We start from the raw sequence: 44,829 nt of genomic DNA, 5'->3' as shown, positions 1-44,829 counted from the left end.
ATATTTACACCAGAGCAGTTAAACGCAATTAATGCCGGTAAACCTAAAATACCTGGTTATACTTGGCATCATCATCAACATCGCGCTAGAATGCAACTGGTTCCAGAGAGCAAGCATTTACAAACAGGCCATATAGGTGGCGAAGCATTATCTAAGGGGAAATAAATATGTTAAAATTAGTAAAGGGCAATGAGCAGACTATTGGTTTTGTATATTATTGTTTACTATGTGGCGTTATCAATATGGATGAGGTCAATCGTTGGGCAGAAAAGGTCATTGGCGAAAATGAAGTAAGTGATTTACCCGATTATATTTTTGATGTAATTGATTTTAAAGGAATAATTACTGAGTTAGAACGCTTAATCGGATTTATTCCTTACTGGAAGTGCACAAAAGCGCAAATAAAGGCTGTTTATGGCATAGCGGTAAAAAGAGGGGAAAAATTGTCTCAAGACGATGTACCTTTTAATGAAGAACAAGCATTAGAAGCCTTAAAAAAACACCCAGAAATCGAAAAATTGTTCAGGGAAACATTCCCATTTATCGATCTTTAATCATTTTATCCATCAGCTTATATCGCTACTATAAGAAGAATGGTTAGGATGTTCGCTCAAATGATAAGCAGAAAAGAGTTATCTACTTTTCTGCTTTTTTTATGCAAACTTAAAAATACGGTATTATGGCATTATAGGCAACCGCCTGACCTTTTTGATTGACAAACACTTTGACTATAACCGCTTTGGTAATCTGATTGTCGAAAAACGCGGAAAATAGAATGCAATTGGTTCTAGAGGTAACACATTTACAAACAGGCCATATAGGTGGCGAAGCATTATCTAAGGGGAAATAAATATGTTAGGATTAGTAAAAGGCAATGATCAGACTATTGGTTTTGTAGTTTGTTGTTTATTATGTGGCGTTATCAATATGGATGAGGTCAATCGTTGGGCTGAAAAAGTCATTGGCGAAAATGAAGTAAGCGATTTACCGGATTATATTTTTGATTTGATTGATTTTAATGGAACAATTACTGAGTTAGATCGTTTGCTTGGATTTTTTCCTTATTGGAGGCGTACGAAAGCGCAAGGTAGGGCTGTTTATGGCATAGCGGTAAAAAGAGGGGAAAAATTGTCTCAAGACGATGTATCTTTTAATGAAGAACAAGCATTAGAAGCCTTAAAAAAACACCCAGAAATCGAAAAATTATTTAGGGAAACATTCCCTTTTATCGATCTTTAATCGTTTTATTCATCAGCTTACATCGCTACTATAAGAAGAATGGTTAGGATGTTCGCTAGGATGATAAGCAGAAAAGAGTTATCTACTTTTCTGCTTTTTTTATGCAAACTTAAAAATACAGTATTGTGGCATTACAGGCAACCGCCTGACCTTTTTTAGTGACAAACACTTTGAGTATGACCGCTTTGGTAATGATTGCCGAAAAGCGTGGAAAAGACCACAGTCTAGTCACTCACTATGAGTACGACTGCCGGCATCGGTTAATCAAAGTGATTAAGCCAACGGGGCTCATTATCACCTACACCTATGATGCCTTTAATCGGCGTACTAGCAAAACCGTGGATGGTAAAACCACCGAATTTATCTGGCAAGGTAGCCGGCTTATTGCCGAAACCGATAATGATAAACACTGGCAAACCTACCTTTACGAGCCAGATTCCTACCGCCCATTAGCCCTTGTGCACGGCAATGCCCGGCAAGATAATATCAAACTCTACTGGTACCAAAACGACCACCTCGGCACCCCTATTGCCCTTACCAGCAACATGGGTGACACCCTCTATGAATGCCAGTATAATGCCTATGGGCAGATAATAAACGAAACCTACCATCAAGACGCTTTGCAAGCCCTGCCGGAGAATCCGTTAAGGTTCCAAGGGCAATATTATGATGAAGAGACAGGACTTCACTACAACCTAAATCGCTATTATGATCCATTTACAGGCAGGTATATTACCCAAGATCCGATTAAATTAATGGGTGGTATTAACTTATACCAATATTGCCCTAATCCTGTTAACTGGGTTGATCCGCTAGGATTAATAGCTATGTCTGAAACAATTAACGTTAATGAGTTAATTGTTAAACAGGCCAGAGAACGACAGGCAAAAATGTTGGATGATAATATAGGATATAATATTAGTCCATTTAGTTGGGATAAATATCCTACTATTGGTAGGGATGGTACATTTATTACTGACTCAGAAGGAATAATGAAGTATTTTAAAATAAAGAATACGGAAAAAAATATTACTATTACTTCAGAACAAGCCTCAATTATTGAAGCAGATATGGGGCTTGTACCAGGATCTCTAACTGAAGGATTTAATATTAGACGCATTGAAAATATAAAAAACATGTCACCACGAAGCCCATTATTTGGTAATGAATTTTTTAAAGGTCCAGGGCAACATTTACCTGGAGGAGCACCAGAAATGGTCATCAATTCTGTTCCAACAAGTCATGAAATTTTAATTAAGGTTTATGTAAAATGAATAAAGTACCTCAAAACGAAATTATTATTGTAGATATGTCTGAAAATATAAAAGTTTTAGTTACGAGTAATGACAAAAAAGAAAAAGTAAAAAAAATAGGTTTTACTGATGTAGATGATTCTTATATGATTTATTTTGTAGATGATCTTCAAGATAAAATAAATAAAATAAAAGAGTTAATTAATGAGGAAGCTTTATTTTCATACGGTATAGGCTGGAGTCCTTCTGAACTAATGTCATATTATATAGAGCTAGGATTTAATTTTAATAAATATAAGATTATTTCATGGTCAAATAAATCCACTTATCATATTATCGAATGCGATTCTAAAATATGACCCCATCCTAAATTTTGTGTATTTACCATGAAATACTTTTAATCCTAAAGAAAATATAAAATGAAAATTTTAAAGAAAGTGGGCTTTTTCCGAGAATTATACTATGGTAATGCAGATGGAGAATCTATATTTAAATTTGTTCATAAAGGAGCTAACTATAATATTGATAAAGTAAGTAACTATTTAAAAAAAGGTGTAGTTTTAATGATATCTCCACAAATAACGGAAGATATTTTGTCTGATGAAAGAAAGAAAATTGGCACACTCTGTATTCAAACAGATGGGATTTGGGCATGGCCAAGTGATTTAACATACTATACCTTAAATTATAATATTTTACTTCCCTCAGAATTTATAGAGTATATGGCTAATAATAATTGGATCATTAAAAATGATATAGATATTTTCTCATTAGCATTTTAATTTATATTATAAAAGATAAATAGATGGTGTTACCCCGCTGGCTTCAAGAATAGTAAAAGAAATAGAAAGTAAAGAATTAAAACTCAATATTTTAGGTGATGAACTTTTTAATCGATATTTTGATAAGGATGCTATTGCCATTGTTGTTACCTTCTCTTATTTTTAATTTATCATAACAATGACCTTATAAAACTGGTACTAATTAGTGTAGCCGATCCAATAAACGATTACATTCTTCGATAGGCTACTTGCCTCTTGTTGAATTTAAAAAAAATTTGCCCCTTAATTTTTTTGTTTGAAAATATGTTGCCATTCCAAAAAATACCTTTTAAATAAACAAGGTGGAACCCTTACACCAAATGTAAGTAACATAAAAATAGTCGACAAAAAATAGAAGGTATAAAATATGGATATAAATTATTTTAAAAAAGAATTAGCGCCTCGATTGAAAAATTATAAATTAACTTATAGTTCATATCCCAATGGAGATTTTGGTTCTATGGAACGAGTGGTCATAGAAGGAAATAATAAAATTGCTGGCATTGATTTTTGGTCGAAAGGTTGGTTAGATATCGATATTTATGATTTAATTTTAGATGATCAAATAATGAATATCTTGTTGGATCCATCTGAAATAAGGCAACAAAATAATGCTATCTTAAAATTTATAGAAATACTTTTAAATGGAAAATAAAATTGAAATCATATACGGCGATATTACTAAAATCACAGTTAATGCTATTGTAAATGCAGCGAATAGCTCTTTATTAGGTGGAAGTGGTGTTGATGGGGCTATTCATTGTATAGGTGATAAACAAATTTTAGAAGAATGTCAAAAGATACGATCTAAACAAGGAGGTTGTAAAGTTGGCAATGCTGTTATTACAACAGCAGGAAATTTACCTGCTCAATATGTAATTCATACAGTAGGGCCTCGTTGAAGTGGAGGAAATAATAATGAAATTGAATTATTGAGAAATTGTTATTTAAATTGCTTTAAACTTGCTGATGAGAATAATGTAACAACTATTTCTTTTCCTAATATAAGTACAGGTATTTATAAATTTCCCAAAGATAAAGCTGCTGAAATAGCATTGCAAATAATAAAAGCTAGTTTATTTAAATATCATAATTTAGAAAAAATAAATATAGTTTGCTATGAAGTTGATAACTATGAAATTTACTGCTCATTACTGCAATAAATTTTTAAATGATAATGAGCATAAAATTACACTTCTGTTACAGATTTATTAGACGGGCAATGTACTGCTGTCCTTTATCCAGATGATACCCGACTAACCCAACAGTTTAATCGCCTACCCTGATGGTCGCTGTGAACAGTACGCTCATGACGTACAAAATCGCATTGAGACAATGATTGATGGTGAAAATATGGAATGGCAACACATCCATTCATTACAATGCCTAAGAGGAATGTTAAATGATTAAAGAACTTCATTGGTTGGAAAAAACGAAAAAGCTTTTAGTTGATAATGGAGGTGCTGAGCTATATTGCTTATTAGAAGTTATGTACAAAGAGCAAAAAATGAATTTTTTACAATTTATTTATGATGCATCACGAGGAATTGGAGCTGTTATTTCGGAAGGAGTAGAGTATATTTTAGATCAAGATTTATATAACCCTGAAGAATTCGATGGCGTAACTTTTGTTTTTGGTGATTTTGAGGGCTTCCCAATGTCTGTTCAGCAGTTTATATCTCTGATGCAAATAGTATCAGATGCATATACTGAAGCGCACCCTAAAAACGAAGATTCAATTGAATTTTATATGAATAAATTAAGAGAACGTTATTCAAAGTAAATATTGAAATCCCCATATAACCTGTGGGGATCCTATTTTATTTATTAAATTAACAATTAACTTGTCTTGCTCGACTTTAATCCCCCCCAATCTATTACTCTCCCCCCTGACGTATAGCATTCAAAAATCAAGCTGCCGATAATATATTAGTAGTGTGATAAACAACAAAATAATAGCATTAAACAAACAACAAAAATGACAGTATGAAAAAGTTAATCTATATTATGTAATTTTATGTTTAAAGTGTAAAATAATTGTCATATAATAAACAGATAGTAAACAATTAGTTAATATTTGGTTATATTTTTTAATCCATTGAAGGAAGGTATCTATGAGTAAGAGTGCAAGCGTTGCCCCAAAAGAAAGAATTAATATTAAATATGTACCAGCCACAGGTGATCAAATTGAAGAAAAGGAACTGCCGTTAAATCTCGTTATAGTTGGCGATCATAAAGGTAGAACTGAAGATACTTCAATTGAAGAACGTCAATTAGTCTCTATTGATAAAAATAACTTTAACGATGTAATGGAAAAATCGAGTATAAGCCTAAACTTTAACGTGCAAAATAGACTGCAAGAAGATAGTGATGAAGAGCTATCAATTAATCTTGATATTAAAAATCTTTCTTCATTTAATCCTGATCAAATAGCAAAGCAAGTACCAGAAATTAATAATTTAATTCAATTACGTGAGGCACTCACCGCTTTAAAAAACCCGATGGGTAATATCAAAGCTTTTAGAGAAGCGATTGCTCATGTACTGTCTGATGATACGGCAAGAAAAAATTTATTAAATGAATTACAGATCACTGATAAGGATTAATACCTTTATTGGTATATCTAGTTATTAAATTATTAATAGTCAATTAAATAAGGAATTTGGATATATGTCTAAAGCAGAATCTAATACTCTTCAAGAATCTACTAACATTCAAGAAAGCAGTTTACTTGATCAAATTATGTCAAAGTCAAGATTAACACCTGCAGAAGAAGGGTATGAAACCGCCAAAAAAGGGGTAGCAGCTTTTATAGCTAAAATGTTAGAAAATGATAGTAAAGAAGAACCTATCAATAAAATACTTGTTGATCAAATGATTGCAGAACTAGACAAAAAGATCTCAGCTCAAATGGATGAGATTTTACATCATGAAAAGTTACAACAAGTTGAAAGTGCATGGCGTGGAATAAAGCTACTCGTTGATAGAACTGATTTTCGCGAAAATATTAAAATTCAATTAATGCATGCCACAAAAGAAGAATTGTTAGAAGATTTTGAATATGCGCCAGAAATTGTTCAGAGTGGATTTTATAAACATATCTATACAGCAGAGTACGGTCAGTTCGGTGGTGAACCCGTTGCGGCTGTGATTGGAAACTATGCGTTTACTCCATCTAGTCAAGATATTAAGTTAATGCAATATGTTACTGCTGTTGGTGCTATGGCTCATGCTCCATTTATTTCCTCTGTTTCACCTAAGTTTTTTGGAATTGATAGCTATACTGAAATGTCATCAATTAAAGAGCTCAGTTCAATTTTTGAAAGCCCTGCATATACAAAATGGCGTTCATTTAGGGAATCTGAGGATGCTAGATATTGTGGTTTATTAGCTGGTAATTATCTTGCTCGTCTACCTTACTCTACTTCGGATAACCCTATAAAAACATTTAATTATAATGAGCAAGTCAATGATAATCATAACCATTTTTTGTGGGCAAATTCAGCATTTACATTTGCAACTCGTATTACTAATAGTTTTGCAAAATATCGTTTTTGTGCCAACATCATTGGTCCGCAAAGTGGTGGTGCTGTTGAAGATTTACCAGTACATCTTTATGAGTCAATGGGTGAACTCCAAGCAAAAATTCCAACAGAAACACTGATTTCAGATCGTCGAGAACTTGAATTAGCTGAACAAGGTTTTATTACATTGACAATGAGAAAAGGATCGGATAATGCTGCATTTTTCTCGGCTAACTCAGTGCAAATTCCTAAACGTTTTCCGAATACCAAAGAAGGTAAAGAAGCTGAAACTAACTACAAATTAGGCACACAATTACCTTATATGTTTATTATTAATCGATTAGCACACTACATTAAAGTATTACAACGCGAGCAAATTGGTTCTTGGAAAGAAAGAACCGATTTAGAACGTGAACTAAATGTTTGGCTTAAACAGTATGTGGCAGATCAAGAAAATCCACCGGCTGATGTTCGTAGTCGCAAGCCATTACGAGCTGCAAGTGTAACTGTTTCAGATGTTGAAGGGGATCCAGGTTGGTATCAAGTTGGATTATTAGTTCGACCTCATTTTAAATATATGGGTGCTAATTTTGAGCTATCACTTGTTGGTCGTTTAGATAAAGAATAATACTTAATATTATGGCGGCATTGCTAAAGTGGCAAAAACATCAGCAACAGAGCTTATTTGATCGAATTCATACTGAGTCAGAACCTGATGATTATCAATTAGGTAAGACTCGCTTGGATTCGATTAAATTTAATTTATCTAGGATACTTAATAGTCGTCCTGGTGGCTGCCAGAGCGCTTATCCTATGGGCGTTGTTGATTTAAATGATGCAACGATGAATTCATCGGAAATTAAAGCTGAAATTTGCCGAGAAATAAAAAATTGTATAGAAAAATATGAACCACGTATTATGCAAGTTACCGTAATTGCTCGGGCAAATGATAGCAATCTACTTACAATGCAATTTGAAATTCAAGCGATTGTAAAAGATGAGTTTGGTACAGATAATATAGAGTTTAGAGTTTATTTTGATGATAGACAACGTTACTTTTTTGAATGATTGGGAACTGAGCTTATGTCATTAATTGCAGAACAGTTCCATGATGAAATTGTATTTGTTCGAGATATTGCACATGATTTTGCAAAAGTGTACCCTCAATTATTACAGTTTATCATTGAAGATGAAAAAGATCCTGATGTTGAAAGACTGATTGAAGGTCTTGCTTATATTACCAGCCAACTTAAATTAAAATTAAAGTATGATTTACCAGAATTAATTCAATCATTTTTGGTCTTATTATGGCCAAGTTATCTAAAGCCTATTCCAAGTTTAACTATTTTGGAAGCGTCTATTCATGATAAAACGAAAAATGCTATGTTACGGCGAGGAAATGAAATTCAGTATCAAGCTACTGGTGCAGTTCCATATACCTTTCAAACTTGTCGTGATTTATTGGTTACGCCGTTAGTTATTCAAGATTTACAACTATCACATCAATTGCAACAAGACTCCCTTATCATTGACTTTGTATTGGATTCCGGTTTAAAACTGAATAACCTAAATGATATCAACTTTTATCTTGGTGAGGATAATTACGTTGGTAGTATCTTATATATGATGCTATCAAACTATGTAGTATCGGGTTGTATCATTATCAATGGTGTAGAATTACCTTTAACAAATTTACAGTTTAACCCAATCGGTTTTGATCATGATCAAACGCTATTGCCATATGCAGATAATACCAATAAGGGGTTTAGAACACTACATGAATATTTTGCCTTTCCTGAGGGGTTTCTTTTTTTACAACTTTCACATGACGATAAAAATTTATTTCCCACCAACATTGATTATACTCATTTCCAATTAAAAATTAATTTTAGTTGTGTTATTGATTCTAAAATTAAATTACGTAAGCATATGATAAAACTTAATTGTGTACCTGCGATAAATTTATTTTATCATGATGCTGAGCCAATTCTTTTAGATGGGAAACAAGAGAAATATCCTTTAGTGACTAGTTATCAGTATAGTGATAATTTTGAAATTTACTCAGTAATAAAGGTTGAAAGTGGGTCACAAAAAAATAAGATAGCAGAGTACTACGATTTTAATAGTTTCGAACATAAATATGAATCACATAAAGGTCAAGAGAGACGTTTTTACAATGTTACACAAACGCAAGACAAGCGAACATTAACAATTCATCACTGGATTTCTTTTGTCCGTAGTGATGAAAAGGATTGGATTAATAATATCGAAACTATATCTGTTAGATTACTTTGCTCAAATAAAGATAAACCATCCCAATTGAAAATTGGAGAATTAAAACAAGTTATTTCTATAGATCATAATACTCACATTACCTTGAAAAATATTATTCGTCCAACCTTGCAATTGGTTCCAATGATTGATGAAACACAATATTGGACCACCATTTCCAATTTGGCAAAAAATTACAAATCATTGCTAAAACAAGACATTTTACAACAAATTTTTCAAAGTTATCACTTTCCAGCAATGCATAATCCACAGCAAGAAAGAACTTTATTAAAAATTCTTAGTGGTATTGTCAAAATTGATTCCAGCCAAGTTGAACGTAAATTAGCAAATAAAATGGTTGTTCGAGGTATAAAGACCTATTTACATTTAAGCCAATCAGTTTTTAAATCAGAAGGAGAACTCTATCTTTGGGGAACTGTGCTAGCTCATTTTTTAGCTCAACAAGCTGCATTAAACTCATTTCATTTATTAGTTATAGTTAATATTGATAATCAGGAGCGTTATACATGGCCAGTAAAAGTCGGTCAGCACTTGCTGATATAAACGCAAAAACATATAACTTTAATCAACTGCTTGAGTTAATTTATAAAACGCATAATAAGCAGAATGATTTAAATAAGGATAGTTTTCCTGAGGATGAGTTAGTTTGTTTTAAAGCAAATGGAACTTTAGCTTTTCCTACAAGTGATATATCAAGTTTAAAAGAAACTGATGATGGAAAGTATTTGTTAGAAACAACATTTTTAGGATTGCAAGGTAGTCAATCACCTTTACCAACTTTCTACTTAGAGCAATTCGCTTGGAGTTATGATCAAGATGAATCTGGTTTAAACCACTTTCTTGATCTATTTAATCATCGATTTATTACCCTTTTCCATCGTATTTGGCGCAAATATCGTTATTATATCTCTTACAATGATGGATTAGACGAATTTTCACAGCGTATGTTTGCTTTTGTTGGTTTAGAAAATCCAACATTAAGGAAAACACTGCAAATTAACCATAACAAAATGCTTTCATATGTTGGTTTACTCTCAGGTACAACTCGCTCACCAGAAGTAATTAGCGGATTAATTGCACACTGTTTTGATTTAGATGATGTTTCTATTATGCCATGGCAAGAGCGAAATGTACCTATACAATCTGATCAACAAACTTGTTTAGGTGAAATAAATTCTGAATTAGGTGAAAATTTTGTGATTGGCGATAATATTGAGGACTGCAATGGAAAATTTCTTTTATGTTTAAATAAATTGACTGTTAATCGCTACCTTTCTTTTTTACCTTCTGGAGAGTTGTTTGAACCACTAAAAACATTGGTAGCATTTATTTTACGTGATCAGCTTGCGTTTGATGTAAGACTCTCACTAGCAAAAGATCAATTAAATGAAATGAATTTAGGTAATGAAATAAGTTGTTTATTGGGATGGACTACATTTATTGGTGAAATGCCAGATTATCCAAGTGTCACTATATGTATGCGAGAATAAAATCATGGATCAAATCAATCATCAAATTTTACAGTTAAAAATAAGAAACACTGAAGCACTCCATAGTGGTAATACAAGGGAGCATGTATTTCATCTTAACGGAGGCACAATTGGCAGTCATCAAAATGTTGAATGGCAAATACAGGATTTCTATAACGGTGTTTCAGGAATTCATGCTCGAATAGATAATAAAGATAACTGTTACTTTATTCAGCCAATGGAAGATAAATTATTTATTAATCAGTCTGAAATATCATCACAAGCTAGTTCTGTTAAATTACAACATGGAGACGAAATAAGGATTGGAAGCTTAATTATTCAAGCCAGAATTGGAACTGATCTTAATCAATTATTAGATGATCCTTTAGACAAATCTCCCGCGCAGATTATATCATTCAATGAAATATCATTGAATGATATGTTTAATACAGATGATAAAGATACCGCTTCAAATCCATATAATCATAATTTCGAAACAGAGCAAGAACCTGAAATTGTTGATCCATTTAAGGCAATAGAAAGAGATACTAACAATGCATTATCCGATTTTTATAAAAATATATCGGGACATGAAAGCAATGCATCAGGACAACCAAAATCATTAGTAGACTATAATGTAAAACAAGGAAACCTAATGGACAATAATTTTATTGAAGTTCCTAATTTTGATTCACCATTACATGACGATAATACATTTGCCATGGAAAATATAAATTTAAGTTTAGTTCCTTTTCTTCGTGGACTAGGAGTCAGTTTAAATATTCATAATACCGATGAAGCAAGCGCTCTTTTAGAAGAATTAGGAGAAACCCTTAAAGCGACCATTGAAGGTTTATTAAAATTAAACCTATCAAAAGATGTGTTAAAGAATAAAAATTTAAGACCTATAGAAGATAATCCGCTACGATTGAATCAAAACTATTCAGATACAATGGCGTTACTATTTTCTGAACAGCTTTGTACTGTTTATTTATCAGCACCAGCAGCAGTAAAAGAATCATTGGAAAATGTCGCAATTCATAATAAAGCCAGTGAAATTGCAACTAAATACGCTCTGTCAGCCATGCTAGATGCCTTCTCTCCCGAGCAATTATCGAACCGCTTTGAAATCTATCGTAATAGCCGAAAAGTCAAAGATCATGATGGAACATGGTCTTGGAATATGTATTGTAGCTATTACAAAGAACTATCATCGAATCGACAACAAGGCTTCGAAAAATTGTTCTGGGAACATTATGAACAAGAATATGACAAGCAATTGCGACGACTTAATCAGGAGCGGATTTGAAATGCATAACCGTTTGTTGAGAATATCTTTTTGTTTTCTTATATCGTTGAACCTTTTCGGCTGTGAAACAACCAAAAAGATTTTTGAGGTAATCAACGATCCCAATGTTCCGGTTGGCTATCCATCGGAGAACCCAACTGAAGTAACGCTGACTTTCTTATCTGATGAAGATATCAATCAAAATCAGGATGGGGAAGCCACACCAATAGAACTACAAGTTGTTTATCTCAACGAAGACTCACACTTTTTGAGCGCTAACTATGATCAGTTATTAATTGAGGGACCAGAAAAGGCATTTGGCAAAAATTATGTTGATCATCAAGATTACACCCTATTACCGGACCAATATAAAGTTTTACCACCATTGAAACTTAACGAAAAAACACGATTTATTGGCGTAATAGCACATTATGCTGATATTAATAATTCTTATTGGGCTGACATTGCCGAAGTTGAATCAATAGGCAAAAAAGAAACCTTTATAATACACATAAAAACAGACGAAGTTTTAATTAAGAAGGAAGAAAAATAATGGGTACTCATAGTAATGTTATTTGGGTAAATGGGGCTGTTCGTCCACAGAATTTTCAGCAACAACAGCGTTATTATGACTATTTATTAAGTCACCATTTAAATCTTATCAATAACTATTTTTATGGGTTTAGTACCTTAGAACTCAATCGTGAATTTTTACGATTAGGACGAGTGGGATTATCTTCTGCACTTGGATTAATGCCAGATGGCACATTATTCGATATTCCCTTTCAAGATCAATTACCTGATCCCATTGAAATAAAAAAATTAGATACAGCTGAAAGTCATTATATTTATCTTGTGTTACCAAATCGAAATGAGTCAGTTACTGCGATAGATATTGCAAAAAATATTAAAATGAGAGAAACAAGATATGTGTATGATGAGATTAATGTCCGCGATATTTTTGGTAAAAATGGCGAGATACGTGAAGTTCCTATTGCTAAGTTATCGCCACGCCTAATGCAGGGTTCTGATGATCTCAGTGCCTATACTGTATTACCAGTTTGTCGAATTAAAGAGAAAAAAGCTGATGGCGCACTTGTTTTAGATGAGTATTTTATTCCAACGTGTAATTCGATTAATGTTTCGTATTTGCTATATGATTTTTTAAGCGAAGTTGCTGGATTAATTACCGAACGAGCTAAGCAGTTATCCCAAAGGATTAGTGCGCCAGAGCAGCAAGGTGTTGCTGATGTGTCTGAGTTTCTAATGTTGCAACTATTTAATCGGGCCAAACCTATTTTTATCCATTTGGCAAAACGTACCAGTGTTCATCCTGAAGATCTTTATCGCCAATTAGTTTTAATTTGTGGTGAACTAATGACGTTTACAGATGAGTCACGTGTTAGCCCATTGTTTGAACATTATAATCATGATGATCTTACAACTACTTTTTATGACTTAATGTTAATAACTCGACGTGCATTAAGCACCGTATTAATGCCTAGAGCGGTTTCTATTCAATTATCAAAACGATCTCATGGTATATACGATGGCGTTATTCATGATAAGACATTATTACGTACTGCAGATTTTATTCTGGCGGTAAAGGCTCGTGTGCCACAAGAATCTTTATTACGATCATTTGTGCAACAAACAAAAGTGTCAACACCAAATAAAATTCGAGAGCTTGTAAGTATACAAGTTTTAGGCATTCCTCTTAAAGCACTCAGTGCGGCTCCTTCACAATTACCACACCATTCTGGTTACACCTACTTCCAGTTAGATACTAATGCACCGGCATGGGAAGATATCATTACTGATGGTGCTATTGCTTTTCACGTAGCAGGAGAGTTTCCTGAACTTGATATGCAATTTTGGGCTATTCGAGGAAAATAATAATGCAAAATACCATTTTCCATCATCAAGATACAATACAGCAAACGTTTATTCTAAGAGGTAACAGTATCAATCCAATGATCGATGCTGCAACTCCTTTACTTGGTATGACTCAACGTTTAAGAGACATGACAAATTTGGATAATGCTGAAGAGGTTTATAAACAGGTTGTAAACGATATTTTGGCTGTTGAGCATATTTTGCAAACTAAGGGGTACGAATCAAGTTCCGTAGTTTCGTTTCGCTATGTACTTTGCACTTTTATTGATGAACTTGCGATGCAACATCCATGGAATAGCCAAAATAATTGGGGAGCTCATTCATTACTGGTTCGCTTTCATAACGAATCATGGGGAGGAGAACGGGTCTATTTATTGCTTGAACGTTTAATGAGTGAACCCCAAAAATATAAAGATTTACTTGAATTTATATACATCTGCTTTTGTCTTGGTTTTCGCGGACGTTACAAAGTTGGTATTGGGCATACCGAAGAGTTTAATAAAATTTTTCGACGATTACATGATTTACTCTACTCAATGCAAGATAAGTCTACCAATATAGTATTATCCCAAGGAGAGAGTATAAAAAGTCCTTACAAGTTGAAGAAAAAATTTTCAATCACAACGCTTTCAATATATTTAGTTGCGGGCTTATTGATAGTTTATTTAATTTATACATTGAAATTAAATAGCCAAACGCAAGAAATTATTAATCAATTAAATCTATTGTTACATTAATATTAGGCAAGTATATGATTAGAATCGATTTACCAAAATTAGTTGCTCAATTTCATCCTATAAGTAAACAAATTTTAGAAACAACAGCAACATTATGTGTTAGTAAAAAACAACCTGAAATTACAGCATCACATTATTTATTTCAATGCTTAGACACGCCATTAAATGATATAAGAATAATTTTAGACAAAGCCAAAATTGATTATCAGCTATTAAAACAACTATTAGATGAAAGTGCTTTTATGCATACTCAATGGGATGAGACACCACCATTTTCTCCATTATTGATTCAATGGTTCCAAGAAGCCTTATTAATTTCTCAGATTGAATTAAAACAACCTCAAATTAGAACAGGTGCTTTATTACTTGCTTTACTGCAAAATCCTACTAGATATGTCTCAATACCGCTTTCTCAGCATCTTAAATTAATTAATCAAGAATTATTAAAAGATCAATTTGAGCAGTGGACGCAAGGTTCAGCTGAAAACATTTCAGATGATGAAAAAGCCAAGTCATCATCTACCTCCTTTAGTGAATTCACCTTACTTGATCGCTATGCAACTAATGTTACTAAACTAGCAAGGCAACACAAATTAGATCCTGTGCTATGTCGTGATGAAGAAATAGATTTAATGATCGACATATTGTGCCGTAGGCGCAAAAATAATCCTATTATTGTAGGTGAAGCAGGTGTTGGGAAAAGTGCATTAATTGAAGGGTTAGCACTACGTATTATTAATGATCAAGTTCCAGATAAACTAAAAGGTACTGAACTAATGAATCTTGATCTAGGTGCATTGCAAGCTGGGGCATCAGTTAAAGGAGAATTTGAAAAAAGATTCAAAGGGATCATGTCAGAGGTGATCGAATCTGCGATACCAATTATTTTATTTATTGATGAAGCGCATACACTAATAGGTGCAGGAAATAGCGCTGGAGGTTTAGATGTATCTAATTTATTAAAACCCGCTTTAGCTCGAGGTGAATTAAAAACCATTGCAGCAACAACCTGGAGTGAATATAAAAAATACTTTGAAAAAGATGCTGCTTTATCTAGACGATTTCAACTTGTACAGGTTAATGAACCTAGTGCAGACGAGGCAATTGTTATTCTTAGAGGTTTAAGAGCTATTTATGAAAATGCACATGGTGTTTTAATTGATGATGATGCTTTACAAGCAGCCGCTATACTTAGTGATCGTTACCTATCTGGTCGCCAATTACCAGATAAAGCTATTGATGTATTAGACACAGCTTGTGCACGTATTTCAATTAATTTAACAACCCCACCAAAACGGGTTTCGGCATTACAAAATAAATTACATCAAAATAATACCGAAATTCAATTATTAACGCGTCAACAGTATTTAGGATTAGGTGAATACAATGAACGTTTGGCGGAATTAAATACACAAAATACCTCATTAGCCGACGAGTTACAACAACTTAACGATCAATGGCAACAGCAACGACAATTAGTTGATCAAGTAATTAGTTTACGTGCACAGCTATTACAGCTTGAGGAAGACAGTCTGGAATCAAGAGATGATACAACAGAGGTGGAAAGAATCAAACTCACATCTCAACTAAAACAACTATCCAAACAACTAGATGAAGCTCAAACTAAAACACATCTAATATCTCCTCATGTTGATAAATCGCAAATAGCAAATGTTATTGCTGAATGGACAGGCGTACCACTTAGACAGATTTCTCAAGATGAATTAAAAATTATTACTGAGCTTCCAGCTTATTTAAATCAAATTATTAAAGGACAAGATCTTGCTATTAGTCATTTACATAAGCATTTGCTAACCTCACGAGCTGATCTAAGAAGACCGGGTCGACCACTAGGTGCTTTTTTACTTGTAGGTCCAAGTGGTGTTGGTAAAACCGAAACTGTATTACAGATTGCAAATATATTATTTGGCGGTACGCAATATCTAACGACAATAAATATGTCTGAGTTTCAGGAAAAACATACTGTTTCTCGTTTAATTGGTTCACCACCTGGTTATATTGGCTATGGAGAAGGTGGCGTATTAACTGAAGCAATCAGAAAAAAACCCTATTCTGTTGTATTATTAGATGAAGTTGAAAAAGCCCACCCCGATGTATTAAATTTATTTTATCAAGCTTTTGACAAGGGTGAAATAGCAGATGGTGAAGGACGAATTATTGATTGTAAAAATGTGGTCTTCTTTTTAACCTCAAATCTAGGATATCAAACTATTGTCCAGTATGCGAATAAACCCGAAGATATTATAGATAAATTATATCCAGAGTTAGCTAATTTCTTTAAACCTGCATTACTTGCAAGAATGGAAATTGTTCCTTACTTACCATTATCAGAAGATATACTCAAATCAATCATTGTCGATAAGTTAACTCGATTACACAACGTTCTCCATACTCGCTTTAAAGCTGATGTTATATTTGATAATGAGGTGGCAGAAGAAATAATTAACCGAGCAAACCGAAGCGAAAATGGCGCTCGAATGCTTGAATCAATCATCGATGGTTATTTATTACCGCCTGTTTCGTTACTATTACTCAAGAAAGTATCCGCAAACGAAAAAATAACACTTATTCACTTTAGTGTTAATAATCATCAATTCACAGCAGAGATTAATTAACTAATGCGTAAAAATTATCATTTTGATCTTAGTTATATTCGGTATTTCTTTTTTATAGTATTAGGCATTCATTTGATGAATGTAGCTAATGCGACATTAAATGATAAAGAAACACTTAATTTATTAGCTCAATGCGCCAAAGAAACATCGGCACTTACACGATTAGAATGTTACGATAAAATCTTATCTCCAAACAGTAAAACTCCTTTACAAAACGAAGGCGTGCCGCAACATAGTGCTCTTTGGTTTTCGATTGTTGAACAAGAAAAAACACGTAAGGAAGATAGTCCTTATTTTATTCTCAATACTTCAAATAATGACTCTCAAATTTTATTAACGACCTATGCGATTGGTCTTCAACCGCCAAGACCTATTTTAGCATTTAGTTGCATTGATAATATTACACGTATGCAGATCGTTTTATTCAATCCAATAAACTATAAAAATACTGAACTGCAATTAATTACTGAGAATGATGTGGTAAAAGCTAATTGGTTTGTCAGAGACAATGGTTTTATTTTTGAGTCAAGTAGAGGATTACTTGGTATAGAACAAATTAAACGTATCGTTAACGCAAGATCATTAACACTAAAATCAGATGACCCTATGTTAAACGGCTTAGTGTTTAATGTATCAACATTAAATTCCTCAATAAAAGTATTAAGAAATGCATGTCATTGGTAAGGAGTAATGGCCGTGATAGAATTAGAAAATCATCCTTGGGTTGAGCCTATATTGAGTGAAATAGAAGATCCTACATTACCCATTGATGAGAATAACCCTGTTTGGGAATATATTGATAGTGCAATTGCAAGCATGGGAACCATTAGCCATGGGCAAATTGATATCGAAAAAGTGCAACAAAATGCATTAATATTATTAAAAGATAGCAAAGATGTACGCATAATAGCGCATTTATTAAGAACTTTACAACATGCCAAAAAACCGCAAAACATTCTGTTGGCTATTTATTTATTATCCGCCTATATTACAAAATACTGGCTAATTTCTGCGCCACAGCCCAAATTAAAGGCAAGGTTATTTAAGCAAATTATTCAACGATTTTCACAAGCGAATAAAATCTTCGATGAAGAAGCAACCGTAATAGAAAAGCAGTTAGCATATAATTACTTACTATCAATTAAACAATTTTTTGATGAAAATGAACTGCCTTATGATGAAGAATTTAAGCAGTTATTAATAACATATCAACGCTTTTCTTTGCAGTCACCTAATCTTACAGATAAAAGTGAAATATCTTCATCAGATAATAAAACCGCCAATAAGGAAGTCGTCCTTAATAACATTGAAAGTAAATCAAATTCAGTGGTTCAAGTACCGCCTCAGTCAGTGAATATCAATCATGAGACACAAGTTGAATGGAAGCGAACATTAATAAAAGTTGCAGAGATATTATTTGAGAAACATCCAGAGAACCCAATCAGTATTCGATTAAGGCGACATGCTATATTTTATTCACTAACTGAACCTCTCAATAATAATGATATAACAGATTTAATGTCGGTTCCCATAGATCGTATTAATGAATACAAAGCGAATATAGCTAAGACAACAATACAACAGTGGGCAAAAATAGAAAATGAGTTGACTCTTATGCCATTTTGGTTAGAGGGACATTTTATTTCAGCCAATATGGCATACCATTTAGGTTTTAATAACGTAGCTGAGGCGATTCGAGATGAATTACAGACTTTATTAAATAGGTTACCTAAATTATATGATTTAAAATACAGTGATCACACATCATTTATCAGTGACAGTATGAAAAAATGGTTGTTATCAAAAAATTCATTTTCTCAAAATTCACAAACTGATTTAGAACAAGTTATTTTTGAGTGTTATAAGGAAAAGGGGTTAGAAGCTGCAATCCAATTGCTTGACGAAAATAGCTATTCTAAAGATTTAAGAAATAATTATTACTATCAAAAAATTAATGCACAACTTTTAAAACATGCTGGATTTGAAACTATTGCAAAACAGCAGGCATTAAGTATTTTAACCGCATGCAAAAATATGACGTTAACGGAATGGGAACCTTCTTTCATTGAAACGTTAATTCAATTAACAAAAATTAATAACTAAAAAATAGGACGATGCAATGAAATTACCACTAATATTTCAATTAATCGGCTCAAAGTTACCTCGACTTAAACCGTCAGTAACATTACTCATTATCCTTATAGCTGTTGTATCATTGATTTGGCTTTGGATATCAGGAGCAGAATGGACTATTGCCGAATATCAACCTTTTTCATCACTAGAACTTCGGTTATTAATTACAGCATTGTACATTATTGCTTTTTTCTGTTGGGGATTTTATATCGTTATCAAAAAATTACAACAATATGAAAACAAACAGAAAGATCGTAAAGAAAAGACAAAAGATCCTCTTAAAGAGGATATTAGTATACAAATTCGTTATTTAAAACATTGGATAATTAAATTAAAAGAACATTTTAATAATAACCGAGATACTGTTTATCAATTACCATGGTATCTAATGATTGGTGAATCACAGAGTGGGAAAAGCGCATTTTTAGAGGAAGGTTATCCTACAACTTCACTTTACCAACCAGATTTAAGTGAAAAAGAAAAACCATTAATCAATCCACTATTAGGTGAACAAGCTGTTATTTTTGATGTGAATGGATTACTAATTAATCAACCTAATACTGATGATTTAGGGAAACCCAAATTATATAGCCGCTTATGGTTTGCAACTTTAAATTGGTTATTACAAGAACGTAGTAGTCAACCGTTGAACGGTATTATTTTAGCTATTGATTTATACGATTTCGTCTCTTCGAATAAAACGAGACAAGATGAAATCTTATCTAATTTACACCAACGAGTATTTGAGATTTATAAAACTTTACAATGCAAATTACCCGTATATGTTGTTTTCACAAAACTAGATCTATTTTATGGCTTTGAAGCCATGTACCAAAAATTAGATAAACACCAGCGAGATAGTATTTTAGGTGTCACCTTTGATGATGAAAAAAAATGGGACGAAGAACTTAGCTCATTTTGGCTAAATTGGGGAAAACAAATGAATCAGGCAATACCTGATATGATGTTAAATAGTGTTGATATTCAACAACGTAGTGCATTATTTTCCTTTAGTCGCCAAATGCATGGCATACATGATTACTTACGCTATGCCATCAATTATTTATTGCTAAATCAAGATAAAGAAAGGTTTATTCTTCGAGGTTTATATTTAGTGTCTTCGACGCAAAAAGGGCAAATGGGTGATATCTTTGTCAAGACGACAGCATCACAATATCATTTAAATATGCAACCTTATCCAACATGGCCAATTTTACAAACTCAGCCTTATTTTGCAACACGATTATTTAAAGATATTTTATTGGCTGAACCCAATATTGCTGGTTATAACTTAAAGTCTGAGCAGCATTATCGACGTAAAATTAAATTATTTTCAGCTATAGCAGCATTGTGCTCAATAAGTCTAATTGCAACATGCCACTACTATTATAAGCAAAACTATGATGCTGGCAATCTCGTTTTAGCACAAATGAAACAGTATATAAAAATACCTACTATGGTCCAAAAAGATATTTACGGTGATTCGGAATTACCAAAGCTTAATCCTCTGCGAGAGGCGATGTTCGCTTATGGTAATTATCATGAATACAATCGTTATTTGTCTAATTTTGGTTTTTATCAAGGCTATAAAATAGCACCCTCTATAGAATCGATGTATTTAAAACTGCTTCAACAGCGATATTTACCGGACATTATGTATGGATTAACCGATGAGCTCCAACAAGCACCTAAAGAAAGTGAACAAAAATTAGGGGTGCTACGTATTATGCGAATGATTGAAGATGAAACCGGACGTGATAAAGAACTAGTACTGAATTATATGCGTAATCGTTGGAGTGATCTATTTATTGGACAACAAGATAAACAAGATCAACTAACACAACATTTGGATTATGCATTAATCCATAACCAATGGAAGAAAGAAAGGAATAGTGGCGATAAAATGGCAATAGATGCTTTTATGCCATTTAAACCATCTATGGAACAGGCGCAGATTGAATTAAGAAAACTCTCTATTTATCAACGTATATATCAAAATTTACGACTAAAATCGGCTAATATATTACCAACCGACTTAAATGTTAAAACTGAAATTGGCGCATCGTTTAATTCAGTATATAAAGTAAATGATGAAAAACAATTAACTATTCCTCAATTTTTGACTTATGAAAGTTTAATTAGCTATTTTCTTAAACAAGATGAAAGTTTTATAGACCTAACAGCACTAGACAGCTGGGTTTTAGGTATGGCTAAAAGCACTAAATATACCCATGCAGATAGAGGAAATATTAAGCATTATATTATTGATCTATATATGAACGATTATATAAATACTTGGCATAAAGCCTATGATAATTTAGTAATAAAGGATTTTGACAGTATTGCTGATGCCATAGAAACGCTGGAAAGCATTAATAGTAGTGAGCAGCCGTTGAAAAAAGCAATTATGATTATAAAAAATAATTCTGAAGCACTACCTGCGCCTGATTTAAATAACAAAAAAACCAATAAAACGGAATTTACTAATGAGGAACGAACACTCATCAATACTATCCATCGTGAATTTGCAAAAGCTGTCTCGGTATTACAAGATAACAATCAACAATTAAGTATTATTCAAAATGCTTCCCAAAAATTAGGTGATCTACACCGTTATTTACTGATGATACAAAACTCACCTTCTCCAGGCAAGGCAGCGCTAAACGCAGTACAACTGCATATGAATCAGAATAGTAGTGATCCTATCATCGAGATTCAACAATTAGCAAAAACAGCGCCTAATCCGCTAGGACGATGGCTGAATGAATTATCTAACCAAATTTGGGATGTGATTATTACTGAAGCTATCCGTTCACTAGAGATTGAATGGAACGAAAAAGTGGTCAAAGATTTTAATTTAAACCTAGCTAACCGTTATCCATTTAATCCATCATCTAACCATGATGTTTCACTTAGTGAATTCCAACGTTTCTTCAAAAATGGAGGAGTAATTGATAGTTTCTATCAGGAAAATTTAAAGCTCTTTGTTGATAATCATTTATTGAAAAATGCTAATGATAAACGCCTCATTAGAGCAGATGTCTTAGCACAACTGAAAGCAGCAGATCAGATTAGACGGACCTTTTTCGATGCACAAAATGCTTTAAACGTCCAATACACTATTAAACCTATTTCTATGTCAGCGAATAAACGTCGTAGTATTTTAAATCTTGATGGACAGATGGTTGATTATAGTCATGGAAAAAGTATTGAGACCCAAATAATTTGGCCAAACACGATGCGAGAAGAAATTGAGAGCAAATTAACACTCATTTCAAACAGTAATCAAAGTTCAAAAACTTTAGTTCGTTCTGGTACTTGGGGGCAATTTAGATTATTTGATAGCGGTAAATTGACTAATATAACCGAATCATCTTTTGATGTACGGTATGATATTGATGGTGGTTCTATTATCTATCGTATTCAAGTCGATAGTGCAGAAAACCCATTTGCTGGAGGATTATTTAGTCAGTTTAAACTTTCTGATACACTTTATTAAAATAATGACACAGATCCTAATTTTATTAAGGATCCGTATATTGGGATTATGCGATGGAACAAAATAATATTCGCATTATTAAAATGGGAGGAGACCCCTCCCATTTTGATGAGTTCGAAATCATAAAATCTGAAATTAATAAATTAAGTCATCCTAAACGACCAATTATTGATTGGTCGTTGATAGAGAGCAATGCCTTGATATTATTTGAAAAAAATGGAATTGATTTATTGTCAATTAGTTATTACACCCTTGCAAGATATCACCGTTATGGTTTGATTGGTTTTGTTGAAGGATGCGAACTGCTTGCATCACTCATCTACCATCAATGGGATAAATTATGGCCAACTAACCCAATGTTTCGAGTAGATGCATTAAATTGGTTTAATTCCCGACTTGGCTCTTTGATTCGCCAGCAACAGTTTACTATCAAAGATATGGCACTATTACATCGTGCTTGCGAGGCCCTAGAACAAGTAACAGATAAACTAGAGCAAGTATCATTAGAAAAATCTCCTCTAATTGATAACCTATTCTTTTATATAGAAAATAAACTAAAAATATTAGAAAAAAGCCTTACCACTGTTCCGAAAAAAGATCCAAAAAATTCAGACAAAACAGTACTACTCTATCTTCCAGAAACATCTAATGAGTTAGATTTACCCAATAAAAATGAAAAACAAGATTACATCCAAACAGATAAAATAACAAAAACAAGTCCTAATGTATCAACTAAAGTATTAACGTATCATAGTAAAAAACGATTTTCATGGTGGAGTTTTGGATTAGGTGCTATTCTTACTTCAGTTTGTAGTTTTGGCGTAATGAAATTTTTTGATCATCAACATACACAAATGTTAGATTTAATGGGGCCAAATCTGACCTGGTTTGATAAAGATTCATATAAACAACCAGATATATCTTTAATTGATAATGAAAAAACACGATCATTTATACTGACGCACTATGAAAAACAACTTCATGACATTTCATTATTATCACCTCTTGGTTCTTATTATTATGTCAATCATTTATTGGAAAATGCCCAACGATTATGGCCAGAAGAAAAAAAATCTAAACAGTTAACCAACTATTGGCAGAATCAATTACGAACTAATATTGCTTATAAGCTTAATACCTCGAGCCATTATAATGCAAAAATGCAATTACAAATCTTAAAAAACAAGGTAGATAATGCAATATCTGAAGATCGTTATATTACAATTAGCCTCTTACGCACAATGCTCGATGATATTCAAAAAGAGTTAGATAGCGAGGATCCTGTTGAAGAAACATTACGTAAAATTGAAGAACACCATCGAAATGGAAAAGAAATCACAACTGAACTTAAACAAAAACTCAATCGACAATTGAAAGCTATCATGACCAGATATTATCAAATCGATAGAGTTAATTAAACAATAACTATGAGATCAAACAAAACCATTGATAAAGGTTAAAAGCCAAATTTGCTTTTAACCTTTAACTAAACTAATTAAGATTCAATTGGTGCTCTCCAATCATCAGAACCAGATGTGCCGGCAACAGTATGTTCCCAAATGATCTTACGGTAGGCCAAAGACACTTTTAATAATTGAGTATACTCTTTATCACTTGGTGATTGACAATGAGGCATATGTAAATCCATATCGATAATAGTTGCATCTTCAAGTGTTGTAGTAAAAAAGTGTTCTTGTTTACCTTCAATAGAAGTTCTATACCATTTTAGTTGTACTTTTGGTAGCATCTCACCTGATGCTAGCGCATTATAAAGCAAAGGTACTGCTTTGTTTAAAGCAACAACAAATTGAAATGGCTTATGTGCACGTTGACCTGATGGTTGCCCTGATTGAGGATCAGTAGGTACAGTAACATTATGTAAAAACTCTTGTACTAACATTTCATCTTCGTGACCATTAACATAGATATTACCTACTGATTCAGCAGTAAATGCACCAGCAGTGATGTTCCCTTGTGTTTTCCCTTCAATAGAAATATAACATGGAGTTGGCATAGTAATCCCCTTTTTTAATAATGAATGTAGTTGTAAAATTTAATTTAATCAATGTTATTTGTATTATCTATTTTACATCATTTGTAATAAAATGGATCAATAAATTTACAAAAACTAAACAAATTATTCATTTTAATTTTTTCATATGATTATCATGTGTCATTATTTTTTACTTTAGGAGAAAACGATGAGAGGTGTAATTCGGCTTGGTGATCCAACAAGCCATGGTGGAAATGTCATAACTGCATCGACAAAAACTATAATACAAGGCAAACCGGTTGCTCGTGTTGGTGATTTAGTATCATGTCCAATGCCTGGACATGGTAATAACCCTATTGTTGAAGGTGAAGCCAATTTTAAAGATGAAGGAAAACCAGTCGCCTTAGACGGTCACAAAACCGCTTGTGGCTGTACATTAATTTCAACAACAAGTGAGGTTGGTGTAGGCTAAAATATTTACTATCTAGTTAACCATTTAAATAAAAGAGTCACAAAAAAGATAGTCTATTAGCTAAACGGTGTTCAATAACAGCGACTGCAAAGTAATGTGTATAAACATCCACTAAAACTAAAATAGAGAAAAACGATTTAGTTCAGTCTGCCGTTATTGTCCATCGTTTGTTTAGTAAAATTTTGTACATATCGATCATATTAGAACGTTTTTTTTATCATATTATCATAATTAATTCCAGGTGACCCCATTGGGGCAGATATATTATCAAGCATATTATTAGCAGCTCCATTGATACCTTGTGGCATTTTAAGCATTTGTTCAACATTTTTTATGTTATTACTAAGCAGTGATGCTCCATCAAATGCTCCTGATAAAAATTGAAACTGATTATTAAATCCAAGTTTATCGACCATATTATTTAGTATTGATGTCCCGCCAAATATATCCATATTTGGCATTACACCACCAGCAAATCCACCATTCATTAACATATTTAGATTACTTATACCGCCAGCAAACCCACCATTCATTAACATATTTGGATTACTCATACCGCCAGCAAACCCGCCATTCATTAACATATTTGGGTTACTCATACCGCCAGCAAAACCGCCACCCGATATTATATTTTGTACTTTAGCGAAATTATCAGATCCATCTGATTGTATTGCACCTATATCACATTGACCTTGTTTACACTTTTCACACTCTTCACAAAAAGGTGCGTTTTTCTTAATTGTCTCTTGCTGAACGAGGCTCGGAGCGACTAACGCTGCAATAAATCCAGGGATTTTTAAATTAAGTTGTTTGCCTTTACCTGGGGAGCCAGCGCCAATATTAAACGGAGAAGAAGTAAATATACCTGATGGTTTTAATACGATAAATTGCCCACCAGCTTTAATGGTTAGTTCTGTCCCAGCATCTAATGTAATTTTTGAGTTCGCCTTAGCTGAAATTTCGCTACCCGAATTAATTACATAATCGGAACCCACTTTAAGATGAAATTCATTACCAATCTTTTCGGATTTACTAGCCTCTCGTTTTATACGAGTTTCACCCTTTACTGAAACATCACTATTACCAATGATCTCAACAGTACTATTATTGGCTATCTTACTTTTATGATCGTGACGAATATCCCATGTTATATCATTATTGATAAGGGCATTAAAATCTTTCTGACCATGAATGAAGATCTCTTCTTGCCCACTTTCATCTTCAAATGAAAGCTCGTTATAACCTTCTGCTTTATGCGACTTAGAACGCCATACCATTTTGGTTTTATGAGCAGGTAATTCATAAGGCGGTTTATTAAGAGCATTATAATGTCGACCACTAATAATAGGACGATCAATATCACCATCAATATAGGTAATCATCACTTCTTGACCTATACGAGGTAAAGTGACACTACCAAAGCCATTACCAGCCCATTGATTAGCCGTTCTTACCCAAGCAGAAGCTTTATCATCGGCGGGATCATAACGATTCCAGTGAAAATGAACCTTAACACAACCATATTCATTCGTATGTATTTCTTCGCCAGCAGGACCAACGACTTCGGCTATTTCGTTGGCATCAGGAACCGGTTTATGAATATAAGTAGGTCGCCACTCTTTTTCAGCTGAAATAAATTCAACGTGATTACTAACAACAGTTGCACCACTATCGGCTTCTTCCTCTAATGCCTGAGGGCAATAACCTTGATGATTAACCCTAACAACCTGCCATTTTGCGTTTAATTTATTATCTGAATGTTCGGTTAACGTAAAAAATGTCCCTGGCATTAATTTTATACAATTTGTTGTCGCACAACCTAATTCAGATTCAGCCTGTAGTGCCTCTAAACGATATTGTGTAAAGGTTTTTCCTGGCTTATCATTTTCAAAGCGTCCATAACTTTCAAAAAAAGTAAAATGCTCATTACCTTGTTGAGTTGACGATTGATGCATTAATTCATAAGCGGGGTTGGTGTAATTTCTATCTTTATGAATCGCCATATTAGGCTTCATGGTTACCGAAAAGGTTAAATCACTCATCAAATCACCCGTTTCGGCTGTTTGTGGGTGCGTATTATAGATCAAACTGGCACCTGATTTTTGCCCTAGCCGACTATCTGAATAGAAAATTTGCTGATTTTTATCATCGATTTGCTCAAACCAAAAAGTTATCCCTTCTTCTGCTGCAATACGTTTAAAAAATTGATAATCTGTTTCTCGTTTTTGTGTTACATATTCCCTAATTAAATGCTCATCATTAAGTTGACTATCAAATTGAATATTATGGTATAAAAACATGCTTTCTATAATTTCAGGGATGCTTTTAAAATGAAAAATACGGCTATCTTTGCGTAGCGTAAGTAACCATGCAGAAGGTCGCACAACAATTTTATAATGGGTACGTTTGAACCCTGACTTCCCCTGTTCAATAGTCTCTATCAAGCCAGAAATGGTTCGTTGTTCTTCACCACTTGCATTAACCTTAAATGTTACCTGCTGCAAAATTAAACTACTCAGATCGGGCAATGGCTCTTTGGTTGCAACATATAGAATAAGGGTAAATAGCTCAGATAACGCCTCTTCATGGGTAAATTTATACACCGAAAAAGTATCATCAGAAAGTTCACCAACTTTACACGTAAAATGAAGCCCATTATTGTTCATAGCTAATTCCTATATTTGTTCTTTACTGCCACTAATTTGGGGTAATATCCAACACTCTTTAGTTTGTGTATTGATTATTTTAGTTAATAAAAAACTATTATTGGTAATACAATAAGCAAAAAAATTCCCTAGTAACACGCCTAACCTAAACATTTCTCCTTTATCTGGGTAAAAATCAGGATTTAAATAAAATTCTAGTTGAACACCTCTTAACGGTAATCCATTAACAAGCCTATCAACAGGATGACTTATCACATTTTCTATACCTAGTAAAAATTGTTTTAAACGATTATGAGCAGGTCGATTAGACTTACTATGAATATCAAAATCTTGTACTACTTGACGAATAACATTAATATCATTTAAAAAAATTGGGCTTAATGATAAATGTGAAATTAATGGCCAATGGACATGGCTTGATATTATCGCAGGAAAAGGTTTACTGACTTTAGTAATATTGGTAAACGCAATACCGCTCGGTACATCACCTGTAGATGTTGAAATTTCATTTATGTTCAGCCCTTTCACTTCTTGACGATTAATACACTCAAGCTCACAAATAAAATAATTTATATTGGTCACATCAGTGGGTTCACCTTTATGATCAAAAAAAGAGAGTTTATGGATAACATTACCAATAACATCATGTTCTCGATCTATTTTATAAAAAATATCAGTTTCATTAAATGTATACCGTGTTGGAGAAAACTTAGTAATCGGCTTATATTCAATAAAACCGCCACGACCTAATCGATGCGCCTCATCAGGCGAATAGACTCTTTGTATACGATAAATTTCATGCAATGGATTATTTGGCTTAATCATAAACCCCGTTGGGGTTTTCTTCGCACTATCAAATGAAATTGGATGGCTTACCGTCAAAAATTTATTAATTCCAGGTACACAATATAAACGAAACACCTGCTCATCAATAAGATTGTCGAAAGGAAATGCTTGGTTAAAATTAAAAACCACCTCAAAATGGGTATTCTCACCTTGACGAATATATGGTTTTATATAGCTAATATCAAATTCAATAAAATCATTAACATGGTCGGTATAAAAGTATTCTTGTAATAACTGCAAACGCCAATAAGGAGAACCATTACATGGCAAAAGTAAATTTTCTGCCGTAGGGGTTTTGATATTAACCAATTTGTTGGAACACGAATATTCCTCTCCTGCCACTCTAATTTGGATATTTTTTAAATAGTGTGAAAACCACAACAATAATAATCCAGCTGTCTGTTTATTTTCCCCTAAAAATAGCGGTAATAATGTAAACTCCCAATCGATTTGTTTGGAATTACCATACCATTCAAACGTTAAAGTAAGCTGGGAGCCTTCATTACTATGTACAATTTTACGATTGATGATTTGTAGTGGTAATATTCTAACTTCTCGTCTTGTTTGAAAAATATAATGGTCTTCAGTTCCCGGATTTTTTGAACTTTGTACATGCATTTCGGGGGGGATATAAATTATTTCACCATTTCTTTCGGGAGTAAACTCAAAAATCGTTGTTGCAGGAATCGGATTAATTGGTGTTGACCAAACTTCATCTAGTAGTGCATGCGTTATTTCAGGAAAAGCATCATCAATTTTCTGACGCAAACGAGCAATTAAAAGAGAATTACCTTCTAATATTCGTTCAACATCAGCATCATCAGTTGACGCTGAAAAAAACGCATCTAATTCAGGATGTTTTTCAGCAATATCACGAGCTAATAGTTTAATGTATGAAATTTCATCTTGATAAAAATCTTTTAACTCCATTCCCTTCAAACTCCTTTGACTTAGATTGACTAAGACGTTTCGAATACAGTTAACATCTTTAAATGTTATTTACATATCATCATATCACCGATGTTAACATAAAACCGCAACTAATCATATTACAAAAAACAAATAGTCGCTTGATTTAAAGCAAGTTATTTTATTTATTTACCTTTATACTTTTCAGCTAACAATAAGGCTGCATTAGCATATGCTTTATGGATAAGTTGATCAATTTGCGCAACATCCGTTACATTATTACGTGACTTAGGTAAGATATAATCTACCTCAATATTGATAGGTGAGTATGTTGACCAATTGCCAGTTACAACATCAACTAATGTAAATTTTAGTAAATAACGTAATGATTTGGTATTACTCGGTAGTTTACCACCATGATACACATGCCAATTTACAATATTTGTTTTTTCGTCAAGAACACCATTTTCAAGTGAGCCCCAATAAACAACAATAGTGCGTTGACCACCTTTAGCCGCGATAAGACGCAATTGTTTCATATAATTATTATGAATGACATGATCTGTATCTTTATCTTTACTTTTGCGACGGTTTGATAATGTTTTTACTTTTGGAAAACCATTATAAACCGAAACCTGATAGTACTTTGCCATTTCTGACTGCATAGCGGCATCAGGAACACTCTCTCCAGACTGCACAAGAATAATTGAAGAATTAAGAGGAACATGAAATCCTTTTTTAGCCAAATAAGCAGCCTCTTGAATATCATAATCGGTAATCTCTTTATCCAACTCCTCATCAAAAATATCTTTATCTGTTAACTGTACTTTAGCCACTTTTGCAGCGCTATAGGCCGGATTTTTTAACGTTTGAGAGGATGAACAATTCACCAAAAAAATGGTTAAAAATAAAATAATTATAACATTAACTAATTGGGCTGTTTTTTGCATGATATTATTTGTCCTTATTTGAATAGATGGCAAAAATTTTCAGAATATTTTACATTCTATTACACAAATAAGATAATCGTAACGTAATAAAACAAACATTGCCATAAAAATCCATTATTAATTTTGTTCGATTTATAACAACAAAGAATAAATTTTATTCAGCATAAATACTATTGTATATCCACTAAAAAAATAAACCAAAAATAGCACCAATGCACAGACACCATATTGTAACGATTAATCATTGGCTAGATTAATAAAATAACTCATTAAACAGTTCATAAATATTAAAATTATCGATAACTGAATCATTTAAGCCATAAGCTAATAAAATATATCGAAAACACCGATATTAAATAGCATTAATAGACTTAATAATTTATATAAAAGTAACCGATAAAAACAGATTATTGAAACAATATTGTTAAAAAATATTGTCCTACTAAAAAAAATATCGTATTTTAAATAAGCAAATACATTAATTTTTCAGTTTCTTAATACTTTGCTAAAGGAATTTAGGTCGATATGGTGGAGCGCGTTATTAGTCGTATTGCTTTAATGATTCATCAACATATTAATCATTATTTTCTTTTATTTTCAGGGCTGAGTGATTGTTCTGCATTACCGAATTTATCGTTTAATGGCAGGTGCAAATTATGATGGATTTCCCACTGTCTAACTGGCGCACCATCACCGCCACCTCATCTATGCCACTATATGCGGTGCTCTCTAACGTCAGTGACGCGCAAGCTGTTAAAAACTACTATATTACCGATGGCTCGCAAACGCCTTATGGTCTTTATACCGGCACCCCTTACGAACACTGGTTTTCAGTGATGCCCATGCTCGTTAGACTTGATGAGCACAGCCCTTTTTTAGATTGGGTAAACAACACCGAGTACAAAGACTGGGGTTGGCTGGCGCGCTCTCATTTACCCTTCGAGGTCATCTGTGCCCATTTACGTAGCCTAACCCAAGCCATAATGCCGGGTGGCGAAACAGTGTTTTTCCGCTATTGGGATGGTGAGTACCTGTCAATAATGCTTGATTACTTTACCGATAGCTGGCAAGACGTGCTGCCTGCCTTTGCCTTTTATTGGATTAATCACCAATCGCATGTGGTGCATGTGCCACTTGAACAAGCGGTACAAACATCACCTTGGTGGCAGGTGCCACAGCCACTGATTGACACAATTGTGCAAACCACATTGACACCGTTAATCAGTAATATGTTGTTATGGTTACAAGAAAATAATTTACCCCTGTATGACGCCTTTCCCGAGACTGTCATCAAACAAAAAATCGTACACTTAGCCGCTAAGTACCAATCAAAAACAGCAGATAGCCAAATGACACAGCAATTAGTGTTAGCGTTACAAAAAGAGTTGCAATTAGCAACCAATCCATTCGAAGTGTTTGATGCTGACTTTTTTAGCAATAAATAAGGAATGTTATGGGATACATTGAATCAATTGAACAAGATTTAGATTTATTTAAACGAAAAGCACTACTTACCGAAGAGTACAAAAAAGTGCTTGAAGACTGGCGCGTTCGTGCATTTAATAAATCGTCTGACTTTCTTGGGGGGCCTACCTTTGAAATGGACCGGGTGCTGTCAATTAATAATAACGATAAAACAGCCAACTACGAACAAGAAAGCATCGAAACCGTCACAATTACCTGCCCACAAAACAGACAAATAGAAGTTATACTTAAGCACGAATCCATACTGGATTTACCCATCCCCGATGTTTTAATTAAATTATTTGAATATCACTCATGGGGAAGAAGTAAAAATGTCAGTAGCAAAAAAACCGACCCAGAAGGACGCGCCGTATTTACCGATTTAAAGTTAAATGAATCCTATTTTGCCGAAGCAATCGATAACAACTTAGAGGAAAATAACAAAAAGCTATTCAAAGCTTATGATGAATTAATGTTAAAGATGTACACCCATTTAAATGCATCTTGGGAAAAATATAAACCCCAATGGGAAAAAGATATTGATGTTGCTAAACTGATAAAAAAATTCTTCAAAGGCTTATTTGATGGCTTTATTAGTATCTGGGATGACATCAAACTGGCTTATAACGTCATTACCGACCCCGTAAAATATGGGAAAATGATTTATGCTGGCGCAGCAAAAATATACGACATTATAGGCAACATACCTGAAATTGATATTCAGGCATCACTCGAACAAAGCAAAGATTTTGCACTGCATTTAGCGGCATTTTTTAGTGATGAAAGTGCGATTTACTTAATTGCTAACGCCGCATTATTAAATATCAAGATGTATCCATGGGGTAATATCTTACCGGAGCTGGTTTCGCTTGGCGGAAACATATTGGGGGATATTCTTCGCGGTTTATTATTTGGCTCTTTACTCACATTAATTGCCGGCCCCGTGGGCTCGGCTTATATGGCTTATCGCTTAGCCCCAATTGCAAAAAAAGCGTCTGGATTAGTAAAAAAAATCTGGGATGTTTTAAAAAATATTTTAAATTCCCTCGCTGAACTAATCAAAGAATTTTTCAAGATAGTGTCTGAATCAGTGCACAAAATGAAAAACTTTTTAATGACCCAAATGAATAAAGAGAACAGGCTAGCAGCAGAACAAAAAACATATCTAGAACTTAAACACAAAACCGAAACCTCATCAGGACGCACCCATAACGACACCGCTTCGCAATCGACCCAAAAATGCTCAACAACTGGTTGCCCTATCTCCATGGTCACCGGTGAGGAACTATTATTACTTGATGATGCGACTTTATTAGGCGTTTATCCTTTCACGTTCCAACGACAATATCGCACCACCGCAGTCGAAATCAGTTCAGTATTTGGTTATGGCTGGAGCCACTCATTACAACATCAATTTACCTTTAACGATAAAGACGAAACCATTAAATGGGTTGACCATCAAAATCTTATCATTACCTTACCCATGCCCGACAAAGCGATTTCCTTATCGGCTAATTTAATGGCAAAAACCGCCGTCTGGTTAGGTGAACAAGAGCAGGAATACTTATTTACCTCTGCCAGTTTAAACGGTTGGGTAATGCATGTTAACCGTTTAGCGGATAATAGCGGTAAAATAACCGGCTTTTCTCAGAAAAAGCAACATCTCCATCTTCATTATGACGATAAAACCGACCTGCCAATAAGGCTAGAAAACCCCGCAGGTGCGAGTTTACTGTTTGATTATATTGCCACCGAGCAAGGTCACCGCTTAGCCGAAATCCGCTTAAAACGGCATATTACCCTAAAGGGTACAGCACCAGAGCCGATTATCCGTTACACCTATGATGAACGCGGGCAACTGAGCGAAGCTATCAATCCCGCTAACGAAGCAGAACGTTATACGTATCGTGACGATTATGTCTTTAGCCAACGCCGTTTAGCCGGTGGGGCAGAATTTTATTGGCAATGGCAAGGCACAGGCAAAGCGGTGCGCGCACTGCGTCACTGGAGTAATATCCCTAATACAGAAATACGCTATGAGTGGGATGATGTCGCAGGCACATCCACAGCGATTTATGCCGATGGCTCAAAAGAGATATGGGTACATGATAAACAATCCGCCCGACAAGTAAAACATATATCACCGAGCGGCGCTACGATTGAACGTCACTATGGTCAAGAAGGGGAACTGTTAGCCGAAACCGATCCACTGGGCAATACCACCAACTATAGTTATGACGGTGAGCTAAATTGCGTATCAGTCACCTATCCCGATGGCCGGCGCTTATGGCAACGCTTTAATCGTGGCTTATTAATGGAGCGCATTGAGTACAGTGCCGACGGTTTTGAAAAAAGCAAAGAAAAATGGGAATATGATATTGACGGGCAACTGCTGTGCTATATCAACCCCATGCAAGAACAGCTGCACTATCAGTGGACGGAGGGAGGCGTATTAAGTGCCATCCGCTATGGCGATGAGACCTGCGAACGCTATACCATCAACGCACTGGGGCAACTGCTTGAATACCAAAGTCGCAGTGGTGAAATCACCTATTACCGTTACAATGCCATGGGTAAACTGGTGTTTGAAAGTACCACCAATCCGCAACAATATGGGCATGAAAAACAGACTGACCCGCTACCGGCAACTCGGTTGGTTTGGGATGATGCAGGACGGCTAGCTGCCGTACGCTGGCCAGATGGTAGCTCACGCAAATTTAGCTATAACCCATATGGTGGCATAACGAAAGAAGTTGACGAAAAGCAGCGTGAAACCCACTACGAATATCATGACAACACCATGCTGATTAAACGCATTCGCTATCCCGATAACAGCTATAGCGAATACTTATATAACAATGTACATGGTGAAATTAGCGACATTATTAACGCCAATGGCGACCACTATCATATTGATTACACACCAAGTGGCAAAGTAAAAACAGAAAAACTATTTGATGGACGCTACATTGTTTGGGACTATGACGCTAATGACCAGATAATCAAACGAACAGAATACGGAGAAAGTCGGCGAGAAGAGACCGCTTTAATCACCACCTACGAACGTGACCATTGCGGACGTGTAACAGCACGCCTATTGCCTGATGGTCAAAAGATAACCTACCGCTATGATGGATTTGGTCGACTCAATGAAGTGGATGATGGCAAATGGCCACTGGTATGGCAATACGATAAATGTGGACGCATCACGCAAGAACACCAAGGCTTTAGTAGTCAATATTTTGATTATGACCAAGCAGGACGCTTATTTAGAATGCGCATGCCTGATGGCAATATCTTAACCCACTATTATCGTGGTGATGAAGTGAGCCAAATCGACCTAAACGGTCAAACACTATCGACGCACCGCTGGCAAGAAGGCAATGAAATCGCCCGTAGCATGGGGCGATTTGGTGAACTCAATTGCCATCAACAATTTGATAATCGTGGTCGATTGCTTAATCAAAAAGTCAAGGTCAAAGACAGCCTCAACAAACCGATTGAACGCCATTACCAATATAATGTTGCCGGCGAACTCACCCAAATGACCGACAACTACAAAGGACTAAAAACCTTTACCCACGACTTAAAAAGCCGACTCAGTAGCGCCAGCCACCAACCCTATAGCCAAGGGCAGTTACCGGATGAGCTAAGCTACAAAGGCTATCATGAGCACTTTTATTTTGACGGAGCTGATAACTTACTGGGCAGTGAAATGCCACTTGATGAATTAAAACACGCATCACCTGCCCCAAAAAACAATGGTAACCCAAAATCACCACAAACCCACAACAAACTCAAAGCTAACCGCCTGCTAATTCAAGGTGACCGACATTATCAGTACGACGAATACGGCAATGTGATTCGTGAATTACGCGGTAAACGGCAACATACCGAGCATCAATTTAAATGGGATGGGCAACATCGGCTGATTGAATTTAAAAAAATCCGCCACTACTGGGACGAGTACGATAAAGACTTTCATCAAACCGTTGAAACGGTGCACTGTTATGAGTATGACGCCTTTGGTCGCCGAATCAGCAAAACCGACATGCAAACCGGTGATAAAACGCTATTCTTCTGGCTGGGCGATAAGCTTATTACCGAATGCCATGCAGATGATGCCGACTTTAGTACAGAAGTTATCCGCAATGAACACACTAAAGCCCAAAACTACCGCTGCCTAAGCTACATCTACGAACCCAGCAGCACCGGCTTTAGACCAATGGCGCAGCTAGTGGGGCGAGGACGTGGTGGACAAATCTACTACTACCTCAACGACCAACTCGGCACCCCACAAGAGCTAATGACCGCAAATGGTGATATAGTTTGGAGTGGCGTTTACAAATCCTATGGCAACCTTGCAATAGAATACCGCACCGTCCCACAAAACCTGCGCTTTCAAGGGCAGTATTTTGACGAGGAGTCAGGACTACACTATAATCGCTACCGCTATTACGACCCCTACACCGCCCGCTACATCAGCCAAGACCCCATAGGCCTTGCCGGCGGCGAAAACGCCTATAGCTACGTTCCTAATCCACTGGCTTGGATTGATCCATTGGGGTTGGCAAAAAATTGCCCTGTCCGAGAAGTGAATGGAACAAAAATATATGGAAAAGGGCAAGTTGATGGAACACCGGGGCATGACCAGTTTTCAGAGGCCATCGCTAATAAACTAGCTATGTCTGGTCAGTTCAAAGAAATCTATTTAAACCGCTCATATAACCTTGCTCTAGGTGAAAGTAAATCTACACGCAGACCTGATGTTATGGCTATTGATAAAAATGGGAAAGTGCATGCGATAGAGATAGCCTCTAAAACAGATAAAAATGATTTAGAGTGGTTAACTAGGCGTAACGAAGAGGCTATGGAGAAATTAGGGATCTATAGAAAAGAAGCTATTTCTCTATTTGAGCATCCATATAATGCGAGAGATATGAAACACCGATTAGACTTATTGATTAAGAGTATAAAAGAAGGAAATTAGCTATGTACAGTGGCATTGTTTTATATAATACAGAAAATATCTCACAGAATATTGCGTTAGAGTTTGCTGAAACACTATTTTCGGCATTAAATGCCCCTATTACAGAGGCTCGTTATGTTAAGGCGATAGCTAAGAATGACGATCGTGATTTTAAATTTGTTAATATATCCCTAAAGGGATTAAAGCGTAAAATAAATCTAGAAGAGGTTATAGCTTTTGATTCATTGAATGAATTAGACAATATATGTCGCCTCCAATTTGTTTATAACACTGATAAATTTGGCAGAACTAATAATATTTATATTTTATACGATAATAAATTTGATCACGATGGTCTTGTTTTGGAGTTGATAAAGAACTTTGCACGTCAAAACTATTTTTCTTATGGCATAAAATATTCAGGATGTAAGAGTACAAATAATGCAACTGAATATGCCGGAGGATTCAACTTTGCCACAATATATCCTTACGAAAAATATCATTTTGACGAAAAAAAATTAGATGATAATAAGCGACTAAGAATGATTTATACCGCTAATATTATTAATCATCATCATTTAGACATGTGTGTAGATAATACCACGTTGAAAGATTGGATATTAAGTGATACAAGCCATGGTACACTTGAAGAATTAAGTGATAAATTATGGTTATGGCAAGTTGCCGAGAACGAGCTTGATAATATCAACAATTTTCTTGGCAAATTAGGTTTATTAATATCATGGAAATTACCAACGCCAGAGCCTGAAAAGCCCAAACGCAGGTTACCTTAAAATAGAATAATTGGCGACTAATAAACAACCTTGATTATACAGATCCTTGCTTTAAAACAGCGAGGAGTTTCCTTTTTTATTTTGTTATTTTATCGCTCTTTAAAAAACAAATAAAATCAATATTTTTTGAATAATTGTTATAAAAAATACAATACCTTTTAGCATACCCAAAGGCTGTTTTTGCTATTTATTTAGCACTAAGAAAAGCCGAAAACTCAACCCAACTAAAAAACAATTTTATACTAAAACGCATAGTTACCTGAAAGTTTTTGACATAAATTTTAAATCCGATTGTGATTTAGCTATCGAATACCGCACCGTCTGGCAAAACTTACCCTTTCAAGGGCAGTAAATAGGACTTGCCGGTGGCGAAAACGCCTATAGCTACGTTCCCGACCCACTGGCTTGGATTGACCCATTGGGGTTAACCAGTTGTCAATTAGGCGAGGCATTAGAAAAAGCGGGCGTATTCCGTCCAGAAAACACCGCTGCTCATCATATTGTGGCCGAAGGCGCGAAAAACGCAGAGCCAGCACGAAAAATTTTAGAAAAATATGGTATTGATATTAACGGTGCTATGAATGGCGTATTTTTGCCAACAAATAAAAACACCTCTAACTTGCCAGGAATAATGCATAACGGTCGTCATCCAGATGCCTATATTGATGAAGTCAATAAGCGACTTAGAAATGCAGATAAAATAGGCACCAAAGAAGCAATCGAGGCTGAATTAAAAAACATCGCAAATATTTTATCAAACGCTGACCGTAACGCAAATTGGAAAACGATATTGCAACAATTATAAGCGCTTGTTATTGCATTTAATCATAAGTGAGTTAATTAAAACTGAGAAAAAACAATGAAAACAAAGATTTATTTATTGAATTCAGACTTGTCTGACTATAGTTATTTTATTGAAAATTGCCCTAAGGGACAAGAAGATATGCAGGGAAGAGCAATGGATAGGGCACTTTATCATCATTGGCAACCGTTTGGTGAGGAATACCAACCTGTGACTATGGAGCTGTATCGTAATTATTATGGAAAAAAGAATTATCAGTTAGATATCAGTGGCTTTACAGCACCTTTTTATGTGTTAAGTGAAAGGGCTTTAGAGGCATTAAGTGATATTTTTCTTCCTCGAGGGCAAGTTTTACCGATTATTACAGCAAGTAAAAGAAAGAAATTCTGGGGCTACTTTCCGACAAATGTTTTAAAAGGTTGCTTTGATAAAGAAAAATCAATTTATAAACAATGGCCCAATGGTTTAATGATAGAGCATGTAGTATTAATCGCTGATAATATTACCGATGAATATTTATTTACTATAGAAGAAGATATCCGTCGAGTTTTTGTGACAGAAAAGTTTAAACAGCGGGTTGAAGAGGCAGGATTATTAGCGTTTACTTTTCCAGACCACCTTGTGGCTGAAACATCATAGTTTAGATTGCTTAATTATATAAATCCCCGTTTTAAAACAGCGAGGAGTTTCCTTTTTTATTTTGTTATTTTATCGCTCTTTAAAAAACAAATAAAATCAATATTTTTTGAATAATTGTTATAAAAAATACAATAACTTTTAGCATCCCCAAAGGCTGTTTTTGCTATTTATTTAGCATTAAAAAACCGAAAACTCAACCCAACTAAAAAACAACTTTATACTAAAACGCATAGTTACCTGAAAGTTTTTGACAGAAATTTTAAATCCGATTGTGATTTAGCTATCGAATACCGCACCGTCTGGCAAAACTTACCCTTTCAAGGGCAGTAAATAGGACTTGCCGGTGGCGAAAACGCCTACTGCTACGTTCCTAATCCACTGGCTTGGATTGACCCGTTGGGGTTAACCAGTTGTCAATTAGGCGAGGCATTAGAAAAAGCGGGCGTATTCCGTCCAGAAAACACCGCTGCTCATCATATTGTGGCCGAAGGCGCGAAAAACGCAGAGCCAGCACGAAAAATTTTAGAAAAATATGGTATTGATATTAACGGTGCTATGAATGGCGTATTTTTGCCAACAAATAAAAACACATCTAACTTGCCAGGAATAATGCATAATGGTCGTCATCCTAATGCCTATATTGATGCGGTTAATGACAGACTTAAGATGGCGGATAAAATAGGTACTAAAGAGGCAATCGAAGCTGAATTAAAAAACATCGCAAATATTTTATCAAACGCTGACCGTAACGCAAATTGGAAAACGATTTTGAAAAAAACATAAGTCTTATTATTACATTTAATCATAAGTGAGTTAATTAAATTGGAGAAACACTAATGAAACCGAAAATCTATAGGTTAAAATCAAATGTGTCGGACTATAGTTTATTTATTGAAAATTGTCCTAAGGGACAAGAAGATATGCAGGGAAGAGCAATGGATAGGGCACTTTATCATCATTGGCAACCGTTTGGCGAGGAATATCAACCTGTGACTATGGAGCTATGTGCTAATGATTATGGTAGAAAGAATTATCAATTAGATATCAGTGGCTTTACAGCGCCTTTTTATGTGTTAAGTGAAAGGGCTTTAGAGGCATTAAGTGATATTTTTCTTCCTCGAGGGCAAGTTTTACCGATTATTACAGCAAGTAAAAGAAAGAAATTCTGGGGCTACTTTCCGACAAACGTATTAAAAGGTTGCTTTGATAAAGAAAAATCAATTTATATACAAGCACCAAAAGCTTTAAAAATAGACCACGTAGTATTAATCGCTGATAATATTACCGATGAATATTTATTTACTATTGAAGAGGATTTTATGTATGTTTTTGTGACAGAAAAGTTTAAACAACGGGTTGAAGAGGCAGGATTATTAGCGTTTACGTTTCCAGACCACCTTGTGGCTGAAACATCATAGTTTAGATTGCTTAATTATATAAATCCCCGTTTTAAAACAGCGAGGAGTTTCCTTTTTTATTTTGTTATTTTATCGCTCTTTAAAAAACAAATAAAATCAATATTTTTTGAATAATTGTTATAAAAAACACAATACCTTTTAGCATACCCAAAGGCTGTTTTTGCTATTTATTTAGCATTAAAAAACCAAAAACTCAACCCAACTAAAAAACAATTTTATACTAAAACGCATAGTTACCTGAAAGTTTTTGACATAAATTTCAACTTTAACACTTTTATTTTGACGGAGCTGATAACTTACTGGGCAGTGAAATGCCACTTGATGAATTAAAACACGCATCACCTGCCCCAAAAAACAATGGTAACCCAAAATCACCACAAACCCACAACAAACTCAAAGCTAACCGCCTGCTAATTCAAGGTGACCGGCATTATCAGTACGACGAATACGGCAATGTGATTCGTGAATTACGCGGTAAACGGCAACATACCGAGCATCAATTTAAATGGGATGGGCAACATCGGCTTATTGAATTTAAAAAAATCCGCCACTACTGGGACGAGTACGATAAAGACTTTCATCAAACCGTTGAAACGGTGCACTGTTATGAGTATGACGCCTTTGGTCGACGAATCAGCAAAACCGACATGCAAACCGGTGATAAAACGCTATTCTTCTGGCTGGGCGATAAGCTCATTACCGAATGCCATGCAGATGATGCCGACTTTAGTCCAGAAGTTATCCGCAATGAACACACTAAAGCCCAAAACTACCGCTGCCTAAGCTACATCTACGAACCAAGCAGCACCGGCTTTAGACCAATGGCGCAGCTAGTGGGGCGAGGACGTGGTGGACAAATCTACTACTACCTCAACGACCAACTCGGCACCCCACAAGAGCTAATGACCGCAAATGGTGATATAGTTTGGAGTGGCGTTTACAAATCCTATGGCAACCTTGCAATAGAATACCGCACCGTCCCGCAAAACCTGCGCTTTCAAGGACAGTATTTTGACGAGGACAAATTTGTCTGGAACAAATTTGAACAATGCGTTAGCATTGGCCCTGCAAGGGTGAGTATCAGGATGATACGAATAATCAGGACTACACTATAATCGCTACCGCTATTACGACCCCTACACCGCCCGCTACATCAGCCAAGACCCCATAGGACTTGCCGGCGGTGAAAACGCCTATCGCTACGTTCCTAACCCACTGGCTTGGATTGACCCGTTGGGGTTAACCAGTTGTCAATTAGGCGAGGCATTAGAAAAAGCGGGCGTATTCCGTCCAGAAAACACCGCTGCTCATCATATTGTGGCCGAAGGTGCGAAAAACGCAGAGCCAGCACGAAAAATTTTAGAAAAATATGGTATTGATATTAACGGTGCTATGAATGGCGTATTTTTGCCAACAAATAAAAACACCTCTAACCTGCCAGGAATAATGCATAACGGTCGTCATCCAGATGCCTATATTGATGCGGTTAATGACAGACTTAGGATGGCGGATAAAATAGGTACCAAAGAGGCAATCGAAGCTGAATTAAAAAACATTGCAAATATTTTATCAAACGCTGACCGTAACGCAAATTGGAAAACGATATTGCAACAATTATAAGCGCTTGTTATTGCATTTTATCATAAGTGAGTTAATTAAATTGGAGAAACACTAATGAAACCGAAAATTTATAGGTTAAAATCAGATTTATCGAACTATAGTTATTTTATTGAAAATTGTCCTAAGGGACAGGAAGATATTGCAGGAAGAGCAATGGATAGGGCACTTTATCATCATTGGCAACCGTTTGGCGAGGAATACCAACCTGTGACTATGGAGCTGTATCGTAATTATTATGGAAAAAAGAATTATCAGTTAGATATCAGTGGCTTTACAGCGCCTTTTTATGTGTTAAGTGAAAGGGCTTTAGAGGCATTAAGTGATATTTTTCTTCCTCGAGGGCAAGTTTTACCGATTATTACAGCAAGTAAAAGGAAGAAGTTTTGGGGCTACTTTCCGACAAACGTATTAAAAGGTTGCTTTGATAAAGAAAAATCAATTTATAAACAATGGCCCAATGGTTTAATGATAGAGCATGTAGTTTTAATCGCTGATAATATCACCGATGAATATTTATTTACTATAGAAGAAGATATCGGCCGAGTTTTTGTGACAGAAAAGTTTAAACAACGGGTTGAAGAGGCAGGATTATTAGCGTTTACGTTTCCAGACCACCTTGTAGCTGAAACATCATAGTTTAGATTGCTTAATTATATAAATCCCCGTTTTAAAACAGCGAGGAGTTTCCTTTTTTATTTTGTTATTTTATCGCTCTTTAAAAAACAAATAAAATCAATATTTTTTGAATAATTGTTATAAAAAATACAATAACTTTTAGCATACCCAAAGGCTGTTTTTGCTATTTATTTAGCATTAAAAAACCGAAAACTCAACCCAACTAAAAAACAATTTTATACTAAAACGCATAGTTACCTGAAAGTTTTTGACATAAATTTCAACTTTAACACTTTTATTTTGACGGGGCTGATAACTTACTGGGCAGTGAAATGCCACTTGATGAATTAAAACACGCATCACCTGCCCCAAAAAACAATGGTAACCCAAAATCACCACAAACCCACAACAAACTCAAAGCTAACCGCCTGCTAATTCAAGGTGACCGGCATTATCAGTACGACGAATACGGCAATGTTATTCGTGAATTACGCGGTAAACGGCAACATACCGAGCATCAATTTAAATGGGATGGTCAACATCGGCTTATTGAATTTAAAAAAATCCGCCACTACTGGGACGAGTACGATAAAGACTTTCATCAAACCGTTGAAACGGTGCACTGTTATGAGTATGACGCCTTTGGTCGACGAATCAGCAAAACCGACATGCAAACCGGTGATAAAACGCTATTCTTCTGGCTGGGCGATAAGCTCATTACCGAATGCCATGCAGATGATGCCGACTTTAGTACAGAAGTTATCCGCAATGAACACACTAAAGCCCAAAACTACCGCTGCCTAAGCTACATCTACGAACCCAGCAGCACCGGCTTTAGACCAATGGCGCAGCTAGTGGGGCGAGGACGTGGTGGACAAATCTACTACTACCTCAACGACCAACTCGGCACCCCACAAGAGCTAATGACCGCAAATGGTGACATAGTTTGGAGTGGCGTTTACAAATCCTATGGCAACCTTGCGATAGAATACCGCACCGTCCCACAAAACCTGCGCTTTCAAGGGCAGTATTTTGACGAAGACAAATTTGTCTGGAACAAATTTGAACAATGCGTTAGCATTGGCCCTGCAAGGGTGAGTATCAGGATGATACGAATAATCAGGACTACACTATAATCGCTACCGCTATTACGACCCCTACACCGCCCGCTACATTAGCCAAGACCCCATAGGACTTGCCGGCGGCGAAAACGCCTATAGCTACGTTCCTAATCCACTGGCTTGGATTGACCCGTTGGGGTTGGCAAAAAATTGCCCTGTCCGAGAAGTGAATGGAACAAAAATATATGGAAAAGGGCAAGTTGATGGAACACCGGGGCATGACCAGTTTTCAGAGGCCATCGCTAATAAACTGGCTATGTCTGGTCAGTTCAAAGAAATCTATTTAAACCGCTCATATAACCTTGCTCTAGGTGAAAGTAAATCTACACGCAGACCTGATGTTATGGCTATCGATAAAAATGGGAAAGTGCATGCGATAGAGATAGCCTCTAAATCTGATATGACAGATTTTGATTTTTTGTTTACCCGTAATAAAGAGGCTATGGAGATATTAGGGATCTATAGAGAGGAAGCTATTTTTTCATTTGAGCATCCATATAATGCGAGAGATATGAAACACCAATTAGACTTATTGATTAAGAGTATAAAAGAAGGAAATTAGCTATGTACAGTGGCATTGTTTTATATAATACAGAAAATATCTCACAGAATATTGCTTTAGAGTTTGCTGAAACACTATTTTTGGCATTAAATGCTCCTATTACAGATACTAGTTATATTAAGCCGATAATAAGGAAGACCTGTAGTGATTTTAAACAAGTTAATATTTCTCTAAAGGGATTAAAACGTAAAATAAATCTACA

41 protein-coding genes and 1 pseudogene are annotated in these 44,829 nt (G+C 35.0%); 37 read left to right on the top strand and 5 right to left on the bottom strand.

The genetic code is table 11. The annotated features are described in order from the left end of the window. The 6 genes from GQ593_RS14270 (at position 1) to GQ593_RS10270 (ending at position 3,274) form a co-directional block, all read left to right on the top strand. Positions 1-165, top strand: a complete 165-nt coding sequence (locus GQ593_RS14270) for an HNH endonuclease (protein WP_442903609.1) — start codon at positions 1-3, stop codon at positions 163-165. Positions 166-167: 2 nt separating this feature from the next. Continuing rightward, the gene (locus tag GQ593_RS10290; protein ID WP_160431938.1) at positions 168-554 is read left to right on the top strand and encodes a hypothetical protein; all 387 of its coding nucleotides are present in this window, start codon (positions 168-170) and stop codon (positions 552-554) included. A 298-nt stretch (positions 555-852) separates the two neighbouring features. Continuing rightward, complete coding sequence (locus GQ593_RS10285; RefSeq protein WP_160431937.1) at positions 853-1,239, top strand: hypothetical protein; 387 nt, start codon at positions 853-855, stop codon at positions 1,237-1,239. A 176-nt stretch (positions 1,240-1,415) separates the two neighbouring features. Then, on the top strand, positions 1,416-2,513 hold the full coding sequence (locus tag GQ593_RS10280; protein WP_237397739.1) for an RHS repeat domain-containing protein: 1,098 nt from the start codon (positions 1,416-1,418) through the stop codon (positions 2,511-2,513). Then, positions 2,510-2,851, top strand: coding sequence for a hypothetical protein (locus GQ593_RS10275; protein WP_160431936.1), 342 nt, complete (start codon positions 2,510-2,512; stop codon positions 2,849-2,851). Before GQ593_RS10280 ends, GQ593_RS10275 begins: the two co-directional genes overlap by 4 nt. A 60-nt stretch (positions 2,852-2,911) precedes the next feature. Beyond that, positions 2,912-3,274 (top strand): hypothetical protein, encoded by a 363-nt coding sequence (locus tag GQ593_RS10270; protein WP_160431935.1) that lies wholly within the window; start codon positions 2,912-2,914, stop codon positions 3,272-3,274. Positions 3,275-3,280: 6 nt separating this feature from the next. On the opposite strand, the gene GQ593_RS14010 is transcribed toward GQ593_RS10270, so the two are convergent. Beyond that, the gene (locus GQ593_RS14010; protein ID WP_272914610.1) at positions 3,281-3,415 is read right to left on the bottom strand and encodes a hypothetical protein; all 135 of its coding nucleotides are present in this window, start codon (positions 3,413-3,415) and stop codon (positions 3,281-3,283) included. Between the two features lie 265 nt (positions 3,416-3,680). Between GQ593_RS14010 and GQ593_RS10265 the strand changes: the two genes are divergently transcribed. From GQ593_RS10265 to GQ593_RS10185, 17 genes and pseudogenes are all read left to right on the top strand, one after another. Next, a complete protein-coding gene (locus GQ593_RS10265) occupies positions 3,681-3,968 on the top strand; it encodes a hypothetical protein (protein WP_160431934.1) in 288 nt (95 codons plus the stop codon). Then, positions 3,958-4,476 (top strand): annotated as a pseudogene (locus GQ593_RS13875) (macro domain-containing protein). Before GQ593_RS10265 ends, GQ593_RS13875 begins: the two are co-directional and overlap by 11 nt. Before the next feature lie 239 nt (positions 4,477-4,715). Then, positions 4,716-5,096: a hypothetical protein gene (locus tag GQ593_RS10255; RefSeq protein ID WP_160431933.1), complete on the top strand. Its 381-nt coding sequence runs from the start codon at positions 4,716-4,718 to the stop codon at positions 5,094-5,096. Positions 5,097-5,427: 331 nt separating this feature from the next. Beyond that, positions 5,428-5,919 (top strand): type VI secretion system contractile sheath small subunit, encoded by a 492-nt coding sequence (gene tssB, locus GQ593_RS10250; RefSeq protein WP_160431932.1) that lies wholly within the window; start codon positions 5,428-5,430, stop codon positions 5,917-5,919. Positions 5,920-5,983: 64 nt separating this feature from the next. Next, positions 5,984-7,465, top strand: a complete 1,482-nt coding sequence (gene tssC, locus GQ593_RS10245) for a type VI secretion system contractile sheath large subunit (RefSeq protein ID WP_160431931.1) — start codon at positions 5,984-5,986, stop codon at positions 7,463-7,465. Positions 7,466-7,476: 11 nt separating this feature from the next. Further along, positions 7,477-7,905 carry a type VI secretion system baseplate subunit TssE gene (tssE, locus tag GQ593_RS10240; protein WP_237397738.1) on the top strand — a complete coding sequence of 143 codons (429 nt, stop codon included), beginning with the start codon at positions 7,477-7,479 and terminating at the stop codon, positions 7,903-7,905. A 15-nt stretch (positions 7,906-7,920) separates the two neighbouring features. Further along, the gene (gene tssF / locus GQ593_RS10235) at positions 7,921-9,672 is read left to right on the top strand and encodes a type VI secretion system baseplate subunit TssF (protein WP_160431929.1); all 1,752 of its coding nucleotides are present in this window, start codon (positions 7,921-7,923) and stop codon (positions 9,670-9,672) included. After that, positions 9,636-10,619 (top strand): type VI secretion system baseplate subunit TssG, encoded by a 984-nt coding sequence (tssG, locus tag GQ593_RS10230; RefSeq protein ID WP_160431928.1) that lies wholly within the window; start codon positions 9,636-9,638, stop codon positions 10,617-10,619. Before tssF (GQ593_RS10235) ends, tssG begins: the two co-directional genes overlap by 37 nt. A gap of 4 nt (positions 10,620-10,623) precedes the next feature. Further along, positions 10,624-11,907, top strand: a complete 1,284-nt coding sequence (gene tagH / locus GQ593_RS10225) for a type VI secretion system-associated FHA domain protein TagH (protein ID WP_160431927.1) — start codon at positions 10,624-10,626, stop codon at positions 11,905-11,907. 1 nt (position 11,908) lies between these two features. Then, positions 11,909-12,439: a type VI secretion system lipoprotein TssJ gene (gene tssJ / locus GQ593_RS10220; RefSeq protein ID WP_160431926.1), complete on the top strand. Its 531-nt coding sequence runs from the start codon at positions 11,909-11,911 to the stop codon at positions 12,437-12,439. Next, complete coding sequence (gene tssK, locus GQ593_RS10215) at positions 12,439-13,782, top strand: type VI secretion system baseplate subunit TssK (protein WP_160431925.1); 1,344 nt, start codon at positions 12,439-12,441, stop codon at positions 13,780-13,782. Before tssJ ends, tssK begins: the two co-directional genes overlap by 1 nt. Before the next feature lie 2 nt (positions 13,783-13,784). Continuing rightward, positions 13,785-14,519, top strand: a complete 735-nt coding sequence (gene icmH / locus GQ593_RS10210) for a type IVB secretion system protein IcmH/DotU (protein ID WP_160431924.1) — start codon at positions 13,785-13,787, stop codon at positions 14,517-14,519. 14 nt (positions 14,520-14,533) lie between these two features. After that, positions 14,534-17,155, top strand: coding sequence for a type VI secretion system ATPase TssH (gene tssH, locus GQ593_RS10205; protein ID WP_160431923.1), 2,622 nt, complete (start codon positions 14,534-14,536; stop codon positions 17,153-17,155). 75 nt (positions 17,156-17,230) lie between these two features. Further along, positions 17,231-17,839, top strand: a complete 609-nt coding sequence (gene vasI, locus GQ593_RS10200; protein ID WP_160431922.1) for a type VI secretion system-associated protein VasI — start codon at positions 17,231-17,233, stop codon at positions 17,837-17,839. Between the two features lie 12 nt (positions 17,840-17,851). After that, entirely contained in the window at positions 17,852-19,258 is a 1,407-nt protein-coding gene (tssA, locus tag GQ593_RS10195) for a type VI secretion system protein TssA (protein ID WP_160431921.1), read from the top strand. Positions 19,259-19,274: 16 nt separating this feature from the next. Beyond that, positions 19,275-22,787 (top strand): type VI secretion system membrane subunit TssM, encoded by a 3,513-nt coding sequence (gene tssM / locus GQ593_RS10190; protein WP_160431920.1) that lies wholly within the window; start codon positions 19,275-19,277, stop codon positions 22,785-22,787. Positions 22,788-22,840: 53 nt separating this feature from the next. Continuing rightward, a complete protein-coding gene (locus GQ593_RS10185) occupies positions 22,841-24,205 on the top strand; it encodes a VasL domain-containing protein (RefSeq protein WP_160431919.1) in 1,365 nt (454 codons plus the stop codon). A 77-nt stretch (positions 24,206-24,282) separates the two neighbouring features. On the opposite strand, the gene GQ593_RS10180 is transcribed toward GQ593_RS10185, so the two are convergent. Beyond that, the gene (locus tag GQ593_RS10180; RefSeq protein ID WP_160431918.1) at positions 24,283-24,801 is read right to left on the bottom strand and encodes an Hcp family type VI secretion system effector; all 519 of its coding nucleotides are present in this window, start codon (positions 24,799-24,801) and stop codon (positions 24,283-24,285) included. Positions 24,802-24,988: 187 nt separating this feature from the next. On the opposite strand from GQ593_RS10180, the gene GQ593_RS10175 reads away from it, so the two are divergent. Beyond that, entirely contained in the window at positions 24,989-25,252 is a 264-nt protein-coding gene (locus tag GQ593_RS10175) for a PAAR domain-containing protein (protein ID WP_160431917.1), read from the top strand. 200 nt (positions 25,253-25,452) lie between these two features. Here GQ593_RS10175 and tssI read toward each other — a convergent pair whose 3' ends face one another. The 3 genes from tssI to GQ593_RS10160 all read right to left on the bottom strand — a co-directional run bounded on the left by tssI (position 25,453) and on the right by GQ593_RS10160 (position 30,623). Next, the gene (tssI, locus tag GQ593_RS10170; RefSeq protein ID WP_160431916.1) at positions 25,453-27,918 is read right to left on the bottom strand and encodes a type VI secretion system tip protein TssI/VgrG; all 2,466 of its coding nucleotides are present in this window, start codon (positions 27,916-27,918) and stop codon (positions 25,453-25,455) included. Positions 27,919-27,927: 9 nt separating this feature from the next. After that, a complete protein-coding gene (gene tssF, locus GQ593_RS10165) occupies positions 27,928-29,694 on the bottom strand; it encodes a type VI secretion system baseplate subunit TssF (RefSeq protein ID WP_160431915.1) in 1,767 nt (588 codons plus the stop codon). 164 nt (positions 29,695-29,858) lie between these two features. Beyond that, positions 29,859-30,623 (bottom strand): hypothetical protein, encoded by a 765-nt coding sequence (locus tag GQ593_RS10160; protein ID WP_160431914.1) that lies wholly within the window; start codon positions 30,621-30,623, stop codon positions 29,859-29,861. Between the two features lie 656 nt (positions 30,624-31,279). Between GQ593_RS10160 and GQ593_RS10155 the strand changes: the two genes are divergently transcribed. From GQ593_RS10155 to GQ593_RS13850, 13 genes are all read left to right on the top strand, one after another. Next, positions 31,280-32,068 (top strand): DUF4123 domain-containing protein, encoded by a 789-nt coding sequence (locus GQ593_RS10155; RefSeq protein ID WP_160431913.1) that lies wholly within the window; start codon positions 31,280-31,282, stop codon positions 32,066-32,068. A gap of 8 nt (positions 32,069-32,076) precedes the next feature. Next, positions 32,077-37,077 carry an RHS repeat-associated core domain-containing protein gene (locus GQ593_RS10150; RefSeq protein WP_160431912.1) on the top strand — a complete coding sequence of 1,667 codons (5,001 nt, stop codon included), beginning with the start codon at positions 32,077-32,079 and terminating at the stop codon, positions 37,075-37,077. 2 nt (positions 37,078-37,079) lie between these two features. After that, entirely contained in the window at positions 37,080-37,850 is a 771-nt protein-coding gene (locus tag GQ593_RS10145; RefSeq protein ID WP_160431911.1) for a hypothetical protein, read from the top strand. A 418-nt stretch (positions 37,851-38,268) separates the two neighbouring features. Then, on the top strand, positions 38,269-38,655 hold the full coding sequence (locus GQ593_RS10140) for an AHH domain-containing protein (protein ID WP_202115453.1): 387 nt from the start codon (positions 38,269-38,271) through the stop codon (positions 38,653-38,655). A gap of 54 nt (positions 38,656-38,709) precedes the next feature. Next, entirely contained in the window at positions 38,710-39,291 is a 582-nt protein-coding gene (locus tag GQ593_RS10135; RefSeq protein WP_160431910.1) for a hypothetical protein, read from the top strand. A gap of 396 nt (positions 39,292-39,687) precedes the next feature. After that, positions 39,688-40,074, top strand: coding sequence for an AHH domain-containing protein (locus tag GQ593_RS10130; RefSeq protein ID WP_160431909.1), 387 nt, complete (start codon positions 39,688-39,690; stop codon positions 40,072-40,074). A gap of 53 nt (positions 40,075-40,127) precedes the next feature. After that, a complete protein-coding gene (locus GQ593_RS10125; RefSeq protein WP_160431908.1) occupies positions 40,128-40,709 on the top strand; it encodes a hypothetical protein in 582 nt (193 codons plus the stop codon). A gap of 311 nt (positions 40,710-41,020) precedes the next feature. After that, positions 41,021-41,824: an RHS repeat domain-containing protein gene (locus tag GQ593_RS14005; protein WP_160431907.1), complete on the top strand. Its 804-nt coding sequence runs from the start codon at positions 41,021-41,023 to the stop codon at positions 41,822-41,824. Positions 41,825-41,861: 37 nt separating this feature from the next. Beyond that, positions 41,862-42,329 carry an AHH domain-containing protein gene (locus GQ593_RS10115; RefSeq protein WP_442903608.1) on the top strand — a complete coding sequence of 156 codons (468 nt, stop codon included), beginning with the start codon at positions 41,862-41,864 and terminating at the stop codon, positions 42,327-42,329. A 54-nt stretch (positions 42,330-42,383) separates the two neighbouring features. Beyond that, positions 42,384-42,965, top strand: a complete 582-nt coding sequence (locus GQ593_RS10110; RefSeq protein ID WP_160431906.1) for a hypothetical protein — start codon at positions 42,384-42,386, stop codon at positions 42,963-42,965. 311 nt (positions 42,966-43,276) lie between these two features. Further along, on the top strand, positions 43,277-44,080 hold the full coding sequence (locus GQ593_RS14000; RefSeq protein WP_272914608.1) for an RHS repeat domain-containing protein: 804 nt from the start codon (positions 43,277-43,279) through the stop codon (positions 44,078-44,080). 118 nt (positions 44,081-44,198) lie between these two features. Further along, positions 44,199-44,627 carry a hypothetical protein gene (locus GQ593_RS13855; protein ID WP_237397741.1) on the top strand — a complete coding sequence of 143 codons (429 nt, stop codon included), beginning with the start codon at positions 44,199-44,201 and terminating at the stop codon, positions 44,625-44,627. A gap of 2 nt (positions 44,628-44,629) precedes the next feature. Continuing rightward, the coding region (locus tag GQ593_RS13850; protein ID WP_237397737.1) for a hypothetical protein at positions 44,630-44,829 on the top strand (200 nt) is incomplete at its 3' end.

The organism is Gilliamella sp. Pas-s25, assembly GCF_009795885.1.
Lineage (GTDB): Bacteria > Pseudomonadota > Gammaproteobacteria > Enterobacterales > Orbaceae > Gilliamella.
Note: the sequence above shows the minus strand (reverse complement) of the source record. Positions and strands in the feature narration are given on the sequence as shown.

Bases quoted from the DNA above. Each gene is read 5' to 3' on its own strand.
- GQ593_RS10290 (WP_160431938.1), top strand. From the start codon at position 168: ATGTTAAAATTAGTAAAGGGCAATGAGCAGACTATTGGTTTTGTATAT.
- GQ593_RS10285 (WP_160431937.1), top strand. From the start codon at position 853: ATGTTAGGATTAGTAAAAGGCAATGATCAGACTATTGGTTTTGTAGTT.
- GQ593_RS10280 (WP_237397739.1), top strand. From the start codon at position 1,416: ATGACCGCTTTGGTAATGATTGCCGAAAAGCGTGGAAAAGACCACAGT.
- GQ593_RS10275 (WP_160431936.1), top strand. From the start codon at position 2,510: ATGAATAAAGTACCTCAAAACGAAATTATTATTGTAGATATGTCTGAA.
- GQ593_RS10270 (WP_160431935.1), top strand. From the start codon at position 2,912: ATGAAAATTTTAAAGAAAGTGGGCTTTTTCCGAGAATTATACTATGGT.
- GQ593_RS14010 (WP_272914610.1), bottom strand. From the start codon at position 3,415: ATGGCAATAGCATCCTTATCAAAATATCGATTAAAAAGTTCATCACCT.
- GQ593_RS10265 (WP_160431934.1), top strand. From the start codon at position 3,681: ATGGATATAAATTATTTTAAAAAAGAATTAGCGCCTCGATTGAAAAAT.
- GQ593_RS10255 (WP_160431933.1), top strand. From the start codon at position 4,716: ATGATTAAAGAACTTCATTGGTTGGAAAAAACGAAAAAGCTTTTAGTT.
- tssB (WP_160431932.1), top strand. From the start codon at position 5,428: ATGAGTAAGAGTGCAAGCGTTGCCCCAAAAGAAAGAATTAATATTAAA.
- tssC (WP_160431931.1), top strand. From the start codon at position 5,984: ATGTCTAAAGCAGAATCTAATACTCTTCAAGAATCTACTAACATTCAA.
- tssE (WP_237397738.1), top strand. From the start codon at position 7,477: ATGGCGGCATTGCTAAAGTGGCAAAAACATCAGCAACAGAGCTTATTT.
- tssF (WP_160431929.1), top strand. From the start codon at position 7,921: ATGTCATTAATTGCAGAACAGTTCCATGATGAAATTGTATTTGTTCGA.
- tssG (WP_160431928.1), top strand. From the start codon at position 9,636: ATGGCCAGTAAAAGTCGGTCAGCACTTGCTGATATAAACGCAAAAACA.
- tagH (WP_160431927.1), top strand. From the start codon at position 10,624: ATGGATCAAATCAATCATCAAATTTTACAGTTAAAAATAAGAAACACT.
- tssJ (WP_160431926.1), top strand. From the start codon at position 11,909: ATGCATAACCGTTTGTTGAGAATATCTTTTTGTTTTCTTATATCGTTG.
- tssK (WP_160431925.1), top strand. From the start codon at position 12,439: ATGGGTACTCATAGTAATGTTATTTGGGTAAATGGGGCTGTTCGTCCA.
- icmH (WP_160431924.1), top strand. From the start codon at position 13,785: ATGCAAAATACCATTTTCCATCATCAAGATACAATACAGCAAACGTTT.
- tssH (WP_160431923.1), top strand. From the start codon at position 14,534: ATGATTAGAATCGATTTACCAAAATTAGTTGCTCAATTTCATCCTATA.
- vasI (WP_160431922.1), top strand. From the start codon at position 17,231: ATGAATGTAGCTAATGCGACATTAAATGATAAAGAAACACTTAATTTA.
- tssM (WP_160431920.1), top strand. From the start codon at position 19,275: ATGAAATTACCACTAATATTTCAATTAATCGGCTCAAAGTTACCTCGA.
- GQ593_RS10185 (WP_160431919.1), top strand. From the start codon at position 22,841: ATGGAACAAAATAATATTCGCATTATTAAAATGGGAGGAGACCCCTCC.
- GQ593_RS10180 (WP_160431918.1), bottom strand. From the start codon at position 24,801: ATGCCAACTCCATGTTATATTTCTATTGAAGGGAAAACACAAGGGAAC.
- GQ593_RS10175 (WP_160431917.1), top strand. From the start codon at position 24,989: ATGAGAGGTGTAATTCGGCTTGGTGATCCAACAAGCCATGGTGGAAAT.
- tssI (WP_160431916.1), bottom strand. From the start codon at position 27,918: ATGAACAATAATGGGCTTCATTTTACGTGTAAAGTTGGTGAACTTTCT.
- tssF (WP_160431915.1), bottom strand. From the start codon at position 29,694: ATGGAGTTAAAAGATTTTTATCAAGATGAAATTTCATACATTAAACTA.
- GQ593_RS10160 (WP_160431914.1), bottom strand. From the start codon at position 30,623: ATGCAAAAAACAGCCCAATTAGTTAATGTTATAATTATTTTATTTTTA.
- GQ593_RS10155 (WP_160431913.1), top strand. From the start codon at position 31,280: ATGATGGATTTCCCACTGTCTAACTGGCGCACCATCACCGCCACCTCA.
- GQ593_RS10150 (WP_160431912.1), top strand. From the start codon at position 32,077: ATGGGATACATTGAATCAATTGAACAAGATTTAGATTTATTTAAACGA.
- GQ593_RS10145 (WP_160431911.1), top strand. From the start codon at position 37,080: ATGTACAGTGGCATTGTTTTATATAATACAGAAAATATCTCACAGAAT.
- GQ593_RS10135 (WP_160431910.1), top strand. From the start codon at position 38,710: ATGAAAACAAAGATTTATTTATTGAATTCAGACTTGTCTGACTATAGT.
- GQ593_RS10125 (WP_160431908.1), top strand. From the start codon at position 40,128: ATGAAACCGAAAATCTATAGGTTAAAATCAAATGTGTCGGACTATAGT.
- GQ593_RS14005 (WP_160431907.1), top strand. From the start codon at position 41,021: ATGCCACTTGATGAATTAAAACACGCATCACCTGCCCCAAAAAACAAT.
- GQ593_RS10110 (WP_160431906.1), top strand. From the start codon at position 42,384: ATGAAACCGAAAATTTATAGGTTAAAATCAGATTTATCGAACTATAGT.
- GQ593_RS14000 (WP_272914608.1), top strand. From the start codon at position 43,277: ATGCCACTTGATGAATTAAAACACGCATCACCTGCCCCAAAAAACAAT.